41 protein-coding genes and 1 pseudogene (1 of these 42 cut by a window edge) are annotated in these 57671 nt (G+C 42.4%); 15 read left to right on the top strand and 27 right to left on the bottom strand.

Annotated features, from left to right (window positions below; translation table 11 throughout):
- Window positions 1-215 carry the 5' portion of a DUF8153 family protein gene (locus J07HQW2_RS01745; protein ID WP_021053494.1) on the bottom strand. Its footprint begins 136 nt before the window's first position, so only the first 215 of its 351 coding nucleotides appear in the window; its start codon is at window positions 213-215; the stop codon falls past the left edge of the window.
- Window positions 216-637: 422 nt separating this feature from the next.
- Here J07HQW2_RS01745 and J07HQW2_RS01740 point away from each other — a divergent pair, with 422 nt between their 5' ends.
- The gene (locus tag J07HQW2_RS01740) at window positions 638-910 is read left to right on the top strand and encodes a hypothetical protein (RefSeq protein WP_021053493.1); all 273 of its coding nucleotides are present in this window, start codon (window positions 638-640) and stop codon (window positions 908-910) included.
- 90 nt (window positions 911-1000) lie between these two features.
- Here J07HQW2_RS01740 and J07HQW2_RS01735 read toward each other — a convergent pair whose 3' ends face one another.
- From J07HQW2_RS01735 to J07HQW2_RS01650, 18 genes and pseudogenes are all read right to left on the bottom strand, one after another.
- On the bottom strand, window positions 1001-1375 hold the full coding sequence (locus J07HQW2_RS01735; RefSeq protein WP_021053491.1) for an SH3 domain-containing protein: 375 nt from the start codon (window positions 1373-1375) through the stop codon (window positions 1001-1003).
- A gap of 411 nt (window positions 1376-1786) precedes the next feature.
- Window positions 1787-3104: pseudogene (locus J07HQW2_RS01730) on the bottom strand (RNA-guided endonuclease TnpB family protein); the annotation flags it as partial.
- Between the two features lie 568 nt (window positions 3105-3672).
- Entirely contained in the window at window positions 3673-4362 is a 690-nt protein-coding gene (locus J07HQW2_RS01725) for an RAD55 family ATPase (protein WP_021053486.1), read from the bottom strand.
- Window positions 4363-4538: 176 nt separating this feature from the next.
- Complete coding sequence (locus J07HQW2_RS01720; RefSeq protein WP_021053485.1) at window positions 4539-7967, bottom strand: type IV secretion system DNA-binding domain-containing protein; 3429 nt, start codon at window positions 7965-7967, stop codon at window positions 4539-4541.
- A 2-nt stretch (window positions 7968-7969) separates the two neighbouring features.
- Window positions 7970-9235 (bottom strand): DUF8128 domain-containing protein, encoded by a 1266-nt coding sequence (locus tag J07HQW2_RS01715; RefSeq protein ID WP_021053484.1) that lies wholly within the window; start codon window positions 9233-9235, stop codon window positions 7970-7972.
- A gap of 208 nt (window positions 9236-9443) precedes the next feature.
- Complete coding sequence (locus J07HQW2_RS01710; protein ID WP_021053483.1) at window positions 9444-11450, bottom strand: VirB4 family type IV secretion system protein; 2007 nt, start codon at window positions 11448-11450, stop codon at window positions 9444-9446.
- Between the two features lie 6 nt (window positions 11451-11456).
- Window positions 11457-12542 (bottom strand): TraC-like domain-containing protein, encoded by a 1086-nt coding sequence (locus tag J07HQW2_RS01705; protein ID WP_021053482.1) that lies wholly within the window; start codon window positions 12540-12542, stop codon window positions 11457-11459.
- A 31-nt stretch (window positions 12543-12573) separates the two neighbouring features.
- Window positions 12574-15504: a TrbL/VirB6 family protein gene (locus J07HQW2_RS01700; protein WP_021053481.1), complete on the bottom strand. Its 2931-nt coding sequence runs from the start codon at window positions 15502-15504 to the stop codon at window positions 12574-12576.
- A gap of 44 nt (window positions 15505-15548) precedes the next feature.
- On the bottom strand, window positions 15549-17642 hold the full coding sequence (locus J07HQW2_RS01695; RefSeq protein WP_048075075.1) for a DUF8186 domain-containing protein: 2094 nt from the start codon (window positions 17640-17642) through the stop codon (window positions 15549-15551).
- Between the two features lie 82 nt (window positions 17643-17724).
- Window positions 17725-18129: a hypothetical protein gene (locus tag J07HQW2_RS01690; protein WP_021053479.1), complete on the bottom strand. Its 405-nt coding sequence runs from the start codon at window positions 18127-18129 to the stop codon at window positions 17725-17727.
- A 43-nt stretch (window positions 18130-18172) separates the two neighbouring features.
- Entirely contained in the window at window positions 18173-21250 is a 3078-nt protein-coding gene (locus J07HQW2_RS01685) for a hypothetical protein (protein ID WP_021053478.1), read from the bottom strand.
- Between the two features lie 396 nt (window positions 21251-21646).
- Window positions 21647-22012, bottom strand: coding sequence for a type IV pilin domain-containing protein (locus tag J07HQW2_RS01680; protein ID WP_021053477.1), 366 nt, complete (start codon window positions 22010-22012; stop codon window positions 21647-21649).
- A 106-nt stretch (window positions 22013-22118) separates the two neighbouring features.
- Window positions 22119-24161, bottom strand: coding sequence for a type II secretion system F family protein (locus J07HQW2_RS01675; RefSeq protein WP_021053476.1), 2043 nt, complete (start codon window positions 24159-24161; stop codon window positions 22119-22121).
- Entirely contained in the window at window positions 24155-28879 is a 4725-nt protein-coding gene (locus tag J07HQW2_RS17085; protein WP_021053475.1) for a type II/IV secretion system ATPase subunit, read from the bottom strand. The genes J07HQW2_RS01675 and J07HQW2_RS17085 overlap by 7 nt, the downstream gene beginning before the upstream one ends.
- 80 nt (window positions 28880-28959) lie before the next feature.
- Window positions 28960-29364 (bottom strand): type IV pilin domain-containing protein, encoded by a 405-nt coding sequence (locus tag J07HQW2_RS01665; RefSeq protein ID WP_021053474.1) that lies wholly within the window; start codon window positions 29362-29364, stop codon window positions 28960-28962.
- 143 nt (window positions 29365-29507) lie between these two features.
- The gene (locus J07HQW2_RS17080) at window positions 29508-29894 is read right to left on the bottom strand and encodes a type IV pilin domain-containing protein (RefSeq protein ID WP_021053473.1); all 387 of its coding nucleotides are present in this window, start codon (window positions 29892-29894) and stop codon (window positions 29508-29510) included.
- Between the two features lie 58 nt (window positions 29895-29952).
- Window positions 29953-32457, bottom strand: coding sequence for a hypothetical protein (locus J07HQW2_RS01655; RefSeq protein WP_303703884.1), 2505 nt, complete (start codon window positions 32455-32457; stop codon window positions 29953-29955).
- 702 nt (window positions 32458-33159) lie between these two features.
- Window positions 33160-33849: a winged helix-turn-helix domain-containing protein gene (locus tag J07HQW2_RS01650; RefSeq protein WP_021053469.1), complete on the bottom strand. Its 690-nt coding sequence runs from the start codon at window positions 33847-33849 to the stop codon at window positions 33160-33162.
- A 2257-nt stretch (window positions 33850-36106) separates the two neighbouring features.
- Between J07HQW2_RS01650 and J07HQW2_RS01645 the strand changes: the two genes are divergently transcribed.
- The gene (locus tag J07HQW2_RS01645) at window positions 36107-36361 is read left to right on the top strand and encodes a hypothetical protein (protein WP_021053467.1); all 255 of its coding nucleotides are present in this window, start codon (window positions 36107-36109) and stop codon (window positions 36359-36361) included.
- Window positions 36362-36629: 268 nt separating this feature from the next.
- Here J07HQW2_RS01645 and J07HQW2_RS01640 read toward each other — a convergent pair whose 3' ends face one another.
- On the bottom strand, window positions 36630-36815 hold the full coding sequence (locus J07HQW2_RS01640) for a hypothetical protein (RefSeq protein ID WP_048075074.1): 186 nt from the start codon (window positions 36813-36815) through the stop codon (window positions 36630-36632).
- Between the two features lie 354 nt (window positions 36816-37169).
- On the opposite strand from J07HQW2_RS01640, the gene J07HQW2_RS01630 reads away from it, so the two are divergent.
- The 4 genes from J07HQW2_RS01630 (at window position 37170) to J07HQW2_RS01615 (ending at window position 41319) form a co-directional block, all read left to right on the top strand.
- A complete protein-coding gene (locus J07HQW2_RS01630) occupies window positions 37170-37418 on the top strand; it encodes a hypothetical protein (RefSeq protein ID WP_021053466.1) in 249 nt (82 codons plus the stop codon).
- A 907-nt stretch (window positions 37419-38325) separates the two neighbouring features.
- Window positions 38326-39465 (top strand): response regulator, encoded by a 1140-nt coding sequence (locus J07HQW2_RS01625; RefSeq protein ID WP_021053463.1) that lies wholly within the window; start codon window positions 38326-38328, stop codon window positions 39463-39465.
- Window positions 39449-40537: a PAS domain-containing sensor histidine kinase gene (locus J07HQW2_RS01620; RefSeq protein ID WP_021053462.1), complete on the top strand. Its 1089-nt coding sequence runs from the start codon at window positions 39449-39451 to the stop codon at window positions 40535-40537. The genes J07HQW2_RS01625 and J07HQW2_RS01620 overlap by 17 nt, the downstream gene beginning before the upstream one ends.
- Window positions 40538-40938: 401 nt before the next feature.
- Complete coding sequence (locus J07HQW2_RS01615; protein ID WP_021053461.1) at window positions 40939-41319, top strand: hypothetical protein; 381 nt, start codon at window positions 40939-40941, stop codon at window positions 41317-41319.
- An 818-nt stretch (window positions 41320-42137) separates the two neighbouring features.
- Here the strand turns inward: J07HQW2_RS01615 and J07HQW2_RS01610 are convergent.
- Window positions 42138-43637, bottom strand: coding sequence for a lipopolysaccharide biosynthesis protein (locus J07HQW2_RS01610; protein WP_021053459.1), 1500 nt, complete (start codon window positions 43635-43637; stop codon window positions 42138-42140).
- Window positions 43638-44674: 1037 nt separating this feature from the next.
- Between J07HQW2_RS01610 and J07HQW2_RS01595 the strand changes: the two genes are divergently transcribed.
- Entirely contained in the window at window positions 44675-44938 is a 264-nt protein-coding gene (locus J07HQW2_RS01595) for a hypothetical protein (protein ID WP_303703883.1), read from the top strand.
- A gap of 7 nt (window positions 44939-44945) precedes the next feature.
- Here the strand turns inward: J07HQW2_RS01595 and J07HQW2_RS01590 are convergent, their stop codons facing one another.
- Together J07HQW2_RS01590 and J07HQW2_RS01580 are read right to left on the bottom strand one after the other, a co-directional pair.
- The gene (locus tag J07HQW2_RS01590; RefSeq protein WP_021053455.1) at window positions 44946-45245 is read right to left on the bottom strand and encodes a hypothetical protein; all 300 of its coding nucleotides are present in this window, start codon (window positions 45243-45245) and stop codon (window positions 44946-44948) included.
- 771 nt (window positions 45246-46016) lie between these two features.
- Window positions 46017-46226 carry a hypothetical protein gene (locus J07HQW2_RS01580; RefSeq protein ID WP_021053453.1) on the bottom strand — a complete coding sequence of 70 codons (210 nt, stop codon included), beginning with the start codon at window positions 46224-46226 and terminating at the stop codon, window positions 46017-46019.
- Window positions 46227-46502: 276 nt separating this feature from the next.
- Here J07HQW2_RS01580 and J07HQW2_RS01575 point away from each other — a divergent pair, with 276 nt between their 5' ends.
- Window positions 46503-46703 (top strand): hypothetical protein, encoded by a 201-nt coding sequence (locus J07HQW2_RS01575; RefSeq protein WP_021053452.1) that lies wholly within the window; start codon window positions 46503-46505, stop codon window positions 46701-46703.
- A gap of 128 nt (window positions 46704-46831) precedes the next feature.
- On the opposite strand, the gene J07HQW2_RS01570 is transcribed toward J07HQW2_RS01575, so the two are convergent.
- A complete protein-coding gene (locus J07HQW2_RS01570) occupies window positions 46832-47059 on the bottom strand; it encodes a hypothetical protein (protein ID WP_048075071.1) in 228 nt (75 codons plus the stop codon).
- 270 nt (window positions 47060-47329) lie between these two features.
- Here J07HQW2_RS01570 and J07HQW2_RS01565 point away from each other — a divergent pair, with 270 nt between their 5' ends.
- The 7 genes from J07HQW2_RS01565 (at window position 47330) to J07HQW2_RS01545 (ending at window position 51827) form a co-directional block, all read left to right on the top strand.
- Complete coding sequence (locus J07HQW2_RS01565) at window positions 47330-47911, top strand: hypothetical protein (protein WP_021053451.1); 582 nt, start codon at window positions 47330-47332, stop codon at window positions 47909-47911.
- The gene (locus J07HQW2_RS01560; RefSeq protein WP_021053450.1) at window positions 47912-48397 is read left to right on the top strand and encodes a hypothetical protein; all 486 of its coding nucleotides are present in this window, start codon (window positions 47912-47914) and stop codon (window positions 48395-48397) included.
- 10 nt (window positions 48398-48407) lie between these two features.
- Complete coding sequence (locus J07HQW2_RS17075) at window positions 48408-48530, top strand: hypothetical protein (RefSeq protein ID WP_303703882.1); 123 nt, start codon at window positions 48408-48410, stop codon at window positions 48528-48530.
- 674 nt (window positions 48531-49204) lie between these two features.
- Complete coding sequence (locus tag J07HQW2_RS17070) at window positions 49205-49342, top strand: hypothetical protein (protein ID WP_303703881.1); 138 nt, start codon at window positions 49205-49207, stop codon at window positions 49340-49342.
- Window positions 49343-50026: 684 nt separating this feature from the next.
- Window positions 50027-50467, top strand: coding sequence for a hypothetical protein (locus J07HQW2_RS01555; protein WP_303703880.1), 441 nt, complete (start codon window positions 50027-50029; stop codon window positions 50465-50467).
- A 263-nt stretch (window positions 50468-50730) separates the two neighbouring features.
- Window positions 50731-50997, top strand: a complete 267-nt coding sequence (locus tag J07HQW2_RS01550) for a hypothetical protein (RefSeq protein ID WP_303703879.1) — start codon at window positions 50731-50733, stop codon at window positions 50995-50997.
- Window positions 50998-51602: 605 nt separating this feature from the next.
- Window positions 51603-51827 carry a hypothetical protein gene (locus J07HQW2_RS01545; RefSeq protein WP_021053446.1) on the top strand — a complete coding sequence of 75 codons (225 nt, stop codon included), beginning with the start codon at window positions 51603-51605 and terminating at the stop codon, window positions 51825-51827.
- Window positions 51828-52233: 406 nt separating this feature from the next.
- Here the strand turns inward: J07HQW2_RS01545 and J07HQW2_RS01540 are convergent, their stop codons facing one another.
- The 3 genes from J07HQW2_RS01540 to J07HQW2_RS01530 all read right to left on the bottom strand — a co-directional run bounded on the left by J07HQW2_RS01540 (window position 52234) and on the right by J07HQW2_RS01530 (window position 57467).
- Window positions 52234-54510 (bottom strand): phospholipase D-like domain-containing protein, encoded by a 2277-nt coding sequence (locus J07HQW2_RS01540; protein ID WP_021053445.1) that lies wholly within the window; start codon window positions 54508-54510, stop codon window positions 52234-52236.
- Window positions 54511-54895: 385 nt separating this feature from the next.
- Window positions 54896-55303 (bottom strand): hypothetical protein, encoded by a 408-nt coding sequence (locus J07HQW2_RS01535; protein WP_021053444.1) that lies wholly within the window; start codon window positions 55301-55303, stop codon window positions 54896-54898.
- Window positions 55304-56447: 1144 nt separating this feature from the next.
- Window positions 56448-57467, bottom strand: coding sequence for a S1C family serine protease (locus J07HQW2_RS01530; protein WP_303703878.1), 1020 nt, complete (start codon window positions 57465-57467; stop codon window positions 56448-56450).
- Between the last annotated feature and the right edge of the window lie 204 nt (window positions 57468-57671).

The raw sequence follows: 57671 nt of genomic DNA, 5'->3' as shown, positions 1-57671 counted from the left end.
ACCCCTGAACGCTTTCGTTGACTTGCCGAGGTGTCGTCGCCACGAAACAGAGCAAAGTACGCTTGCCAGTGTACTATTACCATCGAACTGACAGCCGCATAGAGTGGAAAAAGTAAAATCGTCAACAAGTGATCTGTCGTTGCGAATTTGGCGACAGAGACTGTCACAATGAGTCCAATAAATATTGACACGAAATACCGAAGGGTAGGACGCATATGCCACACTGTGATGCCAGGAGATACTTATACCGGCTGGGCTCGTTTCAGGATATCTTACCGAAGCAGATATTCTGCTCTTCCCTACCCCTGCCCTGCTGTCTCTGCACAACTAGCGGCAATAATTTGTATAACTGAAAGACTGAGTCGATTGTTTCAATTGTGCTTTTCGAGAGAACGTAAATAATGAAATGGACGAACTGTGATCAGAGCTCCAGTTATCATCAGGTAGACACCGAGTATCACCATCCTACCGGTGAATATCGCGTTCGCAACAAACACCGTCGGGGGGATTTCAATCATGACCACATATTGGATAACTAAAATTCACATTCATACCATACGTTATAGTCTGATTTTGAGTTTGAGTTTGAGTTTGTGCTTATCAAAAAATATAAATCCTGACAAAGTATCAAATAATTATGGTATCGAAAAAGATAGAAATAGCGATTCACGAACACACAAACAAATATCTTCATTATATTCTTGAAATTTCGAATCACTCTGAGGGACAATGGTTCGCAGAACAGCTCGAACTAGCGTATGATGCTAAACAAGACCGCATCAACACCAATCTATTTGCAGGATCAATTCAAATGTTCTTGGAATACGGTTTTTCAGTAGTTGGAGCATTTGATACTCAAAACCGTCGTATCGTCGAGGATGTTAGAAACGAACCTCGCCATCGAATATAGTATACTTACCCAATTCGAAAAACACTCCCCAACTGTAGGGGAGTCTCTAATTGATCTCAACAAATTTCCATTGAAACTGTTCTGGAAATATCACATTCTCACGACATCTTCAATACAGACCAATTGGAGTCCTAGCAATTCTGTTGAAACATTTATTCGATAGCCTGAATGTTTAAATTCTTCAGGTTGATTTTCATTATCAAATGCCTTGCATAGGATCTCGGCACGAGGCATTCCATCCTCTCGTTCTTCGCCATCAAATGGAACACGGGCTGCTTCAGTTGCTGTCCTTGTCGCCCACCATTGGCCTGAAGTTCTGTCTAAGTAGACATAGACATGATCACCAGCTGAAATTGGTCGATTAGTCATATCACAAATACGCCCGGTGAACTGTATATCTCCATCAGTAAATAAGAATAAAGAGTTGAGTTCTTCTTTATACATTTTTTCCGCTGAGCCATCCATATAATATCATTTTACAGTAGATAGTATATATTTTGTTACGATTTGAAAATATCTATACTGCAGTGTTGTGAGTTCGATTAGTCTATTCGATACTTTTAGATACCTACTATATTGTTAGCCTCGGTTTCTGCAGGTTTAATTACATCCAACCGTGTGAGAGAGCGTTCTGGCTCGACAACGATTTCTTGTGTTACACCATTTATTCAATAGCATTGTCTCTGTAGCACTCACTGTACAATACAATATAAGCGAAATGCATAAACAAACCTACTGCATTAACGCAGATTAAACAATAAACAATATCAGCATATCTTTGACATCCACCCACGACTGAACTCGTGGGATTCCTCTCGTGGGAGTCTCAATCGGTCTGAGCTTCCCCGAGAGCGACATTCCCACTCGCTGTGGGACTCTATTCTGGGTTGTGTATTCCTCGTTTGCCGTTGTCTCCACTGCGATGGAGGGCGGGCTCTGATGTTCCCGCCAACTGTGTTTGGTCCACTTGAGGTACACGGCACGGGTCGTGCCATCGACCCAACCGTGGTGTTCTGCTGTCTCAAGAACGATTCGGACGCCACCAACTCAGCGTGTCCTTCAAACCCGCACGGACACGTCAACGAATCCCTGTGACGAACAGTCCCTTCGCGCTTGCCACATCCAGGGCACTCCTGACTCGTCCACGCCTCGGATTCTTCCTCGAGCATGATACCGTATTCTTCGCACACGTCCTTGAGGCGGTTGATGAACCGGCGGTACGCCCAGAAGTTGTGCGTTTTCTCGGTCACACGAGGCGACCACGACCAGTGCGTGCCGAGAACACCCTTGGTGTCGCCAACGTACAGCGTTGAAACGCCTTCATCGTGCAAGCATTCAACGAGGGCACGCACAAGACTGTCTTGGGCGTGGTTGCGCTGATTCGTGCGTTTCGTTTTCGATACAAGCGGTCGATGCGCTTGCTGGACTCACGCTGGTCTTCGAGAAGGGACTGATAGTGCGCGATTTGTTCCGTGATTTCACGGAACTGCTCGAACAGGTCGCGTCCGTCGTATATGAATTGAGAACCGATCGATACTGTGCAGGCGACGAGGTTGTTCGCACCCACGTCCAGAGCGGCTTCTTCTGAAGCCAGTGGTGAATCCAGTCGAGAATCATCGATAGTGACTGGTTGGAAAGCCCTGAACGTGTCTACGAGTTCGTCGTACACAATCTCAAGCCCGTTGTGTTTGCCGCTCCACTTCGGGTCGCCTGCAATTTCAACACGAAGACGCTGATTCCGATTCACCCCGAGTTCGTCTGTGAGTTCGGAGCCAATCGGCACTTCGAGCCGGGAGCGGTTCCCATATCCGATGGTGTACTGATCGCTGCGAACGTAGGTACGCAGCACCCGTCCCCCTCCCCTTCCTCGTTGCCCCAGAGGCGACGGTCTCGCATCAACTTTTCCGGCGTGGTACTTTTCATTGAGGTCGAAGAACGATCGCCACGCTTCACTGTTTTTCCGAATGACTTGCTGGGCAACACTACTCTACTCTACTGCTGAGGACGGCTTTGTATTTGCCTTCGAGACAGCCGGTGTCAGCATCCCAGACGCTTTCATCGTCTGCGAGGAAGGCTTGGCGGCGAGCGTAGTTCGTCTCATCCCAGAGACTCGCAGAAGCATCCACCCATCAACGAACACCTCACGCTCTGTGATAGAGCGAAGGCGAACATCGAAGTGGTTGGTTCGCTTCATCGCGACAGTCTAAGAAATGTTCGTGCCGAACGGTATGGATTAACGTGGGAGACTCGGAGTGGCTATCGCTCGTGGTTCGTGTCGTGTGTTGTCGGATTCATCCCACGAGTAAAGTCGTGGGCTTTCTCCTTGGTTCTGTGTAATTTTCGGCGTGAAATTGTACTAATGTATCTATTCACATCTGTGTTTCACAATAACATATAATCTCCCCTAATTTAGCAATAGCGAGCCGGTGAGTATAAGAAATTATGCACTAAAGCCAGTCCCGGAGAGTTCGTGTTCTGGCTTTCGTAAACAACTCTGTTTAGTTTATGATTTGCAATGACTGTAAATAGGACTCATATGTTCTAAGATAAGACTGTATTGACTCATCGTATTGTGTCCATTCTGCAGAGTATCGTGACTTATGCAACGTTTCAACTACGAGATGATACGCTTCAACTTTTTGTGAGATAATTTCAACTGAACTCATTATTCGTGGCTCAAGTAATTTAGAGTTTTTTCAGCATTCGTATCACTGTGTTAAATTCAACTCGTGAGGAATTATCGCTTTGTATTCGATTCATCTTTATGCAATATTTTGTGTCGTATCAATCGTGAGGATATTATTTGTTTCAACTTTAATACGCTCAGATGGATACGACCGCTTTCGCATTCGCTTGATTTCAAGGAATGTTTCAATGTTTCGACTTTTAACCTCCTGTATTAAATTAAATATCCCGTCACACATTCCAATTGCCTCTTGAATATGCTCTGACGACGCTGCCGGTGCAATATTAGTGAAATTTAGATACGCAATAGCGTTTTTATCATGAACTGTTGTGTACACGTTTCTGAGAGTCTGAAGAAACATATCAGGATTCTCCTCAAGTAAATAATATGACCCGACTGTATCAAGAATATAATTGTGACCTTCTTCAATTCGACCAACATGTTTAAGAATAATATTTTTTGCCGTCTCTCGGGATCCAAACACGTCCTTGATGTGAATTCCATCTGTAATAGCTCCCATTGATTCAATATCTTGTGTAATCAGTCGACTGGGTCTTACCGTGCTGACGTACTCAGTCGGTCGATCAGTATGAACAAGATGATAATTAAACAACTCATACTGTATACGTGGGTCAGAAATAATTCCAACCACACTACCGTAAGGTATTCCTTGTAAATAATCAAGATCTAGTCCGTCGATACCTGTTGAATACGTATTTGGTAATAATTGACTATAATCAGGATTGGTGAATGTCTTGAGTGTCATAATTATCTAAATATATGCGCTAATTGGGATTAGAACCATTGCCACTACGATTGCAAGAGCGACAGCTTGCTTGATCAAATCATTATTCATACAGCTGTATTTGCTTTTTATAATATAAACTTATTGATAATACTAATAAAAATGCGATATGACTCAAGCGATCTGTAGATTATCTTTTATTGATCGTCATCTGATTCAGTATCATCTGACTGTGTGTTTTTAGAGCGTAAGCTAGTGCGTTGTGCTGCGTAGTGTCCTGATTTAAATCGATCAACAGTCTTAGTATTCTCATTGCTATTTTCATCATTATCCTTGTCTACATCATCCGACTGCTTATTGACGTCTAACTCAGATTCAAATTCAGGCATATGCTCAGCCTCAGTTTCAGCTGTCTCCTCTACATTTACTGTTGAGCCTGCTGATTCATTTTCCAGATTTACTCGCTGCGTTTGATCGATATCAGTTGATTTACTTTGTTCAGTGCCTGATGCATCTGGTTTTGACTCCGTAATCTCATACGAATCGAGGTCTCCGTTTTTATCTTTTTCACGGGCACTTCCACCAGTATATGCATTATCCATCCCATCTTCATTGTATCCCGTGTGAAAATTACTGTTGTCTTTGGCAGGATTATACTCAGAATCCGTTGGTTTTGGATTACTGCATACTTTCTCTGAATCAGCAACAACGTCAGCCGTTAACTTTTGTGTTGAACTGTCTACTTTTGAGGCAGTATGCTTTATCGGATCAAACGGGTCATGATCTTCAAGCAATGGTTCTGTATTTTCAGTCTTGTCATCTGACTCATATCCATTAAATATCTGTGGTCCAGCGTCGATAGTATCACTTGGGATAACAACTATCGTCCACTCATCCTGCGATGGATACTCTCCATTCGAGAACACATGACTGGGGATTACTGGTCCGGGAATAACATCATATTCTTTTTTGAGTTTCTCTTTTGTATCATATGTTACTATTATGTTGTTTTTATTATCGTAAACAACGTATTCTGATTGGTTTTGAATATACTCAAAATGAAATGGAACTTTAGACGGTGATGGATCTTTAAGATCATCAATATCATCGAATACGGCGAGTGGAGGTCCATCATCAGGATCTTCAAGAATGACGTCATGCCCTTCCTCTTTCCAAATTGTTTGTGCAGTTCGTCCAGTATCTGATTCTCTGCGTTTTCGAAGGGCTTTGCTACCATTATTGAGTGTGAGTTCACTGCCTGTTGATTTATTATAAAATCGTCGATTACGGTGTTGTTTGTTATTAACAAATTTCGGTTCTTCAAGAATCGTATAGATACTTTTAGCGTAGTAATAGAAGTCGTCTTTTTCTATTCCATCTTTAACAAGAAATACACAGTGTCTATTCTTGTTCACTGCCTTTGCAAGGTTTTTGATCGTTTGCTTTGGTTTTGTCGTTGTCGTTGACTCAGCTTCGATTGAGATGTGGTTATCTTTAAACAAATCATAGAGCCGAGGATGATTCGTCTCAAGTGCATTGGTTAATTGCTCTACTTCAGTTATCGAACTTGCTTCTTCAGCGGGATTTATTTGAGGTTTTGCAATTCCATCTGGCTGCTCTTCTCCGTCCTGTGCTGGAAGTTGAACGTCATATCCTAGCTTAATGAATGCATCATATCCGCGTGAGAGTAACCGACGATGTCCTCTCTTCCCTCCAGTCTGCGATGCACCAGTATCTTGAATAAATGTCTGTGTTTCTCCTTCAGGGGTTAATCGGTAGTAGAAACGAGAATTACTGGTTTCTAACTCGTTGATGAGTGATCGTGGGACCATTTCCATGAGATTATCGAATAACACACCACTTGAAATATCAGTCGCGTATTTTTCAAGTTCAGATCTGATATTCTCAGGTGATACCCACCCTGTTTTCTGTTTGATCGTTTCTGTGCCGTATCGAACACCTGCAGTATGGATGCTTTCTAATATCTGATGAACTGGAACGGAAATGTCGTCTGTCACACTAATTGTATCACCCTCTGCGTCATCATCGAGTGCAAACCCATCATCTTCAGCATCTTCATCGAGTTTCTCGACTCCGTATTTTTCAAGTGACCGTTCGATAACTTTCTCTGACTCAGCTCGAGTTCTTCGTGGAGGATATGGTGGAAATGTATTAATCAGTAATCCTTCAGTCGACTTAGTCCCGACATTCAACTTTGCAAGTAGTTCGTATCTATTGAGCGATTGGAGTTCTGACGGATGAAGATCATACCGACTCGCAAGCGGAGAAACAGCAACCGGATTCGCCCCAGGATTAAATGTACACAAGTTATCAACGTTCGTTAGAATCTCTTCCATGATATCATCTGGAAGTTGCGTTGGAGCCTGTGTTGCTATTGTGAGACTTAATCGAAATGACCTCCCTTTACTGAGCATGTTTTTGATGTTCATCGCTCCCTTTGAGAGCTGATTAAACTCGTCCATAATTACGAAATATGGCTTCCGCTCTGACTTTGGAATACTTTGACGAGCTTTCACAGTTGACCAAATACGACGAACAATTGATGTTGTAATAAGCGATTGAATGTCCTCAGACGGAATATTTGCAAGTCTGACCAACAGGATTTTATTTGCCTCAACAACTTCGGTAATATCAATCTTTGAATTACGATGAGAGACAATTTCTCGAGTATTCCGATTGTCGAGCCAATCCCGAAATCGCTTTATCAATGGGTCAAACTCTTTTTCATTATAAAATTCTGTGAGCCGATCAAGAAACATCGATTCAGTATCATCACCAAACTCTTCAGCGAATTGTTCTCGCTGCTCATCATCAGTGATGATCCGATACATGTCTCCGATTGTAAACGTCTCCTCAGACCGAATCAGCTGACGTGAAATCGCTTTTGCAACCGCATCCATCGTTGCTCCCCACGTTGGATCCGAGGCTTTGAGAAGCGATACAAAGTCCTCAGTTATCTCTGTAACTTCATTTTCATGCTGTGCAGTTCCATGTTCATGATTTGTATCAAAATAATTGAATCCAACAATCTTGTCATCTGGTGATCCCGGTTCAACCCAGATAACATCGTCTAGCCGATCTTCAGGGAGCATATCAAGTAATGTATAGATATCATTCTCCTTCGGATCAATAAAGCAAAATCCATGTCCTTTCAATGCCCATTGCACCATGAGATTTTGAATAACTGTTGTTTTACCATATCCAGTAATCCCGAAAAAGGCAAGATGGCGAAATAGTGACTCATGCTCGACTCCGGCTTCTTGAACTCCTTTCACATTGTCACGAGTATAACCCATCCAAGAGTTCTCTTCTTCTCTAAACTGATGAGCCTCAAACATCTCTCGTACCCACTGACCGGCATATGACTCTGGCTTTCCACGATAGTCTGTTGCATCAGCCATCATTACTTCATTTCCGCCGATTTTGACATTATGTCCAGTCGCTGTAAATGCATATGGCCAGTACTTTTGTTCTAATTCGGCTTTTCTTGCAATTGAAGCAGCTGAATCAGCTATTTCAGTTTCTGCACCTGTCTCCGTCTCTGTTTCTGAATTTTCATCACTCTGTGCCTCGATTTCTTCAGTAAAAATATCTTTTAATCCCATAATCAGTTATCTTTGCCAGTATGACTATTATTGTCACCTCCAAGTGGATTTTCAACGATTGAGTCCTCTTCAGTGATGCCAAACTTTTCTTTTATGTTGTCTCCGTCCCTCGCCCACGTTTTCAGCTGTCGCTGACGTTCTTCGACAGATACAGGATCATGAGACTTTGCTGTTGGCGGAAGAACTCCTGTAATCGATACATCCGTCCATGAGATACTATTACTTGAGACCTCGTCTGCAGTAGGGAGATGCGTAATTCCAGCTAGTTCATTAATACTCATGATCATGTATCTTGTTGGATCAGTGTCTCTGATATGATTAAGTCCGTCTAAGAACCCCGAGGGAGGCGTCATATTCAGACTTTCTCTTTTAGCTATCCTTCGAACAAGTTCTTTTGTTTCATCTAGAGTCGAGGCAGGATCAGTTACTAACGTTTGACCTCCCATCTCGACATACCCGTTTTGAAATAAAGTGTCAATTTCAACAGCATGTGTTGTTGCATCATTCGGTGAATCAGCAATCACTACAAATCGGATGTTGACATGAAATGCCTGCTGATCGACCTGTTTCATGATCGTCTTTGCGTATTTCTTTTCCTCTGGTGTTCGTTCGGATGTATTCTGGATAAGACCACCATACTTAGACTCTGTGATTGGTTCAAGAAATTTCTGTGCGTAATCTTGTATCTCAGTATCAGCCTCTCGAGCCCAATTCTTGATTGCTGGCTTCAATAATACCTGTACCAAAGTTCGTGTTGAATCACGAGTATCAATTCCATTGAAAATCATTTGATACGGATCATTCCATGTATTAATACCGTGCTTTTTCTGTCGAATCGGTTCAAAATAGTGATTTTGTAACCATACGTTTCCACCTGTGATATAATCTCCAGCAGTAACTGAGGGAAATCTACTCCTCTGACGTTCAATCCGACATAATGGAAAGAATCCATCAATATGCCTCCTCTGTAACCGAGATAAATCACTATTTGGAGAATAAAACATAAACTTCAGTTCTTCCTCATCGTACCAAATTTCTGTTCCAATTACTGATTTTGATTCTGATTCACTCTCTGGACTATAACTCTGTATTCTATTATTTTGTGAATCGTACAACGCTCGATATAATGAAATACTTGCGTCTATTCCTTCATTCTTTTTAGGTGGATTAATCTTGATGAGCTGTGATTTACTGGGTGTATATATTGTCTTTCCACTAAGTGCTTCAGCGAATTGCTCGTTAATCTTGATTGGATGAAACTCAGACATGTATTTACTCTATATGTATAATCTATCTTATGTGATTATGTCATCATATATAAATATTCCTGGGATATCTATAATTCGTGTGAAACTGTCATAAGGGGATTATATATTCTCGATTCACTCTATACCTCTATTTACTTCAGGAGTGTATCGATCCACGTTATTAGTCGTAAGGATACCCTCTAATTAATGAAAACATGATGACTCTGCACTATTCTCTAGAACTCTCGGCGTTTTCGGTGTTTTCATCTTCAGTCTCTTCAGAATTCACTGAATCTCCAATAAATTCGGCTTCATCGGCCTCAAACTGATCCTCGTAATTAATTATATTCTCTTCAAGATCACTTGCAATGACTCTAATCGGGACATATCCCATCGATCCGACCCCAAGAAGAGCTTCAGAGTATCCTAACTCTTGTGACCCTGCCTGTGCTGTCTGGATGAAATTAATTTCACTTTGGTTAAGATCTAATGTGTCTGCGATATCTGGAGGGATATCTGACTCTGTTCGCTGAAATAGTTTTAATGAACATAGCTGTGCAATAGACTGTGCTTTGTGATGACTAAAGAACTCTTCAATAGTTTGTGTAATGAAATTAATCGAGAGGTCAAGATGGCGAGAGTGGCGGACTGCAGTAGTGAGAAAGTCAAGAGTTTCCGCATCTTTCATCAGGTAATGAGCTTCGTCAATAATGAACATCACCTTCTTGTCTGTTTCTTTCGCAATTTGGTATACTTCAGAGAACAACAGCGTCATCATCAATCCAATTTCTCCGGATCCTTCCTTTTGAGTTAAATCGAAGTAAGTAACGTTGTTATCTCGAATGTCTAGTTCTGACTCTCCAGCAAGATTCTCAAACTGCCCACCCTCTTTGAACTGCGTGAACCCAGTTATCAAACGTGCTGCCTGTGTTTCAATTCGGTCTCTGAGCCTATCAGAGTCGGCATCGACAAATTCACTCGGTTCTTCAGCCATGAGTTCTACGATCCTGATGACATTCTTAATTGTTGGAGAGGGATTATCATGTGTAGATATATCTCGAGTAATTCCGTTTTCAAAGTATGCTGCTTCAACTGCGGTTTCAAGAACACCTCGTGAATCATCTAATGAGACCCCTCGTTGAGAGAAATACATTTCAAAAAATTCAATCACAGTTGCCTTTTTCATAGCATATGGATCGATATCAGACGCTCGCTTCATTACTCGTTCTGGTGTTGGTCGGATCTCCATCGGATTTAGTCCAAGCTTTCCACCAACAGTGACCCGTTCTCCCTTGAGTGCAGTTACAATATTGTCAAATCCTCCAACAGGATCTAGTATGAATAATAACACATCATCTCGTGACGCGTAACTGCGCAACATATTCAATTTTATAGAAAAGGATTTGCCACTTCCAATTTTTCCGATTGTGAGTTGGTTATATCCATTTTCTCGCGTCCATCGATCGACGATCACGGGTGAATTGTTTCCCGCATGAACACCAAAATCTACACCAGTATCTTCAATAATCCGTTTTGAAGAATACGGGAGCATTGTCCCAATTGCACCACCCATCATCTCTGTTTTATATCCAACTGTGTCTGCTCCAATTGGAGAAACAGCTTGCATTCCTTCTAATTGTCTGTGTACTAGTGGTGCTGGTTGAAGTAATGCTGGAGCAGACCGCATTGCCTTCAAAAGCACATCTGTTGCTTCATTTAGTTCTTCCTTTGATTCACCACGGATTGTGATGTACATCCCAACGTCGAATAATTCTGTATTCGTTTGCTCTAACGCTTGATAAATCTCTGCTGTTTGCTCATACTCTTTTTGTTTCCGTCGATTCGTTAGCACACCTCCTTCACGAGTATTCAATCGAGCTCTTGCTTGCTCAACTTCTTTGCCAAGTGATCTCATAAGCTCACCTGATTGATATGGACTCACGTGAATCGAGATATCATTCTCAACTGGGACCGATTTCAAAATCTTATCAAGAAATAGTGTATTTGGAGCATCTGGCCATCCATTAATAAAGAACGTTTTCACATGATGATTTCCAACCTTTGCTTGCGATACTTCTTCATAAATCCCAGATGGTGAAATAATATCCTTATGAAAACGTCCGATATTCGGAATCCCATTGCGTTGAGACCCTGATGTTGCTTTATTCTGCTCAGTGCTGTCTTCGGTTTGATCGGTATTATTCTCAGTCGAGGATTGAATAAATGGTAGTTTCATAATTACTTACTTTGTGACAATTGGTTTTTCGCGAATGAGATTCTCTCCTTCGAGTTTTGGGATGTCAACGCCCTCCCAATATTCTTTCAAAAGGATTCCTGCTTTATCCGCTGATATAATCTCTGTTGCCATTGATTCTCCAGAACCCATGCCTGAATTTATTTCATTTAAGCGCCGATTCAACTCCTGTAGTTGTCGTTCTTTCATCTCATACCCTGTTAATCGGCTTATCGTGTGCGTTCCACGGAGTCCAACAAATGCATCAGAGAGAAGCTCACCACATTTTGTTTCGGTAATAAAATTAAATACACTGTCAGAGTCAACGCCCATTTGTTCGTTCAATACATCTGATTTATCAACAGCCACTATGACATAACATTCTCGAATATATGAGTCGTAAGACAATCCATAGAACCAGGATCGTCGATCATCAAGGTATTCAAGCAATAATGCATTATCTTCATCAACAGCCGAATCAGCTCGATTTTCGTATAACTGGATTTGACCCGATGGGTCAAACTTCCTCATTGGAAGATAAAATTGGATTTCATATTGTATCTGTGTATTAAAGAAATTAGCTAACGTTCCAGAAGCTTGTTCCCAACGTGATTTTAATGCTGTATCAAGATTGATCCCCCCGAGTTCAACCATTCCAACGACAGCTCCATCTGTTCGTTCAATCGCATTTGCTTCGGGGTAGATTTGTTCAATTAATGTAGTATTTCTTGTATCAGGACTATTCGTAATTGGTTTGCTTCCTGTACTGTATCCACCGTCTGTTTGAAGCGCTTTGTGAGTTGTCCGTGGACGTTTTCTATACTCTATGTAATTACGCAGCCATTCTGATAACGAGATATAGTTTGGTTTTCCAAGAAGAAACACGAGACCAACTAATGCGACAATAAATCCAACAACGAAGCCCATCCACTGATAATCTGCCGGGAAAACTTGATTTGAAATAATAAACGCAGACATTGCAGGTCCAAAAGCGACAAACCCGTCAGTGACTTCAACAGTCCCAACTAGCGGGGCATTATCTAATAGTGTATCTGTTGTTCCTAATGACTCGGGTATTCGTCTATCAACTGACATTTATATAGTATATTTTATCGTGTTATGATATTTATAGCTTTTTGTGATAGTGTTCATTATGTTCCCTTTTCCGGAATTGTTTAAATTCTCTGAACGTTTTCATGAATCCATCCTGTGTCCCACCGTGATCAGGATGTGACTGTCTCAAGTTTTCTTTCATTCGCTCCTGCTCAGTCTGTTTTGGAGTCTTAGTTTTCTGCTTCTGCTTCTGTTGTTGTTTCTGCTGATTAATTTTTTGACTCATTACTGAATTAGCAGCACTACTACCAACATCAACTGATATATCATACCCCTGTATTGTTTTGTCAGTGTCAATGTTATCTGATGTATCGCTTTCACCTGCTGTATCAGTAGCTGAATCATTGTCGATAGTTACATTAACCGATGGCTCTTCATTAACAGGCGTCTGTTGAGCTATATTGTCTGTTGTATCAACAGCCATATCCACAGATCCTGTGACTGATGTATCTTGAACAGGAGGAGCGTCAGTAGTATCAGCAACCACATTGATTATTCTGTCGCTTACACCGACCGTTTCCAACGTATTTCTGATTTCATCAGTCTCTACAGTAGTAGTTCCAGCATCGCCAGCGTTACTCTTGCTTTGACTTTGTGAATACATCTTTGCAAGTTCATCGTGAACCTCTGCACCCATCCCTTCAAGTCTCGCTTTCATCTTTGCCTGTGTAATTTGATCCAATTTATCACTATCTTGATTAATTGCAGAATTGATAGCTTCTTCTTTTGCCTCAACAGATAAATCGTGTCCACTTATTGTATTGATTGCATCAAGTTCCTCAATATCGTGAGTATTATTCAATAATTCATTGACACTCAGTGTCTTCGTTGTTGTCGCATCTGCGTCGTCTGACTGTGGATCTTCAATTTCGACTTGATACGATGTTTTTGCGTTACCTGAGATATATCGTTCAATTCCTTTATTATTCAGGTGTGCGTTCGGACCGTCTGAGGAATATTCAATTGATTCTAACACATCGAATATCTCAGCTGTCTGATCAGCAGCTGGATTCAATGATTCGTCACGCTCAATTGCATAGCCACCATCACGCATGTCTCTCACGGAATACCCATGAGCATTCAAGAATGCCCGCTCTTCAGGAGATAGAAAGTCAGTATCTAACTCATCTTCAGAAACTCCGTGGTACTCTGATTTGAGTGTCTGTTTAACAGACACTGGATCATGTCCATATTCTGATTTGAAATCTCCTGCCTGTTTCTGCTTAGCGGTTTCTTTACGCAGACTAACTCTATCTATTGCAGATTGTGTCTTTCTCACCATCGATCCAGGTGTCCTTGCAAATGGAGCGGCAGCACCGGCAACTCTTGTTTTGGCTCTCGCTTTCATATTTTCTGAGATTCCCTTCCTCACAGCTGCTGGATTTGAAGTCATATCTGTCGTAAACTTCCCAGCTTGTGATGCCGCTGATCCTCCTTTCGAACGTGCAGCTGACATAGAGCGGTGAGACATTTCATTTGCATCAGATACAACCGCACCAACTCCTGCAGCGCTTGCACCATATCTACTCACTCGATTGTGCATATCAGAAAACATATTTGTCTCAGCTCGGTTCTTTGCTTTCGATTGTGCATCATTACTTGCACTCAAGATCGTTTCTTCATCTGCTGTGAGATCATTCCAGGTACGACCAGATTCGTCGATTTCTGCTTCAAGCTTGGCTTGCTTGTTAATCTTCTCTTCCTCTTCATCAGTGTACGAGACTTCATTAGACGTAACGGACTTAGTAAAATTACCAAGACCACCTAATGCATTTGACGCCGCTCCAACAGGGTTTACAATAGCACCCAGTCCAGTCATCATAGAGCCAGTGACAAATTTGACCATGAGCCACGGAGTTGCCATGATCAATAACGGAATAGCTAATCCCATCACAGTGATAAGTAATAGTATTACTCCTTCTTCAGCTCCTGTCTGTAGTCCATCAATTAACTGTGATTGCGTATTAATAATTGTATCAGATGTTGTGCTTGAAGCCACTATCGGTTGTAAGGATGCAAGAGGGACCTGTGGATCAAACATAACCTCTGGGTTTTGAGTCGCAGCTGCTGACGACGATTCAATCTGATAATTAGTAGAAATATCACCAGTTCCATTCAGCTCCTGATCCGAATCACTCATCTGCTCAACAAGGATTCCGACAACCGATGTTGCAAATATCGTTAAAATAGCCGCAGGTATCGTTAAAAATACAAGTGTTACCCACTGTCTCGGTACTTTTCCTGCAAATCGTGAAATTGGTTGCAATCCTGGAAGTCCAAAACTCCATGTCGCAAAGACAAGCGGCATTAATGGTGTTAAGATATAAATAAAAAAATACCGAATATACCACAATACAGAAACTATCAGATAGATAATTCCCTCTAACACAAACACGATCGCTGCGAGTAACGCAAATGCAGACCCTCCTGTTCCCTGATCTTGTAGCCCACCGATGACTAAGTCATAAATTCCAACGAACACTCCTTGATTTGCTGAAACATTATTGTATGTCAATGCTTGTTGATACAAAAGTTCAGCAATTACATCACTAAAGGCAAGCAAGAACGTCGCAATTGGCCACCAGAATACAATACCGAGAAATGCCACGAATAACTTTCTCTTGGATTCTTCAGTGTCGATCGATCCAGGTAACAATGGTTGCACGGTTCCTCCCAAAAACACGAAAAACACTCCAATAAACCACAAAATCAATGCCGTATCTTGAATCCCACCCGTTGCTGTATACACCTCATACACATCATAAAATGGCTCACCTTCCAATGGACCAGTAAAAATCTGTGGAGACCCAATAGATTCACCAGGATATGGCGTATTCGTTATTTGATCTTGCAACCATTCTAACATTACTCGAATAAAACTCCCAAGAAGACTAATTAATCCATCAAGTAATGTTTCAATTGAATTTAAGATGAAATTAGCCATTCTAATAAATCATTTAATTCATCTGACACTTATAGAGTTTTCTATTATCTAAGTAATCGAGTTAACTCACGAAGGGTTACTTGCAACCCCATTGCACGAACGACAAACAAACTTGCAACTATAACAGTTCCAAACACTCCTACAAGCCCAATCAATTGCGAAAGCAAAGAAGATCGCTCAACCTGTGATCCATCAGTGGACGCTTCTGCAGATAAATATGCAGTCTGTGAATCTTGAAGCGTATACCATGGCTGTGCATTATACCGAATTTCGTACGAATCATATGGCACAACAGTTACACCTCTCCCAGTACCATCTAGCGTCACTTCTGAACTATAATCAGTATTGAATGCATCAACGACGACAGTTTCATTCCGCCCCGATAATGAAATCGGTCGGTCAGACTCTGCCTCAAACAAGGATATTTGTAGAATTGTTTCGTCTTCAGAAACCTGTGAGACACCCAAACGACGACTTGCTCGGGTTCGTTCTTCTGAAGACATCGTTGGATCAATTACTGATTTTGCATTAATCTGTGTCTTTACTACGGGTTGAACTCGTGTAAATGATTGATGAGTCGTTGCTGTTGGAACTAATCCAGTAACTTCTATCGCATCTGTTATTTCTCGATTTATCTTTCCTGTCGTGAACACACTTCCAGAATATTGTGGTGCTCGTCGAATAACAATCTCTCTCGGTGTTGTATACGTTTTTGAATTAGTATTTGATTGAGTGTTTAATACATTATCAATAAATATCCACGAACAGAATCCAGACTTACACGTCGGGTGAGACTGTAACACTGGAGCATCTTTCTCTGTCTCTTCTGGGATATCTCTGATCACTGTTCCAATACTCTGATCATTTTGTAATAATGTCTTTTGAGGAAACGCATGAACCCACAATGGTCGAATATCTGATTCTACAGGATTCACATTTGAAGTCCCAGTGGAAATGTCTCCAGACCACAATAGACAATTATTTACACTTAACGAGAACCCTTCACCAATCTCACAACTGGTATCCCAGCGAGCATCGCGAGATGAAAAATACTGCCACGAACTACTTAACGCTCGTTGTGTGTCTCGTTCGCCAGTTGAAACATACGACATATACTTCCACTCATCGGGGTCTAAATCAGTAATGTAGAATTCTTCAGCTCCACTCGGGAACACTGCTTTCTCAACAGTAATACTCGGTGATTCAACAATAAGTTCTCTTGAAGTCGTTGTCTCAACCTCGTCGGTTAAGATATCAATATCAACTACTTTCCACGGGGTATAGCTACATACTCTGTCAGCATCAACTGTTTCGCATTCCTCATCACGAGTACGTGTGATTTTCTCAATTTCTACATAAACCTCTGCTGTAGCAATAATATCATTTCTCCCCGGCTCAGGAAACTCAACAGAGCGAAATTGAGGATTTTCATCATCTCTTTGAGTCGAATCAAGAATACATACTGATTCAGACCGACACGACGTTGATCTTATTATAGTCCGTGTAATGTCTGCTGTCTCGACATCGTACTCAATCCAACGAAATTCTCGTTTATTATCCTCTGGAATATCTAATCGGTAATCAACAATGGCATTCACACTCGCTTCGGATCCTACTCGATGTTCGACTTCATCAAATTCAACTCCAAGATTTAGTTCCTTCACCGTTTCAACGAATGAATTACTCTCAGTCGATACAGTTGTATGTACATACACACTGGGAGTTATCGAATGAAATCCAACGACAGCATCTTTGACGTATCTTCCTGATTCAGCAGTTTCAATTGTTCTTCCAGGAGCAACCGTTGTATACCGAGATAAATCTCGATACTGGTTTGAATTGATTTGATTCCACGTACTTACCTCTGAAGGATACTTCGAAAACTGAACATCGTACACTGCATACGGATTATCTTTAGCCGCACTCAACGCATCAATTGTGAAGTTCGCTGGGTCAGTATTTACATCATTGATATGTATGTCTGAATCAACGACAAAATCTCCGGAGCGTCGAATTTCATAATCGCCACTGAAATACCTTTTCGGCTCTGTAATCTGTGAGTATGTTGGATCTGTTTTTGTCTCATTTACCCACTCAGAAATAGGCTCAGCAGAAACAGTTGGAAATCCAAAACTCAAGGTAAAACACAGAATTACTACCAATAATCCCAACTTTTGATATTTCATTCACTCTTGTTCTCGTAAAAGGTGTTGCTATTAGTTATGGCGTAATACAACCGATGTTTATATCAAATAAGATATCAAGCACAAACTCACCAAAGTATAGAATAATAATAACCGACCATCCTGAGATGAGTGCTTTCTTTCCATCAATATTGTCATACCCTGGTTTCACCGATTTTGCTGCTCTAACAAGGGCATATACAACAGTTCCAGCTACAGCACCAAGTGCTGCCCCAACCGTTAATAATGAATTTAAGATACTTTCAAACCCTTCATCTGGGCTATCACTCTGACAGATAATTGAATCAAGCTCAGCCTCAGCAGGCTGTGCAGCGACAGTTCCAGGAATAAATATACTAACTAACACGACTGTTAAGATCAGAAGTGTTACTCCATGCGATCGAACGCTAAGGTTGAAATTATCGATAAATGTGGATACCATTGATTATATAGTGCAACGAAATTATATAAGTTTTTTGACATACTTACCGTCTAATGATAATCTGGTCTTCAGTCACTCCTTTTGACTCAATATCAACTACAACAGCACCACCATTCTCAGATTGAATATATATCTTATTCGTCCCAAATGAAAAATAATCAGATGGAATCTCAATGGTATATGGATCATCAAGATTCCCTCCAGATGTCTTCACGCCACTTGGAAGTACATATTCCTGCTCAATTCCCTCATTAATCAATACAACAGTTGGATTTTCGGCAGGATATGGCACATACGTATACTCAAACGTTGTTTTCAATAACTCACTCTCTGTCTCACCTGGCGAAACGATCGTCACTGTATTGTCTCGAGACACGAGTATATCTTCAGCTGAATCTCCCGACCATCGCTGAGAGTCTGTCCCAACACTCGGCGTAATTCTTGTTGCTCCCTCAGGTCCACTCACATCAATCGCTGATGGCAAACTCACCGCTTGTACTTCTGTTTCAAACTTTGCTTGAGAATTTGTCAACATAATAAACTCTAAGTCGTCTGTTTGTAATGCAGCAAGAGAATCATCTGTCACTCTACATCGAGACGTCTTAATAAAATCAATTGGAGAACATACCTCAATACGATTGATTAATACAGATGGATACGTCGACTGCCCTGATTCGACCCATCTAAATTCCGCTGTAAATTCGCTTAAATCAGGTGTTTCAACCCGATATTGAGTAATTTGTGTTGGTGGAGTGAACGTATACGTCTTAGATCCCTTGAAACTCGACGTTTCATTCACTACCACTTCAGTTCCAGCAATAATCTTTGGTTGTAAAATTTGATTCTTTTGCGTATAAGTAATCACATACGGAAGATCGTCGCCTATTCCAACATCAAACAGAATAGATCGTGTTCCGGCTGGAAGTGATTTTGTTGCCTGCAATGTCTCATTATCTTCAAGAACACCTGGATGAGTTAATTCAGGTTCTCCATCAGCATCGATGTCGATTGTAACGTCACCCTGACCGTTTCGTTCAGTATAGAGAATCTCGTATTTTCCAGACTGAACTCCGATAGCATTAATCATAAACCGTGGATCATCTGGATTAACAGATGCAATTTCACATGCTGGATTCTGAACTGTTACAGCACAAACTGTCTCTTGTGTTCTTCTGTCCTGCAATTCAATTCCTGGATCTGTTGGACTGCGAGTAAGTTCGGCTGTTACACTTCCAGATCCCGACTTAGGCTTTCCAGACCCAACTACAATGTCGACCTTCTCACCATCATTGATACTTACCGTGTGGACTCCTGGTCGAGTGAAAGAAACTCCCGTAAACTGCACTTGTTTTTCCTGACGTGAATCAATAAAAACACTTGATTTCTTTTGCTCACGAACCCCATCAACAAATAGATACACAGGAACACTTGTTCCACCAGATCCAGCATATGACAAGTCTGCGGTAATGCTTACAGATTCTGTTTTAGCCACCTCCGAGTTACTCACTCGAGAGTTCTCGACTGTTAGATCCTGAAACCCGTCAAATGACTTATTTTGTGAGTACGTCTGCTGTGATGCCTCGATCCAAAACCATATTTTATCATCTTCAGATAGCGACAAGGTTGCTGTATCACCACGCACTGCTGTTGACTCCCCATTTATTCGATACCCTTTGGTGACTAATCCGCCATTTCTATCAACTGACTCACTAAATGAAACTGTATATGTCCCTGAATTATCAATTATCTTTTTTGACGTTCGTTTTCTCTCTAAACCGCTTGATCCATCAGCACTGACCGTTGATTTCGTGATTACCTCTTCTGTTGGAGTCACATCATCTAATCTAAAAACAACATCGTCAAGAGGGACTGATCCTGACACTGGTAGCGTTATACTCTCAGCATTAATTTTCCCCGACGCAGTGCGTTCTTGATTAGATTTGTTTCCTGTGATAGTTACTGTTACTTCACTCGGCGCATCCTCATCACGAATCTCTATTCGGGGATTGTCCGCTGAAAACACATCCTCGACAGTTGTTGGAGCCCTTGAACTTCCCCCCGACAACGTCACTTGTGCATCATCGGCAATTGTTGACGGACTATATGGCACCTCAATACTGTCTCCATTAGAAACTAAGAATGATTCCGACTTTTCAACAGACGATAATTCTTCAGTGAGATTTACTGAGATACTTACCGGAACAGTTCCATCAGGAATGTCCAATCCAATTGATTTACCTCTCCATGTATACTGTGCAGTCCTCAAAGACATCTCAGCAGATCCAGATACACGCACAGAATCACTCACAATCTCTCCTGGAATCAGAACTCTATGTGTTCCGCTTCCACGTAATATAGTTGAATCAGTAACTTCAGAGGTCTCAGGAGGCTTCACAACAATATTTACACTCTCAGGAAGATTGTCAGGGTGTGCAACAGAATACTCAATCGAATCATTTGTCACAACATCACTTACTAATAAATCTTCAACAGAACTGAGAACAATCTCAGCATTCAATTCGACATCTGGATCTGAGCTCTTCGGAAGATCTGAACTCATAACCGACGTTGGAGCATATGGAGATTCAGAAGAAGGGACAATTAATAATCGCTGATCAGATGTTGTTGATATCCCTTTCAATGAAAAATATCCGTTAGAGTCTGATCGTGTGGAGATATCTGTTGCTTGAACGCTCACTTCTACCCCAGATACAGACCCAGTAGGAGAACTAATTGATCCACTTACACTCTGGGTACTACCGTCAAAAACATCATCTACAATACCAACACCTGTTGCTGGTAATGCAAACCCGAGGATATTGACACTGACAAAGCCAATCCCAACGAATACGACGACTACAATCAGCAAGGGTTGAATAGATACCAACGATAATAATGATGTTCCCGAATATTGTCCTTGGACGAGTTTCGATGGGACCCCTTTTGCACGATGATACTCACACTCTGGATTTGGACACCGAGTTGCATACAAGATTTCTGATTTCCCTGAATAATCAGACACGTAACCAGGATGTTGCTCAAGACCTACTGTGAAGCAACTTGGACAGACCATCTCCGAACGAGAATCCGTTGAGACTGAATCTGGATTCTGTATTTTCATTGGTTAATTCATAATTACACTTATATATTAAACTGTTGACAATTATCTCTATTGCAGCAAAGAGACTATGAGTTATTTCATATGTATGATTAACAGTAACCAATATCTAGAAATTTGTCAGACGTTGTTTCAGAATCAGATGAAGCCAAAGAAAGACCTGATCAGATAAAAAAACAACAACTGATTGATCATAGCTCCTGAGATTCCACTAAGAAGTATTAGAATAGAGATTGGTGTTACAACATCTTCTACTCGATTTTTAATACCAGACACTATAATATTATATTGAATTGAATTCTGTATAGCTGTTATGTGAAACTATAATTGAAATATCTACAGCTATACCCCATCAATTACTTCGACTAATAAAAAAGAAAACTGAATATGTACGAGTATTTATTCGACAGTGTATGTCTGAAGGACAGCGTCCTTGCCGTCTAGAGTTCCGACAATTGTAATATCGGCACCGCTTGATCCAACTACATCAAGAGAGTCACCAACAGATGCAAGACTTCCCTGTGAAGTTTCGTCTAGACGAACGTCAAGAGAGTCTGCGTTCTCCATTGAAACAACTTGAACGCTTACATTAGTACCGTCCTGACTGAATGAGACACCTGCCTGTGGATTCTCCTGAACATTGTTTCCAAGATCAAGAACAAATCCACCAACAACTGCTGCGAGAATTACTGTTACTCCGATAAGGAGTGTTACACCGACAACTGGCGATACACCGTCTTCTGCTCGGTTCTTGATACTAAACATATCAACTGTATAATGTAATAACAAATATATAAATTTTCTTATGTTTCGAGTGTATCGTTTTGTGATATCTAGATACATTAATTAAAATCTAGTATCAAAGTTATGACTATATAACCAAGAAAACAATAGTTGAAATCGTCATGAGGGCGATAGCATATTTTATTCCTGCCCTAACATCATTTTGCCCGAGTTGTCCAGCAAGAAGTCCAGATCCAAGCCCTTGAAGAAGCGCCGAGTGATAAAACACCATGCGGAAGAGATCTATTGGAAGTGATGAAAGATTTGTTCCAAATCCACTACTGCTTCCAGCCCCTGTTGACGTTGCCCCAGCGGTACTTTCTTTGATTGCAGCTATTTCTGACAGGAATGCGGCGTCGAGCATTGCGATGACAAAGAGATAAACAACGTATGATATGATAATAACGACAGTGTACATGGTCATTTCATTGAATCTTTGTTTTCGAAGAATCTGCCGTTTTGTAACGTCCTTAGCAGCGATATCGAGTACTCCTGAGATGTCACCAGACGCTTCATTTGATTTGGTAACAAGTTTAACAGTACGAGCAACTTCGGCAATTTTGATTCGATTTGCAAAACTAACGAGTGCCTCTGTGATGTTATTGTACCACCGGATATCGTTACTTACTTTATTGAATTCTTCTCCGATAACACCGCTTGTTGCGTCTGAAGTCGCTCTGAGAGATTCTGTGAGAGTAAGCCCAATTGAGTTTGATGATGCAAGTTGCTTGAGAGAGTCAGGGAATCGATTGAGTATTTTCCTCTTACGTCTTGTTGTGATCTCGTAAAAAATAGTGAATGGGATTAACGAGATAGATAGTGGAATAAGCAAGTATGTAACCGTTGTTTCAACAGGAAATGAACTCAGACCCTCAAAGGATAGTGGGTACGGTTGAATAATGATTGCAACGAGTGTATATAAAAACGCAATTGGAGCGGTAATGTATAATGTTCGAAATGGTTTATCCAGAAGCCAGGAAAGCGGCTCTCGAATATACTCGCTACTTTCACGATATTCTTTAGCTTTGATTATATTTTGAATGCGACTGTTAGCTTCAATCTGTTCTTTATATTCGTCTGTCACTTCATCAATTGACTTATTGACACGTTCAGTGTAGATAGTTCGGTTTCGCTTGCTTTCATCAATAGTGATTGTGTCGATAAGAATGAAGAATGCGACATTCATCATTGGAAGTAGTCCATACACAATACCATATAATTGAGTTATTGCAGAACCTCCAAGCATTGCCATAACGACGGTAATAATGATCAAAAATAACGGACCAGCGACAAATGCGGTCACATAAACCTCTCCGAGAAGAGCTAACGTCTCCAGGAAGTTTTCTTGTTCACGTTCATTTTGCTCAAGGAATTCTTCAGCTTTTGATTCGAGAAATGGTGACATATCTGCTCCGGAATCAATAATCGCAACAAGATCATCCATAAATTCAGAGAATTTTGTTGAAGCCGATCGTTGTGACCCCCTCCGCATTGCTCGTGGGAGATCGATTGACATGTAATCCATATCTTGAATAACTGATTGGGTTTCTTTTGCAGCTTCTCCATAAGCATCGTCTGATTCAGCGAGTGTTCGAAGTGCTTCAACGAAATCCATTCCTCCGCGTGTAAGTGCAAACAGATAGGTGGTTGCGAATGGTATCATGTTGTCAATTTTTCGTTTTCTATCTGAGATTATGAGAGACAATCGTGTATACGGATAGGCAATTCCTATTCCGAGTGAAATCCCAGTAGATATGAGAGATGTGAGAAGAAGTAAAACAGTCCCAACAAAAATGTCCAAGGGTGCAGGAAGTGAACTGAAAGTTGCTCCGATTCCTGAGACCCCAAGTATAATTGCGAACCCTAAGTGAATGACTGCAATCACAGCGGTGCAAATTATAGTAACAAATGCAATTCGTGATAAGTAGAGATCCGAACTAATTGGTATTCGTGCTTGCTGAAGTGACGTTCCAATCGACTCAAAGGTAGTGTCTTTACGTCGCTTGAAGAAGTCTCCAAAGATTGAGTATGCGACGTTATCGATTCGTCGTATCCAGTTGCTCTTATCAGATCGTGAACCTCGTGGTTCAGGTGGCTCTGTTGTTTCCAAGTGAGTTGGTTTTGTTACCATGATTGTTTTGTTTCTTCAATAACATCTTGTGGTAGTCTTCGGGCTGAATCCATGGTTTCGAGCACTGAGTCACCAAGCTTGAGTGAACTGGTGACTTTAGTGAGATCGATTTCTGTGATATCTTTGTAATCATCTGGATTGAGGACCCCCTCTTTTGCATCTTTTGTAACTCGTGATGGATTGAGCATATACGCTTGAATTGTCCGTGTAACATCTCCTACGTCCTTAATATCGTTATCTACAAGATACTCCAGTGTCTGCTGCCTTGCCTCAAGATCTTCGAAGAGTTCCTTTTGAGTCCATCCTTGCTCTTCACGAATCTGATCAATTACTTGTGAATCATCAAAGTTTGATCTGAATTCATCTAGCTGTGCATCTCGAATGAATGGAGTGGTTGTTTTGATATCTGGATTAACGCTTACAATTTCTGTGGTTGTCTCATTCCGACGAACATTCTTTATATCGCCTGTTTCAGCATCTTGAATACGAACTTGATTTTGAATGCAGACAATATCAAGTGCTGATATCATATCTTGTGGAACGTTGATTGGTGGGTTTGTCAATCGACTAATCGCTCGCTTTACAGAATCAGCATGCATTGTTGAATATGTCGTATGTCCGGTACTCATTGCCTGAAAGAGTGAAATTGCAGCTTCGTCACGAATCTCACCAACGATCATATACTCTGGACGCTGTCGAAGCGCACTCACGACAAGATCAAACATATTAATACTACCTGCTCCGTCAATGTCACCGATTCCCCCAAACCCTTCTCGGGTCACGCCGGGGATCCAATTTATATGCGGCAGTGAAATCTCGCGGGTATCCTCAATTGTGACAACTTTTGATTTTGGCGGGATGAACAAACTTACTGCGTTCATTGAAGTTGTCTTGCCACTCGCAGTGCCACCGGCAAAAATCAGTGATTTGTCATACTGAATTGCCTGCCAAATATATGCCATTTGCTCAATAGAGAATGTATTTGTCTCAATCAAATGAACTGGTGTAAATGGAGTTTTTTGGAAAATACGAATTGTAAACGTTGATCCACGAGTAGTTACCTCGTCTCCAAGAGTCATATTAATCCGATCACCTGTTGGTAGTGAGGCATCAACAATTGGTCGAGCAGAACTAATATGCTCGCTAGAACGCTGAGCTAATTGAATAATAAACTGACGCAGTTCTTTTGATTCAAACAAGATGTTTGACATCATATCGTTGTAGTGCTGATGGAATACGAACACTGGAACAGAATCACCATCACATGAGATATCTTCAATATTCACATCTTCCATTAGCGGCTGAATTGGTCCATAGTGAACGAAATTCCGTTCGAGATAATACAGTAATTTATGAAAGGTCTGCTCAGTCACTGAGACATTATACTCCTCAGCTAGACTGATCACTTCCTCATGAAGCAAATCAATCTTCAGCTCAACTTCAGTCTCATTTTCAGATGGCTCAACAGTATTAAACAGTAACCGAGTCTCCAGGCGTTCTTCGAACTCTTCCAACAACAAGTGCTCTTCTTCACTGTTTAATTGTGGCTCCATGACGAAATACCGATAATCCGACTGTTCGTCGTCTCGGAGAATTGAGATGAAAGTATATGGTTCATTGATCCAGTATCTAAGCACTTCTACGTAATCCTCGTATGGCTCTAATCTCATTTGATCAGGTATAGATAACAGTTGCTCTGCAGTCTCATATCCCGTTCCTGATTCGATAGTTGGAGTTCCAACTTTTGATTCGTTCCAGGAAGCAACGTCTGTAATATCGAAGTCCTCTGTATCGTCAGCGTCAACCTCAGCATCTGTTGAATCTTGACTTTCTCTTGACTTTGGAAGCTCTTTCGACTGTAGTGATGTTGCATACGTCTTTGCCTGCCAATATTGTGCAGCAAATGGAAGAGCAAAAATTATGCCTGTACCGAGAAACCAGGATGTAAGTTCAAGTGGTGAATAACCTAATGGTGAAATCTCATAATAATAGTACGTTCCGAGCTGAACTACAATTTCTGGTACTTGTTGTTCTAAGGCATTGACATTCTGGTAATATGTGTTGAGAATCTGATTAGCAGTCCCTCGCTCAGAAACTGGTCGATAAAGAAACACTGACATCGCAATTAACGGAATTAATTGAACAAACACAATCGCCCACCGAGCGACTTCTCCTGCATAATACCCAATCTGTGGAGCTGTTCGCTGTCCAATAAATTTGAATATAAATGACGCCATCACAAACGATCCAATGAGTGCAATATCAACAAGAAGTAAATCTGCAATTCGATTCTCTGTGATGATGAATAGATAAGAGAGTGAACCAGGATCTAACAGTTTTTTTGATATCAGAATCATCGCCGCATATAAAAAGAGGGTCGAAACAATAAACATCGAGAACTTCAATCCACGAATTGTCGGTCGTTTTTGTTTTAATCGATCAAACCGGCGGGAAGCATCCTCGAGTCTCCGTTCAGCAGTTATATTTCCTGCTGCTGCGTTGTCTCGTAGCTCTGATACATACCTATATACCAATATTCCCGTCTTTTCAAACGGATATGCTGGTGTTAACTCTGCAGGAGGTGTATACTCCGTATTGCGTCCAAGATTTTGTGTAAACCACTCTGGCAAAATAGTGTGTGAATCCTCCGTTGGGTGGGATGTAGTCTCATCTGTTACGTCCTGCTCAAAAATTCCAAAAACCGTCGCTAACAGTCCCGACTCTGATTGATTTGACGACATCGGATTCCGAGGATAAAATAAATCATCTTGATTATTTGTATCACCAATGTTATCCTCTAAATCAGTGTTATCTCTCTGCGTTGAGTTATCTTCTATATATGCACTAGATGATGCAGAAAACGCCTCAGATTGTATTTCGATCTCAGTGTCAATATCTGTATCTGTGTCCGTTTTCGTGTCTATTTGCACATCTTCTGGTTCTAATTCTGATCCTGGATCACTATCTTCAAACTCAACTTCTTCGTTATCAGTGTCGATCTGATCGGACTCAATCGACTCTCCATCTACGATGTCTTGATCGTCTGTGTCATTGAGTGAATCAGGTGTTCTCTGCGCATCATCATTGACGTCTTCAGCATGATCTGATCCTTCATCAAACTCAGTCACAACTAACGAGGATTTAATACGGTCAATAATTCCATCAGTTAATTCTGAGGAGTTGTCATTATTAGTTTTTGAAATTGATCCTTCTATTTCTTCAGGGTTATTATCATCAAATTTAATAGAATCCTGACTCTCATTCTCTAAAAAAGGCTCATCATCTATCTCTTTGCTTTTTATTGACGATTCACCTTCTGTATCAGCTGTGGTATCGTTATTATGATTAGAATTATTACTCATTGATTTATTGACTGGGTTATCTTTGTTAATATTTTCTACATATCTAGATAGAACCGTCTCTAAAAGATTTTTAATTATATAATCTATCTGTTCTACTTTCTCGTTATGTGTGTTATCTCCAGCTTCAGGTGATAATAATTGACTCTTGATTGTCTCAAAAGAAATTATTGACTGTAAATCAATATACTCATTCGACTGTGACTGATTATACGTTCTATCTGATAGCCATTTCTGCTGTGTTATTTGGGTCGGAAGCACGAATCGCTGACTTTCAAGCTCGTCTAATGACTTGTAGTTAGACATAAACAAGCGTGAAAACAGTGGAAGATTCAAGTTTACATGTGTTGCAAAAGCTTGTGATGAAACAAACTCAACGAGTGTATGTATCTGCTCAATGTCATCAACACCTCTTCGTGCATTCACGTCATCAATACTTTCAGAAGTTGATATAGATTGAGCAGTATCTATTGATTCAGTACTTCTTTGTGATTCGTCTAGCTCAACTTCCTGTATATTTTCATCTGTGTTTGAAATATCTTTATTTGAATGTAAATTTTGTATATCCAATTCAGACGCCTCCTCTTCGTCCTTATTAAGATCGGGTTCATCTTCATCCTCAGCCTCAACTAAGCTGTCAGTGCCTTCCCGTGGATCATCATTCAAATTTGTATCGACATCGACATCCTCATCAGCTTCTGTATTGCTCTCTTGAGATGTCTGACTATCCGCTAATTGGTTTTTTGAGGACTCTGTTTCTCCCTGTTTTACTGAAGTATCCTGTGAAGATACTGAATGCTCAACACGAATTTCCTCTGATCGTGAGGTAGGCGAAAGTGATACTTCTTCGCTCACGCCCTCTCTAGAACATGATGTATCAGCCTCAAAGCTAGGTACATGGGCTACATTCGATTCTGTAGATGTGTTTGTTACATTATTTTGTTGACTTTGTGTTGTATTGCTCGCTGTAGTTTCAATAACCTCAAACGAAGCCTCTTCAAGATTTGAGGTGTCAATTTCAGCCGAAATTAATTGCTTAATCAATGAATCAGATGAGACTGATTGTTGTACTTCACTATCTACTGAGTGAAGTTGTGAAAAATCATCGTTTATCTGATCGACAATCTCCGATTTTAGACGAATTGAATGATAGCGTCCATTATGATCAGTTTGCAACTTCGACTGGTTTTGTAATAATTTTCCCTTGTGCCCAACGATGTCAGACTCCGATGCCCACAGTAAACACTCTTTATTATTTGAGTTCACATATGCTCGAATAAGAATTTCTTCATTAAGATGTGTTACCACTAATGTATGATCCGATATTCGATAAATATCATTAATAATATTTGAACCCATAGAGTAGTTAACAATATTGTTACTATTAGATTATTTAAACTTTTTCAGCACTTACACTGTGCATGAATAGAATATCAAACTCATAAATCTTCAACGTGAGCTTGATAAGCTACTTTCCGAGTATCCTTACTCTCAGCAATCACAACGAGATATGTTCCCTCAGGGTAGGCCACCTCAATTGTTTCACCAATCTGTGTTAATCTTGGTGAGTTAATCTGTCCATCATATTCTCCATCATACGTTGCTCGAACAAGCATACTCTCTGCATTAACTGTATTTGTGTACGTAATTCGAGTATCATACAATCCCGTAGATGGATTATATTCGGAGTTAATATCTAATTGTCCTTGTACCGGTTCCTCGAGAATACCTGTGATCTGAATTACAAAGCTCCCGAGAATTGATGCAGCGAGCACAGTAATAGCAATCAGTAAAATTGTGCTTACAACCTCTGATACTCCTGTAGTTGATGTTGAACAATTCATGTATTGAACTATCTGTAAGAGTATAAAAGTATATTTACTGACATAACAATGTGCAAATCATTGCTGAACATACTCTTAATATTGAATCCAAATAGAAATATGTGAGATATACGTATCTATGCGTTACTAGAATTAAAGACCATTCACATTTCTGTGTCTAGTGCAACAGTTATTTTGCTATCATCGATTTCTAATAGAGTTAATCTCGTGCCAGATGAGGGGCTTGTAAATTGAATTATGTCTCCCGGTTTCGCATCAATTAAACTATCCTCACTAACTTGTCCATCGACTAGTACCTGTAATTCATCAGCTGTCCCAGACTTTACAAGTATAGTAACTTCGCCATTAGATTCAGATACTCGAACTCCAAGATCAGCGTTACTTGTAGCTCCTTCAAGTTGTGACTCTCCAAGATCAAGAACAAATGTTCCAATACCTCCAGTTAATATGACGGTTATTGCTAAGACAAGAACAATAGCAAGGATTGGGCTTGCTGCAGTTTCGTCAATTGCGTTACTATTATCAATCATATATCTAAATTTTGTCAAGAATGTATATACTATTCTGTTAATTGCGTATCACTGGTATTCAAGAATGTTTTACTGTAATCGTTGCTTCACAATTACAGTCAGGGTCAACACGATATTCTTCTGTGCCTCGGATTGAATACGTGTACTGACCGGGATATTCTGAATACATGCGCTCAATAATCTTATTAGAGTTTCCTGTGAGTGTCGTTTGAGGATTCACTAAGATTGTTCGTCTATCAGATACTTTGCTTGCTGGATTAAATGTAGACTTCTGAGAAAACTCTAGCAACGGGGTTTTAAATTCAGTAGAGGGGTTTCGAACCTCTAATTCAACAGTAAAACGCTCAAAGGATTGAACTTGATCTTCTAGAATTGAGAACTCTGTAATAACTGGTTGAATTGGATCAGCCAATATTGAATCTTGAGAACTTCGAATTTGTAGCTTATCGACTGAAATATCAGTTTGTGTATTAGATCTTAAAGCCCATCCTGCTTGTTGTTGTGTTTGAATATATTTGATCTCCTTTGAGCTGAGTTGAAATAGTTGTTCTTCATTCTCTCCAGAGAGATAGTATGACGACTGACTTCCATCTAAGGAACCAACATGGGTATCTCCATTTTTATATAACTGTAGCTGAACTGGCTCTGATGATATTAGTCGATACTTAATTCCGAGCGTATACATTGTGTTAGGTTCGATACTTGAAAATAGGATGCCTGAATTGAGTGGTCTAGCGCTTGAAACACGCATTGGGTTATCTGTTCCAAGGTTTTCAAATGACTGAATATCACCAATGACACCAGTGAACGGGGTCGACTCATCAACAATTGGAGGAACATTCTTATTCTCTTTTCGTTCAAGCACATTTCCTGATCCATCTTTGAATACATCTGGATCCTCTACAATTTCTTCTTCCTCAAATCGATTATTGATGTACGAAGCAAATAATAGATTTCCAAGACGTTTCCCTTCTATCGTAGCGACTTCCTTGCCATTGAGTTCGAGTGTATGTTTGCCAGGTTGAGTAACTGTTAATTCATATCGAATTCTTGCGTGAGATCCAGGTGATAATCTAATACGATAGGATTCAGGCGTAATAATTGCGTTTTTGTCACTTGTGAGAGTGATGTTTTTGCTGATAGTATTACGTCCGATGTTATCAACAAGTGTATCAACAGTGATTGTTGATCCAATAGTTGCACTTGATTGAGAAGGATCTACTGAAAGAATTCGAAAATGGTTCTCCCCGTCAGGAAATTTGGTTGTATCAATTACCGATGAGTGCACAGTGGGTATTGAGCGCTGACTCAATGAAGCAAGGTCAACAGATGTAGCTCCGTCTGGTGGAGAAATTGAGGGATTTACGATGACCGATGGACGAAGAATATCAATATCAATAATTATCTCAGTATTATCCTCAACATCAGCTGAATAGTAATACGTCACTGCACCATCGTTTCCACTTGCTGCTTTTCCTGGTTGTTGGTTACTTGAACAGTTATCTGTTGGATCGGTTTCAACCTGTTCTGGAACAAAATCACCAACACAGATACCTGATGAATCATTTACGTACGCACGCGTGGGAATTCCTGAAACTGGATTATTAAATTTATCTCGAACTTGTGCCTCAATTTGTGTTTGTGTCCCGTCAGGAATGATCTTCCGTTCATTTCCTGCCCAGGAGATATACCGTGCGTTTGTCGCTTGCACAGATTCCTGCTGTGTCTGCGAACTCAGATGAACTCGTGCCATCTTAACTGAATACGTCTCATCTGGTCTCAACGTCAATCGAAGAACGTTATTTTGAACACGTAATTGTGAGATATATCCACCCCTCGAAGACATCTCATCAGTAAGTACATCTCGCCACACACGGTCAGGTAACTGCGTTGGAATTTCAAGAATAAGTGGATCTTCGTCTGCTGAATCATCCGTCAACAACACAGTTTGACTTGGAGCACTCACGGGAATTGTCTCAACAGATGTTGATCGAATTTGATTTACAGATAACCCTCCAGTAAGCGCTATCAAGTTAATCGACCGTCCATTGATTAGTGACTGTCCAGATTGAACAAAGTATTCAGGATCTTCGTCTTTTGTTAGATACCGTTCGTAGAACAATGAATTCTCATATACTAACTCGGAATTATCGCTAAATTCATTATAATCGATTGTATACTCAAGTCCGTTTGTCTCATAGCAATGAGTCGGACATGAGTTGACACCGGTCCAGTAACTTCTTGTCGATGGTCCAGTTCCTTCTGCGTTTGAAAACTTGATTCGTGAATCCGACGCAAGTTCAACAGTCTGTAACTTACCACTGGGGTTTAATGGATGTACTTTTGGAACGACACCAAAAATTGTTTCCTGCTCATACATTGCTCCCATCTTTATTTGTTGTGCAGATTGCGATCCTGTCTCAGCTGTTCCAATAATATTCGTCCGAATTGTGTCAATCTGTGTAATTACTGTTTGATGATGGTCTACCTCTGTCGTTTGCTCTTGCTGTGGAACAATCACCACTTGATACTGTGCCGCTGCTAAAAACAAAACTGACAGCATTAACATAACGCCAATGACAACGGAGACAGCTCTCTCTCGATTAATACGTGAATTAACGATAATTAATATACTAATCATAATACATGTATCAAAATAAACATATATACGATATAAGTGATTTGGCTTTCCTGAATATACTCTAACTTTGATGTTCTTGCTCATCTAAAATAAGATACTCAAATGTGTCTGATACATGTACAGCACATTCTTTAGCATCGTCGCACTACAAAAAGTCTATACACTAAAACATATATTACTCATCTGTAATGAACACAAATGAACTGACCTGCCCAAACTGTGGTATAGATATTTCAAATGTTGATGTCGATTTAGTAGCTGAGACAACAATCAATTATACCTGCCCTGGATGTAACAGCATACAATCTCTAGACATTGATTCGCATATTAATGCAGTTAGGTGATATGAACTGCCCAGACTGCAATAATCCCATGGAAACTGTTGGTGAGATTAACGTATATACAAGATATTTCTGTTATATCTGTGTCTATCGACGTGACTACCTGACTGAGTCATTGTAATAGACTAAAATTGAAAATACTGATTAACGTATACTCTTACAATTAACAATTATTGATCGGAAAAATAAGCTCTGAAAAGGATCACTAAATTCACAGCAATAGTAATATACTCACTGCAATAATCAGTTATAGAATACAAGACGTGGGAGGATGTCGATCATATCACTCTTGTTCTAGCTGTTGTAACTGTCCATTCAATGACTCTGAAAAGTCAACGTCCAATTGAGTTTCAATTACATCACGGATTGTCACTAAATAACTCTCAGTATAACTCATCCAGTCGCTCAAAAAATCCTCCAGTTCAGCGAACTCTTGATTAAGATGATCCACCTGTTCAATAATTTCTTCATTATCTGCATCTACTTGATTGGTCTCAAGTTCATCCAACCGAGAACGGATTGAAGATAATGCCGGCTCAATATCAGTATTGAATTCCTCTGGATGAGAATGACTTGATACATTTCCAGTTGAATGTAACGTAGTATTAATCTTTGTCTCGATCTTATCGACTTTTTCACTGAGCTGATCAACATCATTAACGGATGCAAAATTGGATATATCTGAAACTATTGTGTTAGGGAAATCAGTATCCAATAATCCCTTTTCGATTTCCCGACGAGCCTTTCCAGTCAATGTGGCTCTTTTTGCAGGCTTTCTCTCCCCCTTTGTTTTTCCGTCTCGCTTAATATTTATGAGTCCTTCATTTTTCAATTTCTTGAACCGATAATTAGCGTTAGCTCTTGAGAGTCCAGTAAAGTTTCTAATCTGTGTAATTGTTGCAGATCCATCATATCCTCTAACTGCTTTGAGAAACTGAATAGACTTTTCATCAATTGATTTCCAACTTTCCATATAGCCTTGTTAAATTCAAGTATATATAATTTTAAACGTTCTAATACGTTTACTATACGTTTAATTTTACACGGTCATTACACGGTTCTATACGTTCTGTTATCCCACATCGACATATATACAAGTATATTTTTCTACTTTATTACCTCAGTGAGGTATTGAAGTTGTGCTTCATTGAAGTATCAAATACTGGTTAAACTGGTAGTGATAATGAGTATATTCTGACTGATATTTCATTCAAAATCTGATGAAAATACATACAATATCAGATCACTTTTTTATTTCACATAATACTTGCTTCCATTACATTCAGATCCAATTCCATAATCACATCAACTATGAAAAAATGAAGATCAATTTACCTCAATACTTCAGTACATTACTGAATCACTGAAGTAATATCTTAATGAAACAGACACAAAATCAAATACATAGGAAGACATACTTCAGTGAGAAAACAGACCCCATCACTGATGAAAGTATATTGGAAACGAGAAATGAAAATGACAATAAGTTCTATCACCACAATGGCGATGATCATGTATTCCCCTGCTCAATGAGAATGTGACAGTTCCCATCACGGGTGAGTACGTGGTGTCCTGAGAGAGCTCTGCTCTCATCTTGATTATTAAAAGTCCACTAGCGCACTCAATATAAATATGAAAGCCCTGTCCAGGCTCTGCCTGGAATTTAACCCAAATTGTTGCTTGAGAACCTTTCAGAATACATCCTGCGCTCTAGCAAGTATGGAGAACTATTGGAATACAGAGGTAGAGATAGAGAAAATAAATATGAAGATGAATATTGATAAACTAAAATACTGATCATAGTAGTATCAGTATTTGTATTGGTAAGTGATGACCTGGTGTGATGCTACAAGAAAATGTAAGAGTTGAGAGTGAGAGTAAAACCAAACCTAAGAGTAACGTTGGGCAAAGAGGCTAGATACACATCAGAGGCGTAGTATATACTACTGACGTATTTTCCGCAGATAAACATACAGTGAATGGTAGTTTCATCACGAGTGTGTGGTCATGGATATAGAAGTTCAATATGAGCGCGAGAGCACATTAGATAACAGAAGTCTGTATTTTATTGGGTAAACAGTGACTACATCAAAAGCAGCACGAGAGGATGGCATAAGCCATTGAATGAGTGCTGCGATGATATCCTACAGACACCAATTCATATCTAATGAAAGTAGTGCGATGATTTAACAGGCTCATATGAGTTCAAGAATATCGGTGAAAAAGACATAGCATTTCAAAACAACTTACTGACCAACAACTGATAGGTACATACACCATTCAGGCAGTCGATGAAAGATTTTATTAGCAGAAACGTGTCACTGTGAAGAGTATTTGGCTAAGAGATCTGATGTGTCCTGATACTTGTCGATAAGGATACGAACACGTTGATTATGATTATCCTCATAAGTACAAATCTCAGACTGTTTTGATTAATTATAGGGAGTGCCTCTGACGGCAATCAGAATCTAACCTGTAAATATATAATAGTTATTATTTTCACAAATTACATCTCAGTCATATCAATTTATTAATTAATTGTACAAATTACAGCTGAAACACAGTGACAGTATATTACTAATCGAAATCTGTGTCTCCATCACAATCAGATCAAGATATAAAACAACGATATACAAAGAGTCATTTCGTCTGAAAAATCTCAACGGATACATGGTATATCTAATTATTTAGACATTCTAGAAACAAATATCAAGAGCATTTGGATGTGATTGATTCGTTCAAACGGCTTGTTGAAAACGTCGTTGTCAAGATCATCAGATAATCTTAATTTTGAAATAGTTAATCTTCTGAAGTAGATAAATATGTAGACTAGAACCTGTAATAGTACAATATTCACATTTACCAAACTAGTGAACCCGTACTAACAATGTTGTTAGTGCCCAAATTGGTGTTTCTGTTAGTGAGCATCAAAAAAGACGCAATTACGCTCTCTCGACGATTATAAATTGTAGTTATATTAGTGTAGCTTGGTTAGATCATGGTATACCTTTTCTAACGCTATTTTTACTTACTTTCTTACATACATGCCCAATTCGCCACTAACAACATTGTTAGTGGGTATACTTTACTACATAATTTAGTTAATTGCGCCAAGAACATCTTTCGAAGGACATCACCATTGAGGTAATTATACAAATTAGTAAGTGTCACTACAAATATATTTGTACACCGGGCGTATCATGTAATGATGACAAATGTAAGATATGAATATGGAAACACTGGATGATCCACGTGAAATACACATTTACCAGGATGGGATGCACATTGAGATCACTCAAACTCCAATTGAAGGAAATTATGGTGGAACATCCCGTGACCAAGATTACTACAAAACCAATATTGGTGACACAGACATGTTCACAATGAAACTTTCGCTAGAATACATGTACGACAAGCAAAACCCAGATGAACATCTTGAGAAACAAAAAACAGGAGCAAAAGTTAATAAACTAACTGGTCGCTGATCGAGGCTCAGGGTATTGAAATAGCTAAGTTCTCAACAAGAGAAAAAACGTTCATCATTTCACTGGACGTGAGAGATCTAATAAAGTATATAGAAATATAGATCTTTTTTGCCAACATTTGATGACGACAAGAAATTCTATTATATATCTCAGTTCTAACAATGAGATATAGAATTATTCTATTGTATTGAATCTCAATCATACGGTCATTTCTTCAAATAGCAGTCTACAAGATTGTCTCGAGGATTTGGATTCCACTGGAGCTCATTCAGAAGGATAAGAACGGAAACATAATGAATACACCAGCGAGGACACCAATACTCGTTTCAAGATATCCACTGTATAGCATATCCCTACCGATCGTCAACGTTTCTGGAATAAACTCTGTGAAGACAAGGTATATTATTGCGCCAGCAGCGAATCCAAACCCAAATCCGAGTCCAACTGGAAGCAATTGAGTTATTGTTTAAACTGATAAAAATTGAACTTGAGGAATCTATCGATGATGCAGAGAGCGTTTCGGATGAACTGATATACGAACTTCAGCGGGTTTTCACTGACAGAGATGAACAGTGATGACAAACGTTTCTTTGAGAGTTGATTAAAGCGAAGGAAATCACAATTAGCGAGCGGCGCGTATTCCTCAGAGCAATCAGCAGTTACGGCTTTCATCAACTTTGTCGAATAAGAAGGATTGTACTTACAAAATTTAGATTTCTCAAATCTAAAGAACTTTGTTTCATATCTCAGCGACAACAGAGGTCTGGCTGATAATACAGTCGTTAGTTACTATTCTAAGATGTAGCAAATGTGCGACTACCACATCAAGGCAAAGAAATTGAACAAGAGCAACCCATTTACCGACGTTGATGTCTCTCATCTTGACTCTGAAAACGCATCAACTGAAAAGGTGACTCTCAAACAATCCGAAGTAGGTGCGTTAGTGGAGCCGATGACAGAAATGCGGACAAAGGCTCTATTGTCATTTATATCAACTACTGGTGCGAGAACTGGCGAGGCTATCCGATTTACAAAGAGAAAATATAGATCTGTCTGAGCGGTCTGCTACAATTGTAACATTAAAACATAAACATCAACATCAAGATAGTCGCCCTGTCTACTTTGATCGGAAGGCATGCCGACATCTTGGTCAGTATATCAATCAAGGATACCATTCAAAATATCCTAATGACAGCTCTGAATATGTCTTTATTACAAGAGTTGATGATGAGATTAGGGACAGAGCCCGTGTGTTGTTTAATAATGGGGTAGAACGTTATTCTGAAGTAGAAAATAACGAGGATATAACGACAGAGCAAACGGGCAGAAACGTTCCACAATTACATCGCATATTCTTCGACGCTCATACGCACAGAATTACATTAATTTTGCGAGTGATAATATGACTCGCCACGACGTGAGGGGTGGTCGGATCTAGAGACAGCACGACAGTATCTTGACGACAAAGTAGACCGTGATAAGGTTGATACATACGGTCTCAGTGTATAAACCGGGGAATCACAGTATCGATATAATACGGCTATTACAGCAGTCGTAAGCGTGGAACCGTTTTAGAATAACTACTTTATGATCTGATTGCGTCAGTTACGATATAGATGATCTCAACAAGATCTAATAACCAGAGAACATACGACACTCGCCTCGTACACGTATACACCAGCAGATAATCGACTACCTGCCAATCAAGCACGAACTTACTGGATATTTTTCAAAATAGCGTAATTGATACACTGAGCGATCTGCTTCAGTTGTAGTCGTGACGAGTCTCATCCTGAGACGACTCAGACGCAGGCACATTTACTCTACCAGCACAGTCCGACCGAAATGACAGAAGTTGGGTATTCACTCGCAATCGATATTACAATTCCACCGTCAGCCGTGGCAACTGCAATTCCACCGAGGATTTTTATTTCAATACAAAACCTATCTAATAATGACTGACTATGACGGCTAGGAAGGAACACAAGGACACAATCTCTGTCCTCCACGTTGATGACCAGTTGGATTTCGCCGAAATGACGACAGCTTTGCTTGAACGTGAAGATGACCGATTCGAGACCGAGACCGTGGCAAGTGCAAGCGACGGGGTCGCTCGTCTTGCTGACTCAACATTTGACTGCATTATCTCTGATTACGATATGCCTGCTCAGGATGGCATTGAGTTTCTCAAAACTGTGCGGACAAAGTACCCTGAGCTTCCGTTCATTCTATACACGGGCAATGGATCCGAAGAGGTCGCCAGTGAGGCTATCTCTGCTGGAGTGACTGATTATCTCCAGAAATCATCTGGGACTGAGCAGTATGAGTTATTGGCTCATCGGATCAGAAACGCTGTCGATCATTCACAAGCTCAACAGTGGGCGCAGGAAGAACAACAGCGGTTTGAAGCCCTTTTTAACCGTCTTTCACAGCCCGTCGTGGAGGTTCAATATGAAGCTGACGAACCAATCATCACTCAGGTAAACGCAACTTTCGAGGATGTGTTTGGGTACGAAGCCAACACTCTCGTCGGTAACTCCCTCGACACATACATTATTCCTGATGATCGAATAAATGAAGCCAAAACGATTAATCAGCGTATTCAAGCGGATAATCGCCTCAAATCAAGGGAAGTTATCCGCGAGACTGCAAATGGTCTCCGTAAATTCCTCATCCAAGTCGCTATCTGCGATACTGACTCTGGTGGATTTATTATTTACACAGATATTACAGACAGAAGCAAACAGACGGAAACACTCGAACGGAGTCGAGATCTGCTACGACACACTGAACAGTTAGCTGATGTCGGTGGGTGGGAGGCTGATATCGAAACTGGTGAGATACGGTGGACAGACGGAACATACGCAATCCACGATATCGATCCTGATGGAAACTTTGAGCCATCGATTGAGACTGGAGTCGAGTTTTATCATCCTGATGATCAGGCACAAATCAAGACAGCGGTGAGTGACTGTCGCACTCACGGCGACCCGTACAACATTGAAGTACGATTGATTACCGCTGAAGATGAGCAAAAGTGGGTACGTACCACTGGCAAACCCGTGTACGATGGCGAGGGCGATGAGGATGAGGAGGATCATTAAACTCCGAGGTGCAGTTCGTGATATCACTGATACTCGAAGCGAAAGACAAGAACTGATGCAACTGAAGCAAGAATACAAGACGCTGGTAGAGAATTTCCCCAGCGGTGCAGTATCCCTAATCGATGAAAATTTTGAATTTGTCCGTGCTCGGGGTGATGAATTGAACCGAGTTGGTCTTTCACCCGCAGACATTGAGGGTCACGTCTCACACGACGTACTTCCTGATGAAATTGCAGATGAACTCTGCCACCAATACGACCAAGCGTTCAGTGGGGTTGCGACCACTACCGAGCAGGAGTACAGAGGTGAACGATACCGAGTTCAAGTAACGCCTGTGAGAAATGATAACAAAAAGATCCCTTATGTGATGGCGGTTGCACAGAATATTACCGAGCAGAGTAAGAACAGACAAAGACTCCAACGCCAGAACAAACAGTTAGATGAGTTTGTAAGTGTCGTGAGTCACGACCTCCGAAACCCACTGTCTGTTGCAGAGGGAAACGTGGAACTCCTTCGTGAGGACTGTCATTGTAATAATAAGCGAATAGACACGATTAACTCAGCACTGACTCGGATGGACGAGCTGATCAACAATCTTCTAACGTTAGCTCGTGCAGACGAGCAAATGAAGAGCACAGAGTCAGTCAATCTCGCCGAGTTGTCTGAGAATTGCTGGCAGAATGTTGAGACAACTGATGCAACAATCCATATCGATCTCACTCCCACCCAGAGTATCAAGGCAGACTCAAATCGGCTCGCACAGTTGCTGGAGAATCTGATGCGGAATGCAATCGATCATTCAGGTGAGACTGAAGATGTGACAGTCACCATTGGTGAACTTGAGGGCGGATTCTACGTTGAGGACGATGGAAACGGAATCCCTGCGAATGAGCGAGATGAGATATTCGAAGCGGGCTACACGACGACCGAGCAAGGCACTGGATTTGGACTCTCAATCGTGAAGCAAGTCACTGAAGCTCACGGATGGGAAATATCTCTTACAGAAGGCTCTGAAGGCGGGGCACGGTTTGTGATGAATAACGTCGAAGTAAGTCACATTGAATCGGAATGAATGTTGAGTCAAATAATTCATCCGAGTGTTCTAGCTTTGGCTCTGAGAAGTTATTATCCCTGTCAGGTATTCCTTCAGTCGTCTTGCAGTCACTGTAAGCGGTTTGAAAATAAATAGAATGTTTTCGTTCTCTTCATTTCCTTGCGTTTGTAGTTATTGGCGACACGCCCACTCAGGAAGATACCAAGGATTGAATGACCGTGCTGGCACTATCTCAATAGCCACAGTGATTATGCCTTTCTGATACACCGTCTATCGACCAGCTGTGGTCAGGGAATAACTATAAGATCTAATTACGTCAGTTACGACATAGATGTATCAGTCAAGTGATATACTATTCGACAAAGAGCAAGAGTCGAAAGTCATCGTTCAAAAGACGCTTTTCAGACAGATGCGATGAGGTGAAAACCATTCAGCGGTATAATAATACTCATGTATACAGTTACGACTACCACGAAGCGTTGGATGATGACAAGATAGTTCCATTTCGACCATACGTCATACAAACTGAAGCGACGATGGACGGAATCGTATACGATGGAAAATACTACTCTCTAAGCGACTTTGGAACGAATGTCTATATCCACGACACACATCGGAAGGTCGCCAATGAGATTGCTGAGATCAAAGACGCACTTACTCTGGTATTCGCTCAAAATACTGACCACGCAAATATCATCGCAGAGGATTTCAGGGAAGTGTTCGCTGAAGAACTACAAATCGATAATCCGAAGGAGTGTGTCAAAGCAATCACGAGCGAAAACAGAGCGTGCAAGCAATGAGGTCATAGATACTGGTATCTCAGAAAACTTAATCACAGTTCAAGATCAGTTACGAGAGGCTGTTGGTCTGAGGTCTGTAGATACTAGAGACATTATAGTGACAGTTCGACTCCTAGATGGAGGAAGATTCAAACAGGGTTTCGAATCGGCGACATTTGATTCAGAGGAACGCGATAACAGATCTCGGGAATTACACAAAAATATACTCGGAGTTGAAGTTCTCCGACACGGTAGTCTGATAGGTGAGACTGTGCCAGTATAGGAAGAAAGCACGAGAGAATCCAATCAGTCTGGGAGGAGATCAATGAGGCTTTCCCGTTCACCTACGATCGAGTTCCTACATCTAAAGCATATCCAAGGACGAGCGAAGGTATGAGATAGATTGAGATTACTGGACACAACCTGCCGAGTCTTGTAGGAGCTTGTCACGACAAGGATATATTCAAGCAGAAACAGGTAAGCACTCTCATACATGAAGAACCTGCGACATTCTATTATACTAACTCAGACTGAGCTCTAATCAATCTGATCGCAATCGTGTTAGGAATCTTTGTTTGTAGGTATCGCTTGGATCACTAAATCTTCCTACGACAAGTACGTGTTTTTCCGCAAAATATTATCGAGTTATTACTCAGCTAACGCGGTTCTAAGTCCTATCTTGAGTTAAGAATAGCTGTAGGATCAACCTGTAAGAAAAACTAATATAGAGACAAAGAATTGATCAGAAAGGCTACGCACTTGTCAGTACAATTAGGTGGACACATAGTCAAGACGCTACAGGAAGCTGTATCGATTTTAAGATCTGCGACCACAGAAGTCTACACTAATGAATTGAACTTGTGAGCCAACGCCTCTCTCTCGGGTTCACTAAGTGCAAACTTGTAATTAATATATGTTGACACTACTATGACTCCTGCGGATACGGGTATAGATATAATTAATCCTGTAATATGGTTGACTCCAGAGAGTACTAATGACACGGCGATATATACGATGAACAAATGTATATGACCAGTAGTTATGGAGAATATATCCTCTCTGTAATGAAGGTAGAGAAGTTCGACGCCGTTGTTCAAGGTTAGACCAACCGATAATGCGGTGGAAAGTCCAATAACTCCGTAGTTAATTGTCAGAAAGTATGATAATGAGATGGTGATTGACATCAGGATGAACTGGATCACTATATTTTGGTTTTCATTATCTGTAACCATTATCAGGTATCCAACAGTTCCTATCAGAACAGCAATTAGGTTACCAGTAACTAGTATCGGAACTATGATCTTATATTGTACATACGCTGCTGAAAATAGGGATATCAGTTCGTCATGATAGACAGTTATAACTATTGAGGGTATCACCGCTAAGAATCCAGCTATCTTTGATGTACTCTTCAACAATCTGTCCACTTTTGCAGGATTTTTCTCATCGTAAAGCTCAGTCGCGAACTGAGGAAATATAGAGTTAATCGCCGATAGTGGAATTCTTACAGTCGAAGCGATGACCACAGCCACACCAAACGCACCAGCCTGTTCTGGTGTCACAAGCACTAGCATCAGATTAGGGGAAGTGTACTGTAGCCCCGCCAGAACAGATGAAAATGTAGCTGAAACTACGTATTTTGTGTAGTCTTTGACCAGAGATTGCTCTAAACTAACATCGAGAGGGTTAAACTTCGTATACCTCTTTATGACTCCAATACCGATAACAGCCGTCATGAGCGACGCTGTTACCAAAGAAATCAACACATTCTGTACTGTTGCCGCTAGAAAGAAAGAGCAGAGCAGTAGTGCTGTAATCTTAGATAACGGATACGCCCATCGACTAACGGCATTAGCTTGCGGTATCTTCTTATAAGATGTAAGTATCTTATACACGTATCGCACGAACAGAGAGAGAGATAGATATACTAATGTTATATACAGAATTAACTCAGAAGATACGCTATTGAATACATTCGTCTTTATTAGATCACTAAATCTTAAGATGGGTACTAGAGATAGAAGCAGTATAACACAGATTATTAAAAACGAAACTACAACTATCGTATTCTTCTCCTCATTCTCCTCTCTTGGGACAGTTCTTGAGAGACTGATGAATGTTCCAACGAATAATTCCTTTGCTATGTCTAGATTCTTACTTATGGTCGTATATATCCCGTAACCAGCCGACCCAACTATACTAATGATTATATAGGATATCAAGCTCGAGAAAACTATAGCGGCGATATCGCTGTAAGAAGAAGTATATGCGTCATCAGTTATCTTGTCGAGACTATCAGAGCTCATATTACATACAAAGAGTTCAGGTATGAGGGGCATCGACCGCCAACCGAGATAGCTGAAGATATCAAAGACGAGGTTAATATCATCAAAACAAAATTCGATCAGATGGTTGATAACACAAATGATTGAGCCACAAGATATTCCGAAAGATTAGGAGCTGAGAGAATAAGCCCTGAATATATGCTGATCAGATTGTTTCTAGCTCATTACTCTAACGTCGATAATCATATATCCTGATCCACAACAGACGGTATGAACCGCCAGTCAGGATTCGCTCTGTCGATGCTCGTTATCAGCCTCTACATGGGGCAGACGGCTCTGACCGAATCAGGGTCGTTATTGATACTGTCGGGCATCGCAACTGTCACACTGACCTGCCTGAGTGGTGCAATCCTTTCTGGAGTGTATGAGCCTGAGGCAATCCCTAATGAGGAACTGAGTTCTCTTGCTAGTCGTATTATTATCACTATGCTCCTAGCTGGCGTAATAGTATCTCTACTGTCATTCTCTCTGCACGTATAGCGTGTTAATGACTCGTGAGAGTACCATCTGATTTGGACGGGTGTGTCAAATATCTCGTCTCATATTCGTGCTCTGCCCGAAAGCGTATTTCTGTATGAATCGTCACTAATACATCGAGGGTCTTGCTCCGTTCGTCACGGAAGATACTCGTATGGATTTCCGTCTTCATAAAGATAGAAGTACCTGATTAGGAGAAATCCCGAGAGAATCAAGCACGCACACCCGAGTCCCAACAGCTTCGGGTTTACGCTGACCAACCCGAGAGAAGCTGTGTTCTCACCTGTATCCTGAAAGGCGACAAATAACCCCGTTATCCCGCCGACAAATCCGAGTATGATTGGTATCAGTCGGTCTAGATCAAACAGTCGTTTCCACCGGTCCATCTTTGGATCGCCCTGAGAGTTGTTCGTCTTTGTTCTAATTTATCCGTTGTCAGAGGATGTGAGTCCAAACATCAGATAATAGTTCTATTGTCTCATTAATATGGATATCGCGTGTCAGGCAGAGACACTCGGCAGAAGGAATATACTCGATTGTCGTTTCCCGCCAGTATGAATAAGCCTCTGTTCTATTATACCTCAATGATGGTGTGTGGCGGGGGACTCGTCCGAATCGGGTGGGGGTGGCAGACTGGCTTCAATAGACTACTCTTTTTTATTGGTGGGATCGGAGTGACTCTCGGGAGTGCGTATCAGTGGAAATCCGCATCTGACCCGTCTGCACAACTCCCTGCAGACTGGATCGTATGGGTCGTCACTACGATGGCACTCATCTCGATTGGCTCTATGGGTATGACTGTAATCGGAGTTGGGTAGTGTAGCATCAGACCCCGACATACAGGTACGTGGAAATGAGCAGGAAAGCAATCGCACCAGCGCTCACAAGCACGATGAGCATCTGAGTTGCGAGGGGGCTCAGTTCGGTATCAGGGATATATTTTGAACTCGGCACGATTATCTCAGGAAGTGTTTCATCATCAAGATCAAGAACGATACCGAGAGCAGAGATACCTACCAGCAGAAACATCGGAGCATACTCAGAGACTGTCTGAAACGAGCCCTGACTGAGTTCCCAGATGAAACTCATCAAAAGTATCATAAGTCCGAGCAATTCAATACTCATCAATATTATTATCTTTTTTCGTTTCACTTTTCCAATAGATACATACGAAATGTCGATAATAAAGATATTTTCGATGCTGAAAACACAGCTGTTTCCTCTGTGACCGAGACCGTAAATTAATCTATTGACACATACAACAGTAACAACTATGTTGATGAGCGAGACATGCGACCGACTGATTGAGGTGATCGGACAAGCTCCCAACCGAGAGTGGATAGAGGATCTACTGCCGCACGGAGCCGTCTCTGTATGAAATGACACATCTACAGTTACATCCTATTTCGACTTCTAAGGGCTCAAGACTGCGTATGAATAGCTTTCTTGTTCCAAATTCTGTTCGACGGTACGGCTGCTATTACTCTCGTTGAGTAGACATCCAGTAAGCCACACTCTTGCTCTGTCTATCTATGCGAGACGGAGTCAATGACAGCAAGAGAAACTAACCCAACTATGAGCGTCGCTAAGCCGAACAGAATCGGTGGAATAGTGTCAAGCACCGCAGAGTGCTGAGCGACCAGACCGATGCCGATTCCACCGAGAGTAAGAAGGGGTGCGAGAATGGCTACGAGTTTCCTCGCAACTCGTGGACGATGCCACTCAGCATAGTCCGTGGACAGTAATCGAGAGCTTAATCTATCTATGAGCATGGGCATTACTTAATTCGATGGTTGCAGGTGCGGGTTATCATAATTACGTTCAGAACGCTACAGAACCCATTTCACGATGTTTTGTCTTGTTGTTTGGGATTCGTCCTCAGAGTCCATCCGTGTATCAACCGTCTGAGCCTGTGTTAGACCAATACGAGAGGATCCCACCAGCGAGAAGGACAATCCCGAGTATCAAGCTAAACACCCCATCAGGAAGCAGTTCATCAGAAACCAGTTGTGAAAAGTCCAGAATCGGATTGAGAAGAAGTGCGATACTGATAATGAGGAGTAACAGAGGTAGTGCGCTTCCGCTGATTGTCTGTCGAAGGTTCACAGCTATAAGGATGTGATACCCCTCCCTCAGATAATAAGTTAATCCGATGTACCGAGCAACTCCCAGGCGTGAGGGGTCTCTGACGCTATTGAACCGTTCATAAGCTACAGCCTCTGTAAAAGATGTGGATTATCACTTGTAGAGCCTGTCTACCTCCGATTAAGATGGCATTAGTTCGAAGGAGGTTCTGTCCTTTTGCACCGCTAGTGTCGCTCGAATCACTGTTCCGATAGACTAGTTCAGAAGGCTCATACCGAATACGAATGTGGTCCACATATGACCGACGAGCAGATCACGCTTGATGTACACCTCCGCTCAATCCGCACGGCACTCATCGCTATGGCGATCTCAATTCTTACAACGGGACTTATTATCGCAGACGAGAGCGGGCTGGGGTTTCCTCTATTCGTTATTACTCTCCTTGTCTGTGGTTATGCTTTCATACCGACCCTCTCGACTCGCCTACGTGGACAGTGACTCAGTCGTAGAACTCATCTATCTCCTCTTGAGAAGGCGTCAACTCGGGATAGAAGCTATCGTATCGGTCATATGGAGCTTGTTGTGGCATGAACGGCAAACTGCGACCGTCTCTTCGGGAAAGTAACTCACGTGATATCGGATCGGATTGTGCTGTCCCAGTCGAGTCGGTCCTCACGCGTCTCACAGAACCGATTTGATCGGTCGTTTTGCTCACATCCTGCCGAGCAGTAGTTCTTGTTCTCACGAATATCCGCATTACACACACGACAGTAGCCATCTGGAAAGCCAAGTGGATCGGAGAGCGTGTCGTCATCAATACTGAGTGTTGCCCCAAGCCCAGCATAGAAACTCAATCGAAGTGGGATCTGGTGTTCCAGTAGGCGTTCCTCTCCGTTCTTTGCTTTTCACTCTTCAATCGACGGTCGCTATTTCACGCAGAAAATCATCGTCTGAATCAGGACTCGCCGCGATTACTCACAGACAGTCAATTTTGGTTTATCTCGACTGATTCAAATTGTACATCTCATCAGTATGTTTTTTATGATTCGAATGCACGTTCAACTGATATTTCGTGGTTGTAGATATTCCCCGCGTGAGACTTTCAGAGCGATACGACTGGTGATTTGACTGATGTCAAACGACGACCAACCCTCAGCCGCCGACGCCTCCTTGCGGCGACGACGAGCAGGATAATTCTTCCCGCAGGTCAAACTGCAGCGACTTCAGTTGTGTCTGAGCGGACAACGAGGACAGATACCACTCCAGAGCAGAGTCACTCGGAGGACACTGCTCAAGCATATATCAAGGCACTTGACGCTGGCAACCGACAGATGGTGAACAAACTCATCGCGTCGCACGGGGATCTTGATCAGTGGTCTCGTCAAGAGTTTGCTTGGGTCGATAGTTTCGAATTCGAATATCTCGGGTGCGAAACAGTCGAGCAGCACACCGGGAGTGTCATGACAGACATCAAACTGCGTATTGCCGAGAACAGCGACACTATTCGATATCGATTCCGTGAGACGAAAGCTGGATGGATGATCTGGGAGGCCATCGATGGTCTTAGATCAGCGTCAGCACACCCACCAGAAACAGACGCGAAAGCTGTCGCAGAAGCGTATGTGGCAGCACTCGATGCTCGTGTGAACGAACTGATTGCTGCTGCTGGTGAACTCTCACCATGGTCCTCGCAGGAATTCGACTAGGTGAGTGCCTTCGAGTTTGAATTTGTCAACTTCGATGCAGTTAGGACAGATGATACTGAGGTTATTACCGACATCGACATTGCGATTGACGACAACAAAGAGACAACTCGGTATCAATTCCGGGAGACAGCTGCTGGAAATATTAAGTTGTGGGCAGCCATTGGCGGACTCCGAACCACCGGTAAAATCTCCCCGGAGGCGGCTGCAGATGCGTACGTGGCGGTGCTTGATCACGGTGCGAAGAAGAAAGCAAATGATCTTATCGCGGATGCAGGACCACTTGATCCATGGTCATCCCAAGACCTCCAGTGGGTGCGAACGTTTGCAATTGATCTTGTCAATTTTGAAATTATACGACGACAGGACGACTCAGCAGTCGCCAGGTTACCCGTACGGTTGAGCGGTGCGACTGAGCCAGTGATATACGAATTCCGCCGTGTCGACGATGGATGGAAATTATGGACAGAAATTGAGGGGATTCGCTGAATACCGGATTGTGGCAAATTACACCGAGACGTTTCGAGCGCTGCTCCGGACCGGTATTGAATTCCGAGGTGGTGTGTCACTCACATATCAGTATGACTACGATATCGCTCAAGATGATATCGACGCAATTTGAGATGGAATCGTGTGACCGGTGAAATAAAATCAATCGAAGTTGAACTATTAAATAATGGTTTGTGAAGAGTACAGGGCATAGATCTTGCGTTGGACTGACTCTTCTGATAGCCGACGTGTGGAGTGCTCTATCTTTCTTCAAGGAGAGAATCCCGGCGTTTACGCCGGGCGTGAATCCGACAACTCCGCTACAAACGACAGTCTGACGACGATACGAATATGTAACTCGCATCGGTCGTTAACATGACGTATATCGAGGCGGTTCCACTGCCCACCCAATTGCACAATATCGGGATTTCGAGATCCAGAATGTTCGAGACACCCTCTCGAACCACTGTGGTGTCTCGGTGAAGATAACTCCGAGTCCCCTGCCGGGATAGGAGTAACGGCGGTGTGGCTGCTCGGCTCCGCCATCGGCTCGTCATGCCGACGAGTCGTCACCCAGCAAATATCCCACCCCACCCCACCCCAGCGGAGCGGTGCGGTGCGGTACGGTACCGTGGGAAGCCCCATCGTTTACGACGGGGAGGAGGTCACAACTGCTGTATTGTGTTTAATTACCCGCTCAAGTAACGCTCGTTTATAATCTTCCAACTTCGTGCTCTGCTTTTCGGGAAGACACACTCAAGCAAGCGGCGATATACGCTCATCGTGCTGGCTATTGCTCTATTCACGATGATATTTCTTCTATATACCTTCGACGTATTTGAACTATCAGGTGGGCTGATATTCCTCGCGTTTCATGCTGCGGTCATGGGGATGGTTGGCGCCATCTGGGTTGGATACTCCCAGCGCGGGCTCGTCGCTGCATAGACAATCACATACGCTGCGTTACTTGGGCAAAGCGCGAATTTCTATTTTCTCAGCCAGCCCCCAAATCAATCGCTCACAGATCGAGCAGCGGAGTTCATCCAACTTGATGGAATTGTGTTCTTATGTATTGAACTACTCGTCCTTGGAACGGTTGCGTTTCTCTTCGGTGCTCTGTGTGGGTTCGGCAAACCTGTTATGGATCATCATAGATCATCTTTGAGTAGAAACTAATATATGGAAACTAACCACATCAATCACCCCTGTCTTCGGGCACTCGCTGCTAGGCACTATACATACCAAGCAGTTGCACCCAGCGGTGATAGGCTAGAACAATCTGACGGCGGGATACAATACAATACAGTACAGACATATCCACATCTCTAAGAGAGCCACTATGGACGCTTTCCAGCAATTCATTATCGGTGATGGAATCGAAGAACTATCGATATAATGACATTCTGTCGACCGCTGCTTGATAGGGCTAGTATGTTATGTGAGGGCTATAGAAAATGGAAGAGGTATCTATTATACTTCAATCGTGACCCCAGAACATGCACCATCGCCAACTTACCGGAGAACATCTCACGTGTTTCTCGACGTGAGAGGCTCCATGCGTGATTGTATATGACGAATGCGAACATAAAATATGATACACTCATGCGATTGCACGATCAGAGAGGCGGAATGTCGACAAGACGGCAGATTCTCATGATGAGCGGAACAACTGTCTTGACTTCGATGGCTGGATGCGCCACGATTCGAGATCTTACGAGCGATGTGGCTCTCGAAGAGGTAAATGTGTTCAATATGGTAGACCAGCAAATCAAGGGGTCGATTGAGGTGGTCGCTCCTGCTGGAGACACCGCTCTTGAGAGAACCTTCGAGTTAGAACATGAGCAGGATCAAAATATTGCTGATGTATTCGGGGTCACCGGTGAGTATGTGGTCAACGTTGAACTCATGAATACGGAAATAGCGGGAACATCGCAGGCAATCAAGACAGTGTCCATCGACGACATAAATGAGCAAAGGATCGGTGCTGTGCTCAATACTACCCAGGCGTCCGAACCCATCGTCATCCGTGTTGGCACGACACCCAAGGACTTCCTTGCGGTCGTGAACTAATATTATCACTCTTGATAGGATACGATACAGATATTCACCGTCTGTGATAGGAAATACTCTATTCGTGCGGTCAACAGGATGATTTTCAGACACGGGGAATTCATTCAACTTCAATGATCTCAATGAGTTGAGTCTCAACCGAGACACGTTTGATCTCGTTACATCTCACGTGCGAAATTTCCGACTCGAAGAATATCCGCACTCTGAACCCCATGGTGCTGAATCAGTTTTGACACTCAGCAGTCACCAATGTATGGTTATTAGTGCTGAGCTTCATCCAGCAGCGCGTGCGACGGACATCAACACAGCATGCAGTTACCGTGGTGCTGGTAGCTGGTGGGACAGGAGCTGGCGTCGCGTCACCGATTGGCGACATACGTGACAGGGTTGCTCCACTGTCAGGTGGTGGCTACTTCCGGACGCGTGATGTGACGAGAATTTCGAAATACATGGGAACAACTGGGACATCACACGCTCGGTGTACGCCGCGTATCTGTCGAGGGAAGAAACACGAGTCCATCGGGTTGTGAGGGAAAGCATATTTGAGACATGTATAATTTATCTTATATACGTCTAACTCAGATAGGCAAATTAGCCCGGAACGGCTGAGTTACTGAACAAAATCGCTGAGGTTGGGAAACAACCCCTGATAAGCTCATAAGACGATCACTCGTTCTTGATACGTCAACCAGGCAACGACAGATGGCGATTGATATCCAACAAGTCATTTTGAGGAGCGTAGATACTGACAACACCAGTACGACCAGTTCAAATCAACCACCCTGCCCTTAGTGTCACTCCCCTGTTCCATCAGTCTTGAACCCGAACAGAAATGCCACAAGCACTGTCAGCACGCACAGTATCTATTGATGCGAGGACAAATACTGCCCTCTTGATGTGTTCATCAAGACAGGTGCTGAGGCTGAACAGGGAGATCTGCGACTTCCCACAGAGATTCGTAACAATAGTGACACATATGACACCTGAAGTTGATGACGAATAGTTCCAGACACTAGCAGATCTGATGGGTGGGGAGACGCTTCGCGGGGATTCCTTGGGGGTGGCGTATTCCTATTGCTTCTGGTTATCCGCGTGTTGTAAAGTTTAAATTGGGCTCATTACTATCGCACAAAATATGTCGGATATATGCACCAAACTCCAGTCCCGTCTGCTTTCGACGGATTTTGAGGCGTGGAACAACCCGAAACGAGTAAAATTGCTCCTGCCAATGTTTGTTATTATCGGGGGCGGACTAGGGGTTCTTATTCAGTCGTATGGGGCACTAAACCGAACCCCACTGCCCGTCCTCTGGACGATATTTGTGCTTCTCGGAGTTACTTTGCTGGCTATTGTTGATTGACTCGGGCAGTTAGCGACTATCGGTTCGATAGTGTGATTCATACAAAGTCCATCTTGCTGGATATATTCTCTGTACTGACCGATTCGCGGGTCGGTGAACGAAGTATCTAAGCCGTTCTACGGTACTTTGACTGAAGCCAGTCACTTGCTACTCTCGTTGAGAACTTGCGGGATAACAACTCCGACAACCAGCACAACTGCAATACTCACCCACGTAGGTAGATTTGTGAGGTTCGCTTCGGAGAGACGACGACTATCCAGTTGAAGCCACACATGCTCTTATCGACCTAGGAGTACGCACCTGTATTCAGCCCCAGAAGTTCATTTGAATTAGCACTGAAATTCCTCATCGTGTGGACGGCGTGAGCACAGCACATCAGTCCGAAAAGCCAGAGCAGTGGTTCAGTCTACCGACTAAACAGTCTGGAGAGAAAACCCCCGGACGCATCATCTGACTCTCCGCTCTCTTCATCATCGTGCGTTTCTGCGTGACCCATACCAGTCTCAGCTACGCCGCTCAGTAGTTCATCGACAGTATATCCGGCCCATTTAGCGAATTCTTCCGGGGCACCGATGTACACGCTGGAGGCGGATTTTTCAGCCATGAATCGTTTCGGAAGGCGTTTTGCGTAGTCGTGTACTTCGTACCCGTCGCGGTCAAATTCAGCGGTGATGGCGCCTGGTTCTGGCTCGAAGGAGACGCGACCTCCCTGAATGTCTCGCTGCCAATTGATTCGACCCGTGTCGTAAGTCTTCTCGGCCGGCTCGTCTGCGGGGAAGTACTCTGGTTCCGTCCGTCCGGCTTCTTGATAGAACTCCCGGAGGATGCGACGGATGTCTTCGATCGTGCCGGTTCCATCTTCCCACGGTTGCTCGGTGAGCATGCGTCGTGCGACGTAGCTGAAGATTGGATTCTGGCGTTTGAGAACGTCCGCAAGATCGTCTTGTGCGTCACGGAACCCGGGGTCTTCCGGATTGGACGGGAACGAAACGTCCATGCTCAGAATTTTCATGCGGTTCCGGAACTCTGATTTCGGGAGTGCGTCGTTCGTCGTGAATATGAGACACGGCTGGTCAACGCTGGTAGGGGTCCAGTCGCTCCAGTAGTTCCGAATCGGACTCCAACGTTGAATCTTCTCTTTTTCGGCGTCAATAATGGCGTATGGGAAGCTAGTGTCCCACTTCCGGATGCCACGGATTTCTTTCACACCAACTTCGTCGGCATCCACACCGGAGATGACGGTGTTGTCCGAGATGAGACGCAGTATATACTCTGTGAGTTTGTCTTTCCCAGCGTCGCTTTTCCCCTCAATGTAGAGGTGTTGCAGGACGTTATCGAGGGTCCGTGATGGAGAAGAAAGAGCTTCAGCGTACTGGTTAGCGAACGGCGCCCAAAACCCATACAGGAACGCCTCATACATCTGGGCCATCACCGCAGTTTCTGACTGCGTGTGACCGTGGTTCTCGACGGTCTCAATGTAATCCTCGATTGTTTCGAGACAGTGATCGAGAACCCTGGGTGTTGGTTTATCGGTGGCGACCAGAATCATCTCGTCGTCATCACCGATAACGAGTTGCTCGGCATCGGGAAGCACCGACATCGTTGGAATGCTTGTCGATTCTTTGACCTGGTTGTTGTACGCGCTCAGAGGGGCAGTGATGCTGTGATCTTCAACAGTCGCCCCCCGTTCGCGAAGGCTCGTCCCGAACTCATCAGCCGTGTCTTTGTCGACCTTGCTCGTGCCCATTCGAACCTGCCTATCGGGAGCCCGGACACGTGGGCGGTCAAGCGTCTCTGTCAAATCCGTCTCGTGATCTGATCCGACTAGCCCGACATCCGGCGATTCAGTGACCTCACTGCCAGCTTCGACACCAGCATCGCTTGTAGCGTCAGCAGGCTCAACGATGGTTCGGTCAGCGCTCTCAGGTTCCTCGACAAACGCGACTGTCTCATCAGCACTATCTGGGTCGCCAACGACAGCGGTGACGCGGTCAGCAACCGATTTGAGATCTTCGACCGCGTCCTGATTCAACGCAGCCGTGTCGCTGACATCAAGATCACCCGCACCGACCCAATACTCGATGCGATTGTCTCGTTCTTCTGGCGTGTCTGCGTTTTCAAGAGCTTCGATGAGCCCATCGAGAAGTGTCTGATTACTGTATCCGTCCCTGTACTCATCGATGAATTGCTTGAATTGCTCGTCGAGCTGCGTACCGACGTCGGTTGTGATAACAGAAATCTGGTTCGTGTGGTACTCCCATGAGTTCCGTGAGAGGTTCGCTGAGCCGTGAACGAGCTTAACTATGTCATCAGGCATGACGATACGGTAGATCTTCGAATGAACGGTTTTCTGATTTTTCAGTCGAATGGTGAGCCGACCGTCTTGACGAAGTTGCACGAGCGACCGAGCGGTTGGGACTTCATCGACTCTGTCAGCGTAATCGTCCGCGTTCCCGATCAGAACATCAAGAGAATCAATATCGTACTCAGTGAGCATCGTCACCATCAGTTCGGGCGTTTCCGCATACGTAACCGCGTCAACGTGGTGAGCTCCCTCGAACAAATCCAGAAAGTCCGCTCGTTCTTTCACCATCGCCAATCGAAACTGAGCGGCCCCTGAGCCGTAGAACTCTGGCATATCGGCGAAACAATCGAATGAGATATTCGCCGTTAGTTCATCCATACTATCTGTTCTACACTTCCCCTCAATAAATCCAATCCATATGTCACGTTCCGACGAGTTGTTATTCAGATGGGATAGCTACTGACCAAGCAAATATCTGAAACATCTACATTGAGGTGGTGTCAAACAAGGGGGACTCGTCTCAGTGCCGCCACGATATGTTGTTGCGTTGTTCAAGCCTGAATTAATCGCACCCCACGTATGCCCCTCACGTAGGCAATTCAACCAGACATTTGGTGCATACTGCAGTTTACTCCTTTTGATCTGAGGCGATATCCTGATGAATCTATGATGAAATCGTACAGTACAAGATTATATATGAGTTTATTGCATAATACGATGATTTGAGCATCTAAAAATAAATAATTTGGACATCCTGATGCTGTTATCTGCTTGTACTGTTAATACTATTCGACGGAATATATTCTAATTGAGACGTCGACGGAGCATTCGCGATAAATACAGATTCAATATATCCCCAATCATCAAAGTCATTTGACCCTGCACCCCCTGTTGAATATTGATACTCTACAACATTTGTACAATCCTGATCAATTTCACAAGAATACTGATTGTAATTCATTGTACTGGGATATTCCTCAGTTGTGTATTCACGAGAATCAATTCCGGTAAATGTCTCTTTGGATAGACCTAATGAATGCCCAATTTCGTGCATCAAGATATTCCCTGTTGCATCAATTCCATCGTACTCGATCAGGAGTATGTCTCCTCCAACTTCAGAGATGCCAATAATGGTTGTTGACTGTTCACTGGCGATATCAGTACCAATCAATACATGTCGAACCCCTTTGTCTCTATATGTGAACTCAGATTGGTACTCAGAGAGGTATACATCATAGTAAAATCGCTGAGTCCATCCGTTGTATCACCGTCTTGTACCCCTGTTTTACTCAGTTCTGAGTATGTTGTCGATGTTATTGATGATAATTCAGACTGAATATTTGATCGAACGTCTACTGGTAAGAACGTAAACCCTGTAGACAGAATAAATATACAAAGGATGAATAGAATAATTTTTTCATATTTGATGTGTAGTTGTCCAGTTGAGTCATCTTGTAGCGCAACTCAATTGTGACTGTCGTCATTACTCTATATTATACTGAATCTGGTATTTATTCTTCTGTCTTTACCCTTCAGTTTCGATACATTTTAGACTATAATGTGTATATTGAGTTGATATATGACTATATTTTGCGTTGAATATCCGAATCTGTAAAACATCATGAAGTGTAAATACGATGCTTCATATACTAATGCTACTCTATCACTCAATAAAATCTATGCGTAAATCAGCCCAATACTCTTTTTAATCATCATCTGGACTGGTGTGTTTGCTGTAGTCAACGTAGATACATACAATATATGCCGATAATGATGGGCTTACAAATAGTCATAAAGTCACTACAGATGTTAATGATCTCAATCGAATAGATTCTAATTATGATGGGATTATTGATGCCGATTCGATGAACTATAGCATTTCTCCAGCAGAAACTAATTCAGTCACATTTCAAAGGGGACCCGACGACTCAGGATTGATAGTCACAATCGAGGAGAATACCTGCAAAGTCTGTGGATACGATAGAATGTTAAAATAAAAACGGGTCTTACCAGAAGCTAGTCCCATGATTACATGATATTGCTGATATCTAAACTGTCCAGATGATGTACCCTCTGAAAGACCTATTCCTAGTCCACTGATGCAGTAAAACGGGTTGCTGAGATTTTAGAACAGTTAGTTAACTAGATAACATAGATGCTACATATGTCATGAAGGAATAATTCATAATGTTTCATGCGATGAGTGTACTTTCCAATTTTAAAAATAACTCACATATACGCCGACTAAGTAATGTTGCGGGCAAAGAGCAGCACAGCCGCAATTTCACACATTCGAACCGCCTGTCGATAACTGGTCAGTTGATTGGGATCGTCGTTGACGAGTCCGCTGCACGTTTCCGGTCGCCTGCCGTCACTGGGCGTTCAGCGGGGACTGTTTGTATACTCACCTCTCGACCTTGGCGCACGATATCTAATTTGATCGGATTTCCAGGTTCTGTTTCAGTCAATAGGCGGCGTGTGAGTTCTTCATGAGAGCGGACTGATTGCCCACCGATCCCAACAATGACGTCACCGCCGACTGGTACTGCAGCTTCCTCAATCCGCCGCTTTTGATGACTTGGCTTCAGCTGGTCACCACCAGTTTGCTGTCGAACATTAACAATTATCACACCGCGTGCGGCGTCCATGCCATTCGCTTTGGCAATACGCGGTGTCACGTCTAACGTCTGGACACAGAGGTACGAATGTCGATAACGACCGGTCGTAATTAGTTCCGGTACAACTTCCGAGATGACCCTTGCCGAGATAGCGAATCCAATATTCTCACCAGACTTGGCACGATTCACTCCAACGACTGGATATCCCTCATTTGTGCCAGGCGTATCATCAACTGCTGTGATCAACGGTCCACCGCTGTTACCAGGGTTGATTGGACTATCTGTCTGAACGGTATCAGGAATCGCGAATCCACCTGACGTCGGCATAGACCGGTCGATACCGGACACCACGCCAGTTGTGATTGACCCATCTAATCCGAGTGGGTTCCCAAGTGCTGCGACAGGCTGTCCTGGTTGAGGGTATGCTGTTCCCCCGGCGATCTGCAAGGGCGTTGCCTCAGTTGGACTGTCTGAGACACGAATTACTGCAAGGTCAGTGTACACATCGCTCCCGACCACAGTCCCAGTCTCCCAACTCCCGTCATGAAACCGGATATCAACGCGGTCGCGGTCTCGGACCACATGTTCGTTGGTGAGGAGGTGGGTGTCGTCGTAAAAAAAGCCTGATCCAGCACCGCGCTGACCAGGATCTCGGTAGATGGATACAACAGAGGTGACAGCCGCTTTGTACAGCGACTGATAATCCAATTGCTTCATACAGCCTGTTGGCATAGAATTATAAATCACTGTCGCCGCGTTCGTGACGGTGTGAAACGAGAGTTAGAAAACTATGCTAAGGAGCGAGACATAGCAGTTCGCACAGTGGAGAAACTGGTGAGCGTGAGCTGATTCGTGGAAGTCCTCACGCCGCTGGTCAGGAACGTCAACTGTGACGGGTGCGGTACGTCGGAGTTCCATATT

Origin of the sequence: Haloquadratum walsbyi J07HQW2, assembly GCF_000415985.1 — an archaeon.
In the GTDB taxonomy this organism is placed as follows: Archaea; Halobacteriota; Halobacteria; order Halobacteriales; family Haloferacaceae; genus Haloquadratum; species Haloquadratum walsbyi_B.
This window is presented reverse-complemented; position numbering and strand designations above follow the sequence as displayed.

Bases quoted from the DNA above. Each gene is read 5' to 3' on its own strand.
- J07HQW2_RS01740 (WP_021053493.1), top strand. From the start codon at position 638: ATGGTATCGAAAAAGATAGAAATAGCGATTCACGAACACACAAACAAA.
- J07HQW2_RS01735 (WP_021053491.1), bottom strand. From the start codon at position 1,375: ATGGATGGCTCAGCGGAAAAAATGTATAAAGAAGAACTCAACTCTTTA.
- J07HQW2_RS01725 (WP_021053486.1), bottom strand. From the start codon at position 4,362: ATGACACTCAAGACATTCACCAATCCTGATTATAGTCAATTATTACCA.
- J07HQW2_RS01720 (WP_021053485.1), bottom strand. From the start codon at position 7,967: ATGGGATTAAAAGATATTTTTACTGAAGAAATCGAGGCACAGAGTGAT.
- J07HQW2_RS01715 (WP_021053484.1), bottom strand. From the start codon at position 9,235: ATGTCTGAGTTTCATCCAATCAAGATTAACGAGCAATTCGCTGAAGCA.
- J07HQW2_RS01710 (WP_021053483.1), bottom strand. From the start codon at position 11,450: ATGAAACTACCATTTATTCAATCCTCGACTGAGAATAATACCGATCAA.
- J07HQW2_RS01705 (WP_021053482.1), bottom strand. From the start codon at position 12,542: ATGTCAGTTGATAGACGAATACCCGAGTCATTAGGAACAACAGATACA.
- J07HQW2_RS01700 (WP_021053481.1), bottom strand. From the start codon at position 15,504: ATGGCTAATTTCATCTTAAATTCAATTGAAACATTACTTGATGGATTA.
- J07HQW2_RS01690 (WP_021053479.1), bottom strand. From the start codon at position 18,129: ATGGTATCCACATTTATCGATAATTTCAACCTTAGCGTTCGATCGCAT.
- J07HQW2_RS01685 (WP_021053478.1), bottom strand. From the start codon at position 21,250: ATGAAAATACAGAATCCAGATTCAGTCTCAACGGATTCTCGTTCGGAG.
- J07HQW2_RS01680 (WP_021053477.1), bottom strand. From the start codon at position 22,012: ATGTTTAGTATCAAGAACCGAGCAGAAGACGGTGTATCGCCAGTTGTC.
- J07HQW2_RS01675 (WP_021053476.1), bottom strand. From the start codon at position 24,161: ATGGTAACAAAACCAACTCACTTGGAAACAACAGAGCCACCTGAACCA.
- J07HQW2_RS17085 (WP_021053475.1), bottom strand. From the start codon at position 28,879: ATGGGTTCAAATATTATTAATGATATTTATCGAATATCGGATCATACA.
- J07HQW2_RS01665 (WP_021053474.1), bottom strand. From the start codon at position 29,364: ATGAATTGTTCAACATCAACTACAGGAGTATCAGAGGTTGTAAGCACA.
- J07HQW2_RS17080 (WP_021053473.1), bottom strand. From the start codon at position 29,894: ATGATTGATAATAGTAACGCAATTGACGAAACTGCAGCAAGCCCAATC.
- J07HQW2_RS01655 (WP_303703884.1), bottom strand. From the start codon at position 32,457: ATGCTGTCAGTTTTGTTTTTAGCAGCGGCACAGTATCAAGTGGTGATT.
- J07HQW2_RS01650 (WP_021053469.1), bottom strand. From the start codon at position 33,849: ATGGAAAGTTGGAAATCAATTGATGAAAAGTCTATTCAGTTTCTCAAA.
- J07HQW2_RS01645 (WP_021053467.1), top strand. From the start codon at position 36,107: ATGGAAACACTGGATGATCCACGTGAAATACACATTTACCAGGATGGG.
- J07HQW2_RS01630 (WP_021053466.1), top strand. From the start codon at position 37,170: ATGTGCGACTACCACATCAAGGCAAAGAAATTGAACAAGAGCAACCCA.
- J07HQW2_RS01625 (WP_021053463.1), top strand. From the start codon at position 38,326: ATGACGGCTAGGAAGGAACACAAGGACACAATCTCTGTCCTCCACGTT.
- J07HQW2_RS01620 (WP_021053462.1), top strand. From the start codon at position 39,449: ATGAGGAGGATCATTAAACTCCGAGGTGCAGTTCGTGATATCACTGAT.
- J07HQW2_RS01610 (WP_021053459.1), bottom strand. From the start codon at position 43,637: ATGCCCCTCATACCTGAACTCTTTGTATGTAATATGAGCTCTGATAGT.
- J07HQW2_RS01595 (WP_303703883.1), top strand. From the start codon at position 44,675: ATGAATAAGCCTCTGTTCTATTATACCTCAATGATGGTGTGTGGCGGG.
- J07HQW2_RS01590 (WP_021053455.1), bottom strand. From the start codon at position 45,245: ATGAGTATTGAATTGCTCGGACTTATGATACTTTTGATGAGTTTCATC.
- J07HQW2_RS01575 (WP_021053452.1), top strand. From the start codon at position 46,503: ATGACCGACGAGCAGATCACGCTTGATGTACACCTCCGCTCAATCCGC.
- J07HQW2_RS17070 (WP_303703881.1), top strand. From the start codon at position 49,205: ATGATATTTCTTCTATATACCTTCGACGTATTTGAACTATCAGGTGGG.
- J07HQW2_RS01555 (WP_303703880.1), top strand. From the start codon at position 50,027: ATGTCGACAAGACGGCAGATTCTCATGATGAGCGGAACAACTGTCTTG.
- J07HQW2_RS01545 (WP_021053446.1), top strand. From the start codon at position 51,603: ATGTCGGATATATGCACCAAACTCCAGTCCCGTCTGCTTTCGACGGAT.
- J07HQW2_RS01540 (WP_021053445.1), bottom strand. From the start codon at position 54,510: ATGGATGAACTAACGGCGAATATCTCATTCGATTGTTTCGCCGATATG.
- J07HQW2_RS01530 (WP_303703878.1), bottom strand. From the start codon at position 57,467: ATGAAGCAATTGGATTATCAGTCGCTGTACAAAGCGGCTGTCACCTCT.